Genomic DNA, 57,268 nt, shown 5'->3' with positions numbered 1-57,268 from the left:
GGGAAAGGATTCAATGAGATTCATAATGGCACTGGCGCTGCTCTGGATGACCCAGCTGCAGGCCACTCCCTCCTTGCTGAAAGAGGCTGAACTGCAGGCGGCGCGCGATCCCGTCGGCTATCTGCAACGCCTCGACGCCAACCCGCAGCAGGACATGGAGCAGTTTTACGCCAGAGCCCTGGCCCAGGCCGCGCTGGGGCGCTATCCGCAAGCCCTGCTCGACAACGCCCGTGCCCGCGGGCTGGCCAGTGCCCAGCAGGAGACCCTGCGTCTGCTCGACTTCCGCTTGCAGCAGATCGCCCTCACCCTGGATACCGAAGCGCCGGATCAGGCGCTCACCCTGCTGGAGCAGCTCAAACCCGCCGTCGCCGGTCATCCGCAGCAGACCTCGGAGTGGCACGCCCTCAACGGGCTCGCGCTCTATCGCACCCAGCAGCTCAGTGCGGCGATCGCCGAGCTCAAGACCGCCTTTCGCCTCAAGCAGACGATACCTGACTCCACCCTCGCCAGTCTGCAGTGCGCCCGCCTGCTGATGACCCTCGGCAACCTCTATGCCGACCTCAATCTGGCGCGGGAGGCCGAAAGCTATTACCTGGAGGCGCTGCAGCGCATGGTGCAGCTGGACGAGCCCAACAGCCAGACCATCATCCGGGCCAACATGGCGCGGCTCTATATCGATACCGATCGCCCCGCCCAGGCCAGACGGCTGCTGGACAACCTGCTCAGCAACCCGGCGCTGGCGCCGGACTACCGTGCCATCATCCTCGGCTATCAGGCCATGGCGCTCAATGCCGAGCGCGACTGGGCCGGCGCCCTGCGCGCACTGGACGAGGCACAGGCGCTCTATCAGCAACTGGGCTACCCGGAAGCCGGGGTGCGTCTGCTGGAGACCCGGGCCAGGGCACTGCAGGGCAGCGGCGAGAAGCAGCTGGCGCTGCAACTGCTGACCAGCCAGGGGCCTGCCGGTGCCGGCAGCAAGGCCTTGCAGGCCAGCCTGCTGGCGGATCAGGGGCGCTATCCCGAGGCCTACCAGGCGCTCAATGAATACGTGAACGACTACAAGCAGCACTTCAACCAGACCCTGAGCCAGCATGCCTCCGCCTTCCAGGCCGAGATGGATCTGGCCCGCAGCGAGGCCAGCAACCGGGTGCTGCAACAGGAGAACGAGAACAAGCGCCAGCAGCTGCTGCATCAGCAGAGTGCCCGCCACTACCAGCTGGCGCTGGTCGGTCTGCTGGCCAGTGCCCTGCTGCTGCTGGGCGTCACCACCCACCGGCTGCACCGCAGCTCGCGCCACCTCTACAAGCTGGCCACCTTCGATCAGCTGACCGAGCTGCCCAATCGCCGCGCCCTGCTGGAACGGCTGGCCACCCAGTGGCAGCAAGAGGGCCCGCTCACCCTGCTGATCATCGACATCGATCACTTCAAGCAGATCAACGACCGTCACGGCCATCAGGCGGGAGACAGGGCCATTCAGCGGCTGGCGCGGGAGCTGAGATCCTGGGCGCCCGACCTGCAACTGGTCGGGCGCTGGGGCGGCGAGGAGTTTCTGGTAGCGGTGCCGCTGCCGGCGGCGGATTGCTGGTATCTGGCAGAGCAGCTGCGCCAGCGCATCGGCCAGATCGACAAACCCCGCATGACCATCAGCATCGGGGTAGCCGGCCGCTCGGCCGCCGATGACGGGTTGGGCCAGCTCATCCATCGGGCCGACATGGCCATGTATCAGGCCAAGCGCCAGGGCCGCAACCAGACCATTCTGGCCGCGGAGCCGCTCAACCCGGAACAGCCGGAGGCGCTGGCCAGCAGCGTGGCCTGACTTCAGCCCCCTGGCTCAGGGCAGCAGCTCGGTCAGCGAGGCCAGATCCACCGGCGCGCCGTAGTCGACGCCCGGCAGCTCGAAGCCGTTGAGCTGCATGAAGTCCTGGCGCAACCCGGCAAAGTCCCCCAGCGCGTGGAAGTTGTCCGGCGTCACCTTGGACCAGAGCGCCGAGACGGCGGCCTGAATGGCCGGGTCCAGTTCGTGGTCATCCATCCGGATCAGCCGGTTGCCGTCGGCCACCACCCCTTGCGGGCCGTACATCTTGGTGGCGAACAGCCGCTGCATCTGCTCGATGCAGCCTTCGTGCACGCCGCGCTCCTTCATCACCCCCATCAGCAGGCCCAGATAGACCGGCAGCACCGGAATATAGGCGCTCGCCTTGGTCACCAGCGCCTTGCAGACCGACACCCAGGCATGGCCGCCAAGCTCCGCCAGCTGCAGGTTGATGGTCTCGGCGGTGGCGTGCAGATGCTCCTTGGCATAACCGATGGTGCCGTCCCGATAGAGGGGGTAGGTCGATTCGGGGCCGATATAGGAGTAGGCCACGGTCTGGGCGCCGGGCGCGAGGCAATCCGCCTGCTGCAACGCCTGCAGCCAGAGCTGCCAATCCTCGCCGCCCATCACGCTGACGGTGTCGCGGATCTCCTCCGGGGTGGCCGGATCCAGAGACTGCTGCACCAGGGTGTCGTGTTCCAGATCCAGCCCCCAGCCGCTGAATGGCTGGCTGGTGGTCTTGAGCACGGAGCGCACTTGCGTGCCGTCAGGCAACACCCGGATGCCGCTCGCCAGCGAGTAGATCACCAGATCCACCTGCCCCAGCTGCTGGCGGATAGTGTCGATGGCCTGCTGGCGCATCCCGATGGAGAAGGCATCCCCGATCAGATTGATGGCAATGCGGCCGGTCTGCTCCGCCTCCTTGCGAAACCAGATGTTGTTGTACCAACCGGCGCTGCCCGGCCCCTTGTCAGAAGGGCCCCGCTCGAACGACACGCCGACGGTGTCGGCCCCGGCTCCGAAGGTCAGGGCAATGCGCGACGCCAGCCCGAAGCCGGACGAAGCGCCCAGCACCAGCACCCGTTTCGGCCCGTTGAAGGAGCCCGCCGCCCTGACGCTGGCAATCTGTTGCAACACGGCGGCGCGGCAGCCGATGGGGTGACAGTTGCGGGCGACGCAGCCCTGGATCTGTGGGTGAATGATCATCAAGGAGTCTCCAAGGAATCAATACGATACGCGAAATGACAGTCGCAGACCGACCCGCATCCAACCGGGATCCGGTGTTAACTGGCCGGCGACGGTCTGCCAATGGAACTGGCTACAGCATAACCAAGCGAGACGGGATTACCTTGATGTCGGGCGGAATATCGGCGAGAAGGCGGCAGAAAAACAAAAGGGAGCGCGAGGCTCCCCAAAGCGGTATTCAGATGCTTTTTGTTGTTTTGTGTTCATTGCGAAGCACGGGCACATCCTATGCCTGTCACCGGCCGCGGGCAAGCCGGCGGGTGTGACCTGCTTCAAACTCCTGTTCGATTTATAGCCAGTTTATTAGCTGTCGTCGGCGACAAGCTCCATAAGAAACTCGTTTAAATCCCAAAACTGTGCCGGGGACATCATTTTAGTTTCAGCAGACATTGGTATAGTGGACTCAGGATCAGTGAGGAGAACTCCCATGAATGGAACCTATTACAAACACATACTGGCCGCGATCGACCTGTCGGAAGACAACCGCAAGGTGATCGAGAAGGCGGTCGACCGGGCCCGCTCCAACGGCGCCAAGCTGTCGGTGATCCATGTCGATGTGGACCTCAAGGATCTCTACACCGAGATGATCGATATCGACATCGACAACGTGCAGGATCAGGTGATCGCCGAAGCGAAAGAAAAGCTGGAAGCCTTCCTGGCCTCGGTGGACTACCCCATCGAGAAGAAGCTGGTGATCTGTGGTGATTTGAGCGAGCGGGTCAACCAGGCGGTCAGGGATTACCAGATCGATCTGCTGGTGTGCGGCCATCGCCAGAGCTTCTGGAGTCTGCTCACCTCGAGCGCACGCCAGCTGATGAATACCGTGCCCTGCGATCTGCTGGTCGTCCCCTTGCAGAAGTGATCAAACAGGCGTAGTTTGATTTTCCATGAATATGACCTCATTCAATCACAACTACTGGTGGTGCTGCTCTTAAACAGGCGGCACTGCTTTTCTATGTAAAATTCCCCAAAGAAAACACCGTGACCGCCGAGAGGCGGTCATTGTTTTCATCCCTTTGTCGCCTCCCGGCTCACCCAACTGGAGAGAGTGACATGCACAACCCCGTTATCCTGACTGGCGACCGTCCCACCGGCAAACTGCACATCGGCCACTATGTCGGCTCGCTGCGCCAGCGCGTCGAAGCCCAGCACCATTACCGCCAGTTCGTGATGATCGCCGATCTGCAGGCGCTGACCGACAACGGCCACAACCCGGCCAAGGTGACCGACCACGTGCTGGAGGTGATGGCCGACTACTTGGCCGCCGGCCTCGACCCGACCAAGACCACCTTCTGCCTGCAGAGCGCCCTGCCCGCCCTCGCCGAGCTGACGACCTATTACCTCAACCTGGTCAGCGTCGCCCGGCTGGAGCGCAACCCCACCGTCAAGGCGGAGATCCAGCAGAAAGGGTTCGAGCGCAGCCTGCCCGCTGGCTTCCTGATCTATCCGGTCAGCCAGGCCGCCGACATCACCGCCTTTCGTGCCACCCATGTGCCGGTGGGTGAGGATCAGCTGCCGATGCTGGAGCAGACCAACGAGATAGTGCGCCGCTTCAACACCCTGGTTGGCAAAGAGGTGCTGACCGAGTGCCAGCCCATCCTGAGCGACACCGGCCGCCTGCCAGGCATCGACGGCAAGGCCAAGATGTCCAAGTCCCTCGGCAACACCATAGAGCTCGGCATGTCGGCGGAGGAGATCAAGCAGGCGGTGTTCGCCATGTACACCGACCCCAACCACCTCAAGGTGAGCGATCCGGGTCAGGTGGAGGGTAATACGGTGTTCGCCTATCTGGATGCCTTCCACCCCGACAAGGCGCTGGTGGCCGAGATGAAGGCCCACTACCAGCGCGGCGGGCTGGGCGACATGCGCTGCAAGCAGGTGCTGAACGACTGCCTGCAGACCCTGCTCGCCCCGATGCGGGAACGGCGCGAGGCGGCCATCGCCGACAAGCACCAGCTGCTGCGCCTGTTGCAGCAGGGCACCGAGCAGGCGCGCGCCCTGACCGACGAGGTGCTGGCCGAGGTGAAGGGGGCGATGGGGCTCGACTACTTCGCCGGATTGAACTGATCCGCCCCGCGCTGCGCCGGGCTGCCGAGCGCATCCGCGCCGTAGCGCTCGAACGCCAGCCGGTGCAACAACCCCTTGAACCAGCCGATCGCCTCGTCATGGGCGGTGAGCGGGTGGCCCGCCATCAAATAGACGATGGGGATGTCGGGGTCCAGCTGGTGCAGCCGCAGCGGGTAGTAGCGGCAGAAGTGGCGCCCGATCATCTCGGGCACCACCACCAGATAGCGACCGGTGGCCATCAGCGGAGGCACCGCCATAAAGCTCGGTAATCGGACACCCAGTTCACGCTCCACCCCGAAGCGGGCCAGCCAGAGATCCACCATGGCCTGACTGTGGCCCCAGCTGGAGGTGTGGATGTGGGGCCGGCTGACCAGATCGTCCGGCCCCAGCACGTCAGGCAGTTCGCTGCCAAGGGGAGACAGACAGACCAGCGGGTTGTTGAACCAGGGTTCGCGCCACAGCCGGGGCGAGAGGTGATTGGCATCGGCGAAGCCGATCACCAGATCCAGCTCCCCCTTCTCCAGCTCCCGCTCGTAGTCGCTGTCCGCCAGCTCGCACACCTCCAGCCGGCAGTGCGGGGCATGCCGGTGCAGCCGCTCCACCAGCGCCGGCACCAGACCGTGTTCCACCGAGCCCGGAGTGGCGATGCGAAAGATCCGCCGCGCACTGGCGGGGTCGAACCCCTTGGCCTGCCGCAACCCCTGCTCCAGCATGGCCAGCGCCTGGCGCACCGGGCCGGCCAGCGCCTTGGCGCGCTCGGTCGGCATCATCTCGCGCCGGCTCATCACGAACAGAGGGTCGTCCAGCGCCGTTCGCAGCCGCCCCAGCGCATGACTGACGGTGGACTGGGAGAGATGTAGCCGCTCGGCAGCACGGGTGACGTTGCGCTCCTGCATCAGCATGTCGAACACGGTGAGCAGGTTGAGGTCGAGGCGGGAAAGGGGCAGTTCCATCGATATTGGCCATGGTTGGATGACGACAATTCATTTTTGGCATAGTAGCAGATTGCATAGAATGCGCAGGCGAATTACATCGGAGATTAAAATGCGTAGCTATCTGTTGTTGCTGGCGATTGGCCTGTTGTGGGGCTCCCAGTTCATTTTCATGCATCAGGCCGTGACCGAATTGCCCCCCATCATGGTGGCAGCGGGTCGCGCCTTGTGTGGCAGCCTGACCCTGGGTCTGCTCTGCCTGTTCATGCGTCTCAAGAGCGAACACACCCCGTGGCGTACCTATATGCTGATCGCCCTGCTCGATGCCACCCTGCCCTTCATCATGGTGGCCTGGGGTCAACAGTATGTGGATAGCGCCATCGCCGCCGTGGTAATGGGTTGTATCCCGTTTGTCACCATCCTGATGGCACCCTTGTTGGTTTCCGGTGAAAAAATCACCAAGGGCGGTCTCGTCTCCGTGGTCATCGGCTTCGTCGGCGTGCTGGTGCTGTTCTGGCCGAAACTGACCAGCGGCATGAATGCCGGCCTGCTCGGCGCCATGGCCATCCTGTTCGGGGCCAGCTGCTTCGCCATCGGCCTGCTGATGATCAAGCGCTTCGCCAAGGACCACCCGGTGGTCGTGGCACGCAACATCCTGATCTCTTCGGCCATCCAGCTGCTGCTGGCCGCGCCGTTCGTCACCGATCTGAGCGCGCTCACCATGCCGAGCCAGCATGCCATCGGCGCCGTCGCGGTGCTCGGGGTGTTCTGTACCGGTCTGGTCTACTTCCTCTACATGGCGCTGATCCAGAAGGCGGGCCCGACCTTCGCCTCCTTCAGCAACTACCTGGTGCCGCTGTTCGGCGTCATGCTGGGTGCCCTGTTCCTCGGCGAAAAGATCCAGTCCACCACCGGCGTGGCACTGGCCCTGATCCTGGGTTCTGTCGCCCTCAACCAGTGGGCCCAGCAGCGCCGCGTCCAGCGGGAGGCTGCCCTATGTCAGGCATCCTGACCACGCTCTGCGGCGGCCTGGTGGTGATCGCCGGCTGGCAGTATCGCCAGCGGCTGATGGGTCTGCTCGGGCTGCTGATGGTGCTGCTGCCCTGGCTCTTCGACAGCAAGCTGCAAGCCATGCTGAGCTATGCGCTGAGTGCCTGACATCCGTTTCTGAATGTGTGACGAGAGTGTATCTCTCCTGTTTTTGGGACCGTTTTTCAAAAAAACCTCCGATTTGTCCCTTCTACCGGCGCTCTGCGCCGGTTTTTTTATGCCAGCCTTTCCCTGCCAGCGCAGACGCCAAGCCCCTTGCACATCACTCCTGATAGCGATAGCTGAGTCGCTCATTCTTGCGCGGACCGGTGATCTGCCAGCCGAGCAGAAAGCCGTCCCCGCTCGGCGTCAGCTCGGCGCTGTAGTGATCCTGACCGCACAGGTGGGGCTCGGCGGTGAGCCAGCAACCATCCGCCTGCGGCAGCAGCTCGAACAGCACCACCGGCTGCTCGTAGCGCAGATGGGAAAGCCGGATCCCCTGCTCGCCGCGCTGCCACCAGAAGCGGTTGTGCATGGCCAGCACCCGGCCATGGGGCGTGGTGTAGCGGCCCTGCTCGGCAAACAGCCAGCCCCCCTGATGATCGGTCACCACCACCTCCCCCTCGCCACTGCCGCACCAGTCGGTGGCGGAGCCTTCCGCGTTGCTCGCGGTAAAGGCAAATGCTCCGATCTGTGGCAACTGGCGCCATAAACGCTGGATCAAGGCTTCTATCTCGGCCATCATAGCCCCCTTCAAAATTGACAACTGACGACAAATCAACCACATGAACTACTTGATAGGGGTTACCCTGCTCTGGTCATTCTCCTTCAGCCTGATCGGGGTCTACCTCGCCGGTCAGGTGGATGCCTACTTCTCGGTACTGACCCGCATCGTGCTCGCCAGCCTGGTGTTTCTGCCCTTTCTCAGACGGCGCTGGTTGCGCCCCGACCTGGTGGCCAAGCTGATGGCCCTCGGCGCCACCCAGCTCGGCATCATGTATCTGTTCTATTACCACTCCTTCCTGCTGCTGACGGTGCCGGAAGTGCTGGTGTTCACCATCTTCACCCCCATCTACGTCACCCTGATCCATGACCTGCTGGAGCGGCGCTTCAAGCCCACCTATCTGTGGGGAGCCTTGCTGGCAGTGCTGGGGGCGGCCGTCATCCGCTTCGACGGGCTGACCGAAAGCTACGTGCTGGGCTTCCTGGTGGTGCAGGGTGCCAACATTTGCTTCGCCATCGGCCAGGTTGGCTACAAGGTATTGCTGGCACGGGAGAAGGAGCAGCCCCCACAGCTCGCCGTGTTCGGCTGCTTCTATCTGGGCGCCCTGGTTGTGGCCCTGCCCGCCTGGCTGCTGCTGGGCACGCCACAATACCCCACCAGTACCCTGCAGTGGGGCATTCTGTTGTGGCTGGGGATTGGCGCCTCGGGCCTTGGTTACTTCCTGTGGAACAAGGGGGCGACCCAGGTCAGCAGCGGTGTGCTGGCCATCATGAACAACGCCCTGATCCCGGCGGGTCTGCTGGTCAATCTGCTGCTGTGGGGCAAGGATACCGACCTGCTCAGGCTCACCCTGGGCGGCCTGCTGATGCTGGCCTCCCTCTGGGTATGCCAGCGTCATGGTGTAAGTGAGCGCTGACTAAAAATCAGCCAACGACAGTGTTGTGCTCCCGTCTGGCCTGACCGTGGCAGGTAGCCAGCCGGGCCAGCAGGTGGTCGATCTGCTCGCCGGCCTGGCTCTGCACCAGGCCGATGCTGACGGTCACCGGTCGCTGCGGCAGCAGGCTGGCATCGGCGATCTCGAGGCGCAGCCGCTCGGCAATCTCGAGGCCGCTCAGCCGATCGGTCTGGGAGAGCATCAGGATGAAGCCATCTTCGTCCCAGCGGGCGAAGGGGTCTTCCCGCCGCAGCTCGTGACGCACGATGCGGGCCAGCTTGGCCAGCATGGCATCGCAGGCCACCTCGCCGAACAGTTGCTGGATCTTGGCCCTGTGGTCGACGCTGAATTGCAGCAGACTGAAGCTGCCGCTCTCGCTGGCCAGCCGCTCATCGAGCAACAGCTCGAAGTGGCTGCGGCTCTCCAGCCCGGTGAGGGGATCGGTGCCGTTCCGCTCTTCTACCGGCAGTGTCTGTGAGTCGAGTAGACACACCACCCCCAGCACCTGGCCGTGGACATCGCGCCGGGCCCGCTCTTCCAGCCGGACATAGTGGCCGTCGTGATGCAGGATGCGGTATTCGAGCCGGATCTGGGCCACCCGCCCGCTCTGGCAGGCGGTCAGCGCCTCCTGCAGGTTCCCCACATCGTCGGGGTGCACCCGCTCCAGCCAACCGAGATCATCGAGACCGGCTTCGTTCAATCCCAGCAGCCGCAAACAGGAGAGATCCCTCTGCACACCCTGCTGCGGGCTCCAGCTCCAGAGTCCTGCCTCCAGCAAGGCGATGGCATCCGCCATCAGCGCCAGATCAAACCGGGTAATTGCCTCCCTGAGGGGAGCCTTGAGCATGTCCATCGAGCGCCTCGACACCGAATCTGAAGACCTTCTCAATAAGTAACATTGGCTCTCGCGCCGAGCAACAGGGTCAGCTCGCTTTTCCTTGATAGCCGTTCATCAGGGCCTGCCAGTTCTCCGGCACGAAATGGAAACTGGTATGCAACTGGGACTCCTTGTTGAAGGAGCGCAGCAACCGTTCCAGGTTGGCCTGCTGCCAGTTGCCGGGAGAGCGGATGGCCCCCTTGTCGAAGTCGATCACCCACACCTTGCCCTCCTTGTCGAGCAGCAGGTTGTGGCTGTTGAGATCGGCGTGATAGACCCCGGCGTCGTGCAACCGGCGCACCGTCTGGCCCACCTTGTGCCACACCTCGCCGGCGATCGGCCCCTGCTTGAGCAGGGCCACCAGATCCTTGGCGCCGCGAATGCGCTCGATCAGGATGTCGGCCCGATAGAAGGGGCCCTGCTTGGCCATCCGGGCGGCAAACGGGCGCGGCACCGGCAATCCCTGGGCGCTCAACTTGGCCAGCAGCGTGTATTCGGCCATGGCACGGCTCGATTCGACCCCCTCGAACCAGAAGCGATCCCGCACCACCTTGCCCACCATGCCACCGCGATAGTAGTGACGCAGCACCAGATGGCGGGATTCATCCTTGACGAACCAGGTCACTCCGCGGCCGATGGAAGACCCTACCACCTGGCGATGTGTCTGCCACCAGGCCGGATCAAACAGCTCGGGAGAAGGGTCGCGAAACGCCCCTTCGGCGTACCAGCAGATCTGGTTGTGTTCGGTCTGAATTTGCATTTTTGGCGATTCCGGTCGGTCAGTCAGTCATGGCTACACAAGGCAAGGGCAGGCAACGGCAACACAGGTCCTGTCAGGGGCACCGGCTGCCGGTCGTGCGCAATTTTACAATCCACGGGGGAGTTTGCATAATGCCATCCATCCATTTTGCCACCATTGCGCCACATCATGCCGCTGTTCCAAACGCCGCCCTCCTCCATCTGCATCCTGCGGCTCTCCGCCATCGGCGACTGCTGCCACGCGCTGGCGCTGGTGCGCGTCATCCAGCGGACCTGGCCGACGACCCGCATCACCTGGATCACCGGCAAGATTGAAGCGACGCTTTTTGCCGATCTGCCCGGGGTCGAAGTCATCGCCTTCGACAAGAGCAAGGGCTGGCGCGGCTACCGCGATCTCTGGCAGACCCTCAGGGGACGCCAATTCGATGCCCTGCTGCACCTGCAGGCGGCCATGCGGGCCAGCATCGCCACCCTCGGCATCCGGGCCAAGGTCAAGCTCGGGTTTGATCGGGAACGGGCCAGCGACGGCCAGTGGCTGTTCACCAACCACAAGGTGCCATCCCCCGCCTCGCCCCACGTGCTGGACGGCTTTCTCGCCTTCGCCAAAGAACTTGGCATCCAGGATCTGACCCCGGACTGGCAACTGCCCATCAGCGCCGAGCACCAGGCTTGGGCGAAAGAGAAGATTGACGGCAAGCCGACCCTGCTCATCTGCGCCGCCGCCAGCAAGGCATTCAAGAACTGGACTGCCGCCGGCTATGCCGCGCTGGCGGATCACGCCGCAGGCAAGGGTTTTCAGGTCTATCTGTGCGGCGGGCCGGCCAAACTGGAGCGGGATCTGGCCGCCGATATTCAACGGCTGAGCCACAGCAAGCCGGTGGATCTGGTGGGACAGACCAACCTCAAGCAGTTGCTGGCGCTGATCAAGGAAGCCAGCTTGGTGCTGGCCCCCGATACCGGCCCCACCCACATGGCGGCCCTGGTGGGTACGCCGGTGCTCGGCCTCTATGCCCACCACAACCCGGACCGGACCGGCCCCTATCTGTGCCGTGACTACGCGGTCAGCGTCTACCAGGAGCTGGTCGAGCAGGAGACCGGCAAACCGCTGGCCGAGCTCGGCTGGCGCACCCGCCTCAAGGATCCGGACGCCATGAGCAAGATAACCCGCGAGCGGGTCATCGCCGCCTTCGACCGGCTCTGCGCCGATCGCCAGCTGCCCGCCGGGAAGCAACTCGGAATTTCCGAGCAGTGAAGCAGGGATAATCTGCTGGCCCACCCGCACGGTGGCAGGCAGAATGGCGGCTGATGTGGGTGACGCTCCCGCAGCAAGCTACGAATACTTTGATCGGCTGGAATATGATTCCGGCCGTTTTTTTATCCGCCACCTTCTGTTAAAATTCGCCGCCTTTACATCCCTCTCAATTCAAGAATTTTCCGCGTTTCGGATTTGGCTGTCTCCCTTTCGGGCACAAGACGGCGGCCTCTGCTACAACCAAAACACGGTCTCGCTTAAAGGTACAGACATGGCGCAACAAGGCACTCTCTATATCATCTCCTCCCCGAGCGGAGCGGGTAAATCCAGCCTGCTCAATGCCTTGCTGACCCAGCACAACAGCGCAGGCAAGATGCAGCTGTCGGTTTCCCACACCACCCGCGCCACCCGTCCCGGTGAAGAGCACGGGGTGCACTACCACTTCGTCAAGGTGGAAGAGTTCAAGGCGCTGATCGAGCGCGGCGACTTTCTGGAGTGGGCCGAGGTGTTCGGCAACTACTACGGCACCTCCCGCGCGGCCATCGAAGCCTGCCTGGCACAAGGGATCGACGTGTTCCTCGACATCGACTGGCAGGGCGCCCGCCAGATCCGCGAACAGATGCCGACCAAGTCCATCTTCATCCTGCCGCCCAGCCGCGAAGAGCTGGAGCGCCGCCTGATCGGTCGCGGCCAGGACAGTGCCGAGGTGATCAAGGGCCGGATGGAGAAAGCCATTGCCGAAATGGTGCACTATGACGAGTATGACTATGTCATCATCAACGAAGACTTTGAGCAGGCACTGTTCCAGCTGAGGGCCGTCATCGAGTGCCAACGGCTGGAATTGCGCCAGCAGCAGCAGGCCCAACAAAACTTGCTGCAACAGCTACTGGCAGAATAGGCCAAAAACAAGTAAACTTTTGCGTCATTTTTAAACACCGCTTTTTTAAACCGAGAAAGCCCAAACACTGGAGTCCTGCATGGCACGCGTTACTGTAGAAGATGCTGTAAAACAGGTAGGTAACCGTTTTGACCTGGTGCTGGTCGCCGCCCGCCGCGCCCGCCAAATCGCGGTTCAAGGCAAAGATCCCCTGGTTGACGAAGAGAACGACAAGCCGACCGTGATCGCCCTGCGCGAGATCGAACTGGGTCTGGTGAACAACCAGGTGATGGACACCCAGGACCGTTACGAGCAGCAAGAGCAGGAAGCCGCCGAGCTGGCTGCCGTTGCTGCCATCGCCGAAGGCCGCGGTTAAGTCAGTTATTTCTTATAGTCGGCGCCCGCCCGGGTGCCGACTGTTCTCCCCCATTTACAACCGCTCGAAAACCTCGCAAACTCAGGACTATACCCTCTATATCCACGGATTGCCGTTTCACCGCTGCGGGGACTGTCTTGTATTTATTTGAAAATCTTAAAGAAATAGCCAGTTCCTACCTGCCACCCGAGCAGGTGGAGAAGCTCAGGCAAGCCTATGTGGTGGCCCGTGATGCTCACCAGGGACAGATGCGTTCCAGCGGCGAGCCCTATATCACCCACCCGGTTGCCGTTGCCCGCATTCTCGGCGACATGCGCCTCGATCATGAAACCCTGATGGCCGCCGTGCTGCACGACGTCATCGAAGATACCCCTGTCACCAAGGCCGACCTGGCCGAACTGTTTGGCGATGCCGTCGCCGAGCTGGTAGCGGGCGTCTCCAAGCTCGACAAGCTGAAGTTTCGCGATCGCAAGGAGGCCCAGGCCGAGAACTTCCGCAAGATGGTGATGGCCATGACCCAGGATATCCGGGTCATCCTGATCAAGCTGGCCGACCGCACCCACAACATGCGCACCCTGGGCTCCCTGCGACCGGACAAGCGCCGCCGCATCGCCCGGGAAACTCTCGAGATCTTCGCCCCCATCGCCAACCGCCTCGGTATTCACACCATGAAGAACGAGCTGGAAGAGCTGGGCTTCGAGGCGCTCTACCCCATGCGCTCGCGCGTGTTGCGCGAATCGGTGCGCCGCGCCCGCGGCAATCGCCGCGAAATCATCGACTCCATCCAGAGCGAGATTGAAGGCCGGCTGCGCGAGGCAGGCATCGAATCCCAGGTCAGCGGCCGCGAGAAGAACCTGTTCTCCATCTACAACAAGATGGAGAAAAAAGAGCTGCAATTTCATGAGGTAATGGATATCTACGCCTTTCGTGTGAGGGTGAAGGACATAGATACCTGTTACCGGGTGCTGGGCCAGATGCACAGTCTCTACAAGCCCCGCCCCGGCCGCTTCAAGGATTACATCGCCATCCCCAAGACCAACGGCTACCAGTCGCTGCACACCTCTCTGGTGGGGCCGCACGGGGTACCGGTGGAGGTGCAGATCCGCACCGAGTTCATGGATCAGATGGCCGACAAGGGCGTTGCCGCCCACTGGGCCTACAAGCAGGATGGCGACAGTTCGGGTACCACCGCCCAGATCCGCGCCCAGCGCTGGATGCAGAGCCTGCTCGAGCTGCAGCAGAGCGCCGGCAGCTCCTTTGAATTCATCGAGGGGGTCAAGACCGACCTCTTCCCCGACGAGATCTACGTGTTCACGCCGGAAGGGCGCATCATGGAGCTGCCCGCCGGGGCCACCCCGGTGGACTTCGCCTACACGGTGCACACCGACATCGGCCACGCCTGCGTCGGTTCGCGGGTCGATCGCCACCCCTATCCGCTGAGCAGCCCGCTGCACTCGGGCCAGACGGTGGAGATCATCACGGCGCCGGGGGCTCGCCCCAACGCGGCCTGGCTCAACTTCGTGGTGACCACCAAGGCCCGCTCCAAAATCCGCCAGTTCCTCAAGAACCTGCGCACCGAAGAGTCGGTGGTGCTGGGTCGCCGCCTGCTCAACCATGCGCTGGGCGCCAAGAACATCGAAGACATCCCGGAGCCACGCATCAAGCAGGTGCTGGCCGACACCAAGCACGAGAACCTGCAGGGCCTGCTGGCCGACGTGGGCCTTGGCAACGCCATGAGCGTGATGGTGGCGCGCCGCATGCTGGGGGATGAGCTGCCGCCAGAAGAGCAGCCCAAGTCCAGCAGCAAGAAGATGCCGATCAAGGGTGCCGACGGCATGCTGGTCACCTTCGCCAACTGCTGCCGCCCGATCCCGGGGGACGCCATCATTGCCCACATCAGCCCGGGCAAGGGCCTGGTGATCCACCAGGAAGCCTGCCGCAACATCAAGGGCTACAGCAAGGAGCCGGACAAGTACCTGCCGGTGCAGTGGGAAGTGGACAAGGAGCAGGAACAGGAGTTCCGCACCGGCATCAGTATCGAGATCGTCAACCACCAGGGCGCCCTGGCGGAGCTGGCCAACGTGATTGCCGCCACCGGCGCCAACATTCACGCCATCAGCACCGAGGAGAAGGATGGCCGGGTCTATCTGGTCACCCTGCTCATCACCACCAAGAGCCGGATCCACCTTGCCAACATCATGCGCAAGATCCGGGTGATGCCGAACGTGCTCAAGGTGAGCCGACAGAAAAACTGACCACAGGCGGCGCAAGCCGCCTGCTGCTTTTCAAGAGACAAGCTTGGCCCACCGCCGCAGGTACACCCGTTCGCCTTGGCGAGTGGACAAACCCGGCTTCGGCAGAGCCGGCATGACCGCGAAACGCGTCAAACGAATTTACGACAGGCTGGCCCGGCGCCAGCCCGATTTGATCCTGTGCATGCAAGCGATGCGTGCACACACCTCACGACATAGAAACCGATATGACTCCTGAACGCTTCAAGCGCATCACCGACATGCTGGCCCAGCGCCAGCTCGATCTGACCGTCTGCATGGAAGAGGTCCACAAGCCGCACAACCTGGCCGCCATCGTGCGCACCGCCGATGCCATCGGCATCCATCGGGTGCACGCGGTCTGGCCCAAAACCTGGATCCACAAGCGCAAGGGGACCGCTCGCGGCAGCCAGAACTGGGTGGACGTGAAGCTGCACCCGGACATCGGCAGTGCAGTGGCCGAGCTGAAAGCCTCCGGCATGCAGATCCTGGCGACCCACCTCTCCGACAGCTCGGTGGATTTTCGCGCCATCGACTACACCAAGCCCACCGCCATCCTGGTGGGTCAGGAGAAGCACGGCATCGGCGAAGAGGCGCTGGCCCTGGCCGATCACCATATCGTCATCCCCATGGTGGGCATGGTGCAGTCCCTCAACGTCTCGGTGGCCGCCGCCGCCATCCTCTATGAGGCCCAGCGCCAGCGCGAACTGGCCGGCTGCTACCAGCGCGGCTGCCCGCTCGACCTGGAGGAGCAGAACAGCATACTGTTCGAGGGGGGCTACCCCATCTATGCCCAGCTCTGCAAAGAGAAAGAGATGCCCTACCCCCAGCTCGGCCCGGCCGGCGAAATCCTGGCGGACGAGCAGTGGTGGCAGCAGATGCAGCTGACGCGCAAAGGATGGGCCGCGCAACAGGAAGAAGATGAATGGCAGGATCAGTGATGGAAAATCCGTTCGGTAGCTGGCTGGAATCCCAGGTCATACGGGATCATCTGACCAACCCCAATATCGAGGCCGGGGAGTACAGCTATTACTCCGGCTACTACCACGGCAAGCCGTTCGAGGATCATTGCGTACGCTACCTGCTCGGCGATGGTTCGATGCGGGAGTCCTGGGACAGTGGCCAGTGGGGTAAGGAAGTTGACCGCCTGATCATCGGCAAGTTCTGCTCCATCGCCTCCGGCGCCACCTTCATGCTGGCGGGCAACCAAGGTCACCGGCTGGACTGGGTTTCCACCTTCCCCTTCGATGCTGCCCGCTTCGGTGACGGCGTGCAGGACGGTTTTCTGCGCAAGGGAGACACCCGGATCGGCAACGACGTCTGGATCGGCTCGGAAGCGATGATCATGCCCGGCATCACCATCGGTGATGGTGCCGTCATCGCCACTCGTGCCGTGGTGACCAAGAATGTGGCCCCTTACACCATAGTCGGCGGCAACCCGGCCCAGCCTATCCGACGTCGCTTCGGCGAGGAGCAGATTGCCATGCTGCAGGAGATGCAGTGGTGGGACTGGCCGCTGCAGCACCTGCAGGCGGCTATGCCGCTACTCTGTTCGGGCGATATTCAGGCCCTTTACCGACACTGGCAGCAGGAGTGCACATCATGAACCTGTTATCGCCCGCCCTGCTGGCCCTGACCCTGTTTTCTGCCGGAGCCCTCGCCGTGAACAATCCCTATCAGCTGACGCCGGAAGCCGACGTCGCCACCCTTCATCAGCAGACCCTGCCCGACTTCTGGCGCCAGCACGCCGTCGAGAGCGCCTTCAAGGGCAAGGACGGAATCACCATCCGCTATGCCGCCCTGCGCCAGGCCAAGGTCGATCGCGCCATCCTCATCGTCAACGGCCGGGTCGAAAGCTACCTCAAGTATCAGGAGCTGGCCTGGGATCTGTGGCGCCAAGGCTACAGCCTCTACCTCATCGACCACCGCGGCCAGGGCTTGTCCGATCGGCTTCTGGCCGACCAGGAGAAGGGATATGTCGACCAGTTCGACGATTATGTGCTCGATCTCAAGCAGTTTCATGACGAGGTGATCGCCCAGGACCAGCCCGCCAAGCTGTTCCTGCTCGCCCACTCCATGGGCGGCGCCATCTCGGCCCGCTATCTGGAGCGCTGGCCCGATGATATCGAGGCGGCCGTGCTCTCCTCCCCCATGATGGGCATCAATCTAGGCGGCCTGCCCAAGTGGCTGGCCAAGGGGCTGGCGGCCACCATCGGCACGGTCGGCGGCTGGCTGGGCGAGCCTCCCTACGGCCCGGGCCAGGGCCCGTACGAGAGCCACGACTTTGCCGACAACGGCCTGAGCCACAGCGAAGCCCGCTATCAGGCCTTCCGCGAGCTCTATGAGCAGCGCCCGCAGATCAAGTTGGGGGGCGCCACCGCCCACTGGATCTATCAGGGGCTGACGGGGGCGGACGCCGCCGTGGCCGAGGCCGGCGCCATCAAGACGCCGCTGCTGCTGCTGCAGGCCGGTGATGACGGCGTGGTGGACAACGCCGCGCAGGATGCCTTCTGTGCGCTCGCTCGCTGCGAGGGAGGCAAGCCGCTGCGCATAGAAGGGGCCTGGCACGAGCTGTTCATGGAGGCCGATCCCCAGCGCCAGGCCGCGCTCAACGCGACTCTGGCCTTCTTCGCACGCTACTAGCGGCTGGTTATTTTTTGTATCCCTAAATAAATGGGGTAGCGGGAGCGGTTGCTGTACACTGCTCCCGCTTTCATTCGTAACCCCGAGGTGATGATGTATAAGGTCGTTGTATCCGATCTCGATGGCACCCTGCTCAACGGGCAGCACCAGATCTCCCCCCGCACCCGCGATACCCTGCACCGTCTGGTGGATCAGGGGATCAAGTTCGTGGTGGCCACCGGCCGTCACCATGTGGATGTGCGCAGCATCCGCGACACGCTCGGGCTCGACATCTATCTCATCACCTCCAATGGCGCCGTGGTGCACGACAAGCAGGATCAGCTGATCTTCAACCAGGCCCTGCCGGACGGCGTGGCGGCCGAGCTGATCGCGCTGGAGCGCGACCCCTCCATCCACATCAACCTCTACTACGGCGACGAGTGGCTGGTGGAAGAGGAGATGCCTTGGCTGCTGCAGTTCCATCATGAATCCGGCTTCAGCTATCGCCTGACCGATCTCGCCAGCCACCCGCTGGACAAGGTCAACAAGGTGTTTTACATCGGCGAGCACGAGAAGCTGCTGCAGATCGAGGCAGAGCTGAACCAACGTTATGGTGATCGGCTCAACGTCACCTTCTCCCTGCCGGACTGCCTCGAGGTGATGCACGCCGGGGTGCACAAGGGCAATGCCGTGCGCGCCGTGCTGGAGCAGCACGGGCTGGAGATGTCCCAAGCGGTGGCCTTCGGCGACGGCATGAACGACTTCGAGATGCTGAGCATGGTCGGCCGCGGCGTGGTGATGGGCAATGCCCACGACCGGCTCAAGCTGGCGCTGGCCAACCACGAACAGACCCTGAGCTCCGACGAGGATGGCGTCGCCGTCTATCTGGAGCAGTTGTTCGCCCTGCAGGGCGTCAACGTCGCCTGAGACAAGGCGCCATGAGCAACTCTGCGGCTCATGGCGCACAACCCCATTCAGCGGCTGAAGCGATGGCCGCAGACCCCGCAGCGATAGTGCCGGGACAGGCGTCGATCCAGGGTACGCCCCAGCCACCAGCCCAACCCTCCCCCCATCAATCCTCCCAGCACGGCACCACCCAACGCTCCCGCCAGGGCACCGACGACAGTACCGACACCACCCAGCACCGAGCCCGTTGCGGCCCCCATTCTGGCGAGCGTGGCGGCGCAGGCATAGCCGCCCGCGGCCCCCAAGCCCAGGGCGCAGGCTCGCTTCACCCGTTCATCCTCGATCCGTGCCACCCCTTCACTCATGCAGTGCGGGCATCTCATGGTGTGCTCCTGTACGGATAACCGTTCGAACGACTCGACCGGCAGCCGGGCTCAGGTGGCCGGCTTGAACCGATCCTTGTCGAGCTGGTGCTTCTTCATGCGCAGATAGAGCTTCTTGCGCGGAATGCCGAGGTACTGGGCGGCATCGGTCACCCGGCCGGAAAAGAGGAACAGGGTATCCTCGATCACCCGCCGCTCGAACTCCTCCACCAGGTCGTCCAGCGGCTCCTTGCCGCTGGCCAGGGGGATAACCTGCTCCGCGCCGGCCAGCTTGACGATGCCCACCGCATAGAGCTCGGCCACGTTGCGCAGCTCGCGCAGGTTGCCGGGCCACTGATGCCGCTTGAGCGTCTCCAGATAGGCGCGGTCCACCGCCGGCACCGGCCGGCCGATGCGCTTGCAGCCCTGTCGCAGAAAGGCCCGGAACAGGGGGATGATGTCACAGCTGCGCTCCACCAGCCGGGGCAGCTTGAGCCGCACCTGGGAGAGGAAATAGTAGAGCTCCGGCATCAGTTGCTGGCGTTCCACCAGCGCCTCCGGCGACTCGTCAAACAACCCTATGGCACGCAGCGACTTGCTCCCCTTGCGCTCCTGATCCAGCAGGTGGTTGCCGAGCCAGCGCTGGCAGTCGGCACTCAGGCGGGCCGGGGATTGCAGCACCAGGGTACCCTGCCCCGCCTGTGCCAGGCTGGCTTGCACCTCGGCCAGGCTAGGGGCCGAGACACAGTCGTGCAGCTGGAAGGCTTGCTCCCGGCGGGCGCTGATCCGGTGCAGCAGCCGGGCCAGGGTGTGACGGCCCGAGCCGGCCGGCCCTTCCAGCAGCAGGTCCTTGTCGGTTTGTGCCAGCTGGTTGAGCTGGCTGCGAAGCGTCACTATCTGCGGACTGGAGCCGATCAGCTCGTCATCCACCGTCGCCTGGATCTCGCTGCGGCGCGCCAGCACGGCGCTGCGCTGTCGGCAGGCCCGCTCCAGCAGGCCCAACAGATCTTGCGGATTGAGCGGTTTCTCCAGAAAGTCGAACGCCCCCTGCTTGACCGCCCGCACCGCCAGCGGAATGTCCCCGTGACCGGTGATCATGATGACCGGGATCTCAGCGTCCAGCGCCTGCACGCTGGCCAGCAGGTCCATGCCGTTCATGGCCGGCATGTAGATGTCAGAGACCAGCACCCCTGGCCACTGATCCGCCAGCAGCGCCAGCGCCTCGTGGGGCGAAGTCGTCGCCCTGGGGTGGTAGCCGGAGAGCCGCAGCAGGTGGCAATAGGATTCCAGCACGTCCTCGTCATCGTCCACCAGCAGCACGTTGGCAGGACGGTTAGCGGGCAACAGCATCGATGGCGTTCTCCTCGTTCTGATGGGCGACCGACCCGGCAGGGTCGGCCAACGCAAATTCCATGATCACCATGGCGCCGCCGGTCAGCGCCGATCCCAGCATGATTTCGCCGCCGCAACGGGCCAGCAGGGAGCGGCAGATGGTCAGCCCCAACCCCAGTCCAACCTCCTTGGAGGTGGTGAAGGGGGTGAACAGCCTCGGCAGGATGGCCTCGCTGAAGCCGGCGCCGCTGTCGACCACCGCCAGCCGCAGCCGGGCCTCGCTTCGTTCCAGCAACTGCAGCCGGATCTCGCGCCGCGTCAGCCCGGCCACCGCATCCAGTCCGTTCACCAGCAAGTTCACCAGCACCTGCTCCAGCAGCACGGGGTCGGTCTCGAGCCAGAGCCCGTCCGGCAGTTCGTTGCAGAGGATGCAGCCATCGCGCTTCGCCCGCGTCTCCAGCAGCAGCATGGCCTGCTCAGCCAGCGCCCCCAGCGCGAGCCGGACCCGCACCTCCTCGGCCGGCGACTTGCGGGCGAAGTGGCGCAGAGCGTTGATGATCCGGCTCATGCGCCGCCCCAGCTTATCGAGCCTGCCCAGATCTTGGTCCAGCGCCTGCAGCTGACCGGTGGCCAGCGCCGTCCGGCTGGTGTAGAGGTAGGTCATCATCGCCGACAGCGGCTGGTTCAGCTCGTGAGCCAGGCTGGTCATCGCCTGCCCCACCACCGCCATCTTGGCAGCCTGGATCAGCTCATCCTGGGTCTGCAGCAGGGTGCGCTCCGCCTGCAGGCGCTGCACCACCTCCTCCGCCAGCAGCCGGTTGTTCTCGGTCAGCTCGCGGGTCCGCTCCGCCACCCGCAGGCTGAGCTCCCTGGCCGTCAGCTCCTGGCGGGTGACATCCGTGATGGTGATGATGAACCTGTACCCGCGCCCCTGCTCGAAGCGACGCAGGTTGAGGTGCAAAAAGCGGGGCGCCTCACCCAGCCCACAGGCCAGGGTGCACTCGCTGTGGCCGAACCGGTGCAGCGGCTGGCCCGCCCTGAACTGATCGGCCAGCACCACCCCCGCCTCTGCCGGAAAGGCCTGCCACAACGGCTGGCCCGGTTCGACGCCGGTCTGCTGGAACAGGGTGAGCGCGCTCGGGTTGACCGACTCTATGGTGCCATCCGGATGGCAGGTGATGAGGCAGGCCTGGGTATTGTTGATGAGGTTGAGGGCATTGGCCCGCTCCATCTGCTGCAACTGCAGGCTGAAGTGGCGCAGGCTGTCGCCCAGCCGGCCGATCTCGTCCCGGCCGCAGGTGCTGACCGGCACGTCCAGCCGGCCTGCCGCCACCCTGTCCAGCTCCTGTCCCAACAGGTCGAGCCGCTTGATCAGCCGGCGGCCGATCAACACCACCAGCACGAAGATGCTGAGCAGCAGGGTGAGTGCCAGCACCACCAGGATCACCAGCTTGCCGGTCGCCACCAGCTGGCTGCTGTCCTCCCCCAGCGCACTGAGGGAGCGGTTGGCGTCACTCACCATCAGGCTGACCCGCTGGTGATAACGCGATACGGCGTCGTCCAGCCGCGGTCGCAGGGCCGTCAGCTGCTGGTGGGTCAGCACATCCGCCAGCAGCAGCCGGTGCAGCGGGCCATCCGGCTTCACCAGGGTGATGATGTCCTGCAGGATCTGGCGATAGCTCACGGTCGAGGGGTACTCCGCCAGCCGCGAGGTCAGCGCGTCTATCTCGTCAATCTTGTAGCCGATGAACAGGAAGGCGCTCTCCAGATCCTGCTGATAGCGCTGGGCGATCACCTCGCCCACCAGCGACTGCAGCTCATTCTCCTTGAAGGTGAGATCCTGCAGGGCGGAGAACTCCTTGATGACGTTGCCAAATTCGCTCATGTCGTCCGGGCTGGCCACCATGCTGGTCAGATGCCACTCCACCTCCTGCAGCAGAGGGGCGGCATCGTCCACCAGATCCTGGTGCAGCCAGTTGCTGCGCTTCTGCAACTGCTGCAGGGTTTCGGCGTGATCGATCTGCGGCTTGAGATAGCGCCCGTGATCCGCCACCAGCGCGCCCAGCTCCTCGAACGCCTGGCGCTGCGAAGGTGTCTGATCCCCCGGGGTGCCCAGCAGGTAGGCGCGCTGGATGTCCCGCAGGGTGGTCGACACCGCGTTGGAGAGGCGCTGGTACTGCACCGGGTCCCGGGTATCGCGCAGCTGGGCCAGCAACAACAACAGGCGGGAGCTGGCCCGCTCAAGCTGGTAGGCGCCGTCGATGGCGGGCAGGCTCTCTTCCACGATGAGGTGGATCTGCCGGCCCAGCCGATCCCACATCACATAGGCGGCCATGCCCATGGCACCGGTCAGGGCCGTGATGGTCACGAAGGCGAGGATGAGCCGCCGCCCCAGAGTGCGCGGCATGGCCAGCATGCGCCCCAGCCGGCTCATGGTCTGGCTGCCTGTTCGACCAGACGCTGCGCCTCGTGCAGACGCGCCTCGGTCGCCTGGCGCCACTGATGCATCACCCGCTCCGCCTGCGGATTGCCCTGCTCCCGGTCATAGAGGCCGTCAAACAGCGCCAGCAACGCCGGATCCTGCGCCTCCTGCTCGCTCAGCGGCGGCGTGCTCGCCTTGGCGACGGCCTGCTCCAGCAGCGCGACCCGCCAGGGCTCGCCATGGGTATTCAGACCGTTGATCCCCTGCCAGGTCATCTTCAGCCTGGGTCGCTGCTGGGTGATGGTCTGCTCGAACAGGGCCTTGAGCAGACCGGCCCGCCGATAGAGCAGCGCCTTGTCGGTGACATAGCGGGTCTGCCGGGCCAGCCGGGGTTGGCTCAAGGTGGCCTTGGCCATGCCGGGGGTAGCGATGATGGCTTGGCCGCTATCGGAGAGCAGGTACTGGATGAACAGAGCCGCGCTGGCCGGCTGGGTACTGTGGCGTGCCACCCCCAGGTAGGTCGGCAGGATCACCGAGTCGGGCATGATGTTGAAGCCGACGTGATCGAAGCGGGCCTGGCTGTTGAGGGCGTAACTGTCGATCACCAGGCCGGCCCCCGCCAGACCCCGGCTGATGCCGTCGCTCACCCCGAAGCTGCGCGCCGTGATGGCCGACAGGTTGCCGCCCAGCCGCATCAGCAGGGCCCAACCCTGCTGCCAGCCATATTGCTGCAGCACGCTCTCTACCATCATGTGGGTGGTGCCGGACTGGGAGGGCGAGCTCATCATCACGTGCCCCATGAAGAGCGGGGACGCCAGCTGCTGCCAGGTGGTCGGCAGCGGCAGCTGATATTTGGCCAGATAATGGCGGTTATACATGATGCCGCTGCTGGAATAACCGACCACGGCCACTTTATTGCCCAGCCCGAGCGTATGAGGAGTGAGCCATTTAGGTGGCATAGTTTCATTTGGCAAAGCTGCCAGCAAACCGGCTTTGTCCAGCGTGTTAAAAAAAGTCGGCGATGACGACATGATAATATCGACTTTCGGTGCACCGGCTTCCGTTAATAAGCGCAGGGAGGGAATGGTGCGTCGATAAATAACCTCGATCCGAACCCCGGGATATTGTTCGGCAAAGCCCTCGATCACTGCCTTGACCGGCGCCTCAGAAAAGGAGGTAAGCACCGTCAGCGAGGCGGCCTGAAGGGTGCTGAATGGCAACAAAACGCAGCCCGTGAGCAGGGCCAGCCGGCGGAAAAAGAGGTGCATGACTATCGGTCGACTCGCGCTTTAATTCAGGATTATGTGCAGTACATCTAATATTTGGCACATGCCGTTATTTTTATTTCCACGAGGATGAGCCAGTTCTGACTCATTATGCCTCGGCATACCGCTATTGTTATTCATCGAATATCAATAGGACAGTTCAAATATGTCATTTTTGACTCATGGTTTTCCCATGATTGAGTCAGAGTTGACCCATATCCGGCTTTTTGCCGGCTGAATTTCTCCCTTCATATGATGGCAGCCGCTATCAGAGCTCCCTCTGAAACCAAGCTGCCAAATATAAACGGAGAACCCCATGTTCAACTTTTTCAAGACGCGAGCCGACCTGCCGGTCATGGAAGCCTCGCCCGATAAAATCCGCTCCATTTACCGCAAGTACCAGTGGCAGGTCTTCCTGGGTCTGGTACTCGGTTACGCCATGTTCTATGTCGTGCGCATGAGCCTCAACGTGGTCAAGAAGCCCATGCTGGACTCCGGCGTGGTGACCCTGGAAGAGCTGGGGGTCATCGGCTCCGCCTTCCTGTTCACCTACGCCGTCGGCAAGTTCTCCAACGGTTTCCTCTCCGACTACGCCAACATAGGCCGCTTCATGTCGGTCTCGCTGGGGCTCTCGTCCATCTGCACCATCCTGATGGGCATGAACACCGCCACCTTCTTTCTGGTGCTGATGTGGGGCCTGAACGGCTGGTTCCAGTCCGTCGGGTCCGCCCCCTCCTGCGTCTCCATCTTCCAGTGGTTCTCCCCCAAGCAGCGGGGCTCGGTCTACTCCATCTGGGGCGGCTCGCGCAACATAGGGGAAGGCATCTCCTGGATCCTGACCGCCACCATCGTCAGCTACTTCGGCTGGAAGGCCGGTTTCATCGGCGCCGGCATCGCCTCCCTGATCGCCGCCCTGTGCATGTATCTGGTGCTGAAAGATCGCCCGCAGACCTACGCCCTGCCGGAGCCGGCCGTCGCCTTTGGTGAAACACCCGAGATTGCCAAGAAGGTGGACCCGGCCGAAATCCGCCGCGCCCAGCTGTTCGTGCTCAAGCAACCCGCCGTCTGGCTCATCGCCGCCGCCTGCGCCTGCATGTACATGTCCCGCTACGCCATGAGCTCCTGGGCTGTGCTCTACCTGCAGGAGCAGAAGGGCTACAGCCTGATCGACGCCGGCTTCGCCATGTCGGCCTATCCCATCGCCGGTTTCCTCGGCGCCATTCTGGCCGGGATCATCTCCGACAAGCTGTTCAACGCCAACCGCCACATCCCGACCCTGCTCTACGGCTTGGCCAACGTGGCCGGCATGTGCCTGATGTTCTGGGGCCCGCAGAGCCGCATGATGGATGCCGTCGCCCTCGCCCTGATCGGTTATGCCATCGGCGGGCTGGTGGTCTTCCTGGCCGGGCTGACCGCCTGCGACCTGATGCCCAAGACCGCAGTGGGCGCCGTGAAGGGCTTCATCGGCCTCTGCTCCTACATCGCCGCCTCCATCCAGGAGCTGGTCTCCGCCGCCCTGATCAAGACCAGCGAGATCGACGGCGTCACCCACTACGACTTCAGCAGCGCCCAGTACTTCTGGCTCGGAGCCTCCGTGGTCTCCATGCTGCTCGCCATGACGGTGTGGAACGCCAAGAAAGTCGTCAACCACTGATCCCCGTTCAGCACAAGGGTGGCCCGTCGGCCACCCTTGTGCATTTTCCTCGCAACAGGAGCATCCCATGCGCAAGACCAAAATCATCGCCACCCTGGGCCCGGCCAGCTCATCCGCCGCCATGGTGGAGCAGTTGATCCAGGCGGGAGCCAATGTATTCAGGCTGAACTTCTCCCACGGCAGTCCGGAGCAACACCTGGCCCTGGCGGCCAGAATTCGGGCCTGCGCCGCCCGCCTCGACCGCGAGATAGGCATCCTCGCCGACCTGCAGGGCCCCAAGATCCGCATCGCTAGCTTTGCCGACGGCTGCATCCGGCTGCAACCGGGCGACCCCTTCACCATCGATGCCGGCCTGGACAGCCACCAGGGCGATCAATCCCGGGTCGGTACCGACTATCCGGCGCTGGCCGGCGAACTGCAGACGGGCAACGTCGTGCTGCTGGATGACGGCCGCATCCAGCTCTGTGTGGAACAGGTGATCGACGAGCGCATCGAAACCCGGGTGCTGGTCGGCGGCACCCTGTCCAGCCGCAAGGGCATCAACGTGCTGGGCGGCGGTCTGAGCGCTCCGGCCCTGACCGACAAGGACAAGGCCGACATCCTGACGGCCCGCCTGCTCGAGGCCGACTATATCGCCGTCTCGTTTCCGCGCAGCGCCGCCGATCTCGAAGAGGCCAGAACCCTCATTCGTGCCAGCGGTAGCCGGGCGGCCATAGTGGCCAAGGTGGAACGGGCGGAGGTGGTGGCGTCAGTGGCCGCCATGGATGAGCTGATTCACGCCGCCGACCTCATCATGGTGGCGCGTGGGGATCTGGGGGTCGAGATTGGCGATGCCAGACTGCCCGGCGTGCAGAAGAGGTTGATCCGGCGCTGCCGGGCGCTCGGCCGCCCGGTCATCACCGCTACCCAGATGATGGAGTCCATGATTGCCAGCCCCATGCCCACCCGGGCCGAGGTCATGGATGTGGCCAACGCCGTCATGGATGGCAGCGATGCGGTGATGCTGTCGGCCGAGTCGGCAACCGGCCGCTATCCGGTGGAAGCGGTCGCCGCCATGGCCCGCATCGCGCTGGCCGCCGAACAGGAGATGGAACCGGCAGGGCATGGCCTCGCGGCCAGCCACGGGGAGCTAGCCAGGTTGGCCTGATGCCTCACCAGATGAGGCTTTTCAGGTTCAGCTTGTCGAACATGCTGCTCTTGTTCTGCCATGCGAAGCTCTGGTTGGCCCCGCCGAAACAGTCGGCCAACCGCAGCGGGGTGCCCGGCTTGTGACGACGGCCGGCCACATCCAGACAGCGGTCAGCCTTGCTGTTGAACAGCCGATCTTCCTGCCACTGCCATTGCCGGCTCTCATCCTGGCACTCGGCCATGGTCAGCTCGCTCACCCCTTTGGCCACCAGGCAACGCTGGTCAAGCTGCAAGGCACCGGCATCCCAGCTGAACTGCTGGCGAACAGTCTGGTCACAAGGCTGGGTGATCAGCTGATTGTGGTCATTGAGGGCCACGCAGAATCCGGCATCGGTTACCAGCGCAGAGGTGGCGGTACTCTGCATGGGGGCAGCCCCCATCAGGATCTCGTCGGGTTTGGGTTTGTATGAGCAGCCGCTGAGGGCCACGACAACCAGCGCCAGTGTGCTGACGCGAAAAGAATTTGGGTGCATATGACATGTTGGCCTGAATTGTGTTCAATAACGCCCACTTGCCGTGGGTCTGCGTCCCAGCATACCCGAAGCGACAGCGAGAAAGTGCCAACAGAAATGTAAACAGACGTGACAGAAACCTGCGGCAGCAGGCTGGCAGACGACAGAAAGCAAAAAACCCCGCCTGAGCGGGGTTTTTCAGAATGTGGTCGGTGATAAAGGATTCGAACCTTTGACCCTCTGGTCCCAAACCAGATGCGCTACCGGGCTGCGCTAATCACCGAGGCTTTAAAAAAAGCTTTCTTTTCAAAACACAAAGACGACCATGAACGGTCATCCTCGTCATACAGCAAGTATGGTGCGAAGAGAGGGACTCGAACCCTCACACCCGGGGGGCACTAACACCTGAAGCTAGCGCGTCTACCAATTCCGCCACCTTCGCATACCTGACAAGCTGTAAAATGGGGTGGCTGATGGGGCTCGAACCCACGACAACCGGAATCACAATCCGGGACTCTACCAACTGAGCTACAGCCACCACAGCTGTTTTCGTTCTTCAACTCGCCCGCTTAACCGGCGCACTTTTGATGGTGCGCCCGACAGGATTCGAACCTGTGACCTCTGCCTCCGGAGGGCAGCGCTCTATCCAGCTGAGCTACGGGCGCTACGCTGTCGAACGGGGCGCAATATTAATGATGGGGGCCCACTTTGTCTACTGTTTTTTTATCTCGCAGAATCAACCGCTTGTTTTTCAATCATTTCTGGCTTTTTTTAAGCGTTTTTGTTTCATTCAGGCTGGATCCAGCCCCGCTCCGCTAATTTTGGCTCCCCCCACATAGCAATCCGATGATGGGCAAAACTTGACTTGCCTCAAAGCCCCCCTAGAATGAATGAACGTTCATTCAGCCGTTGTGATCATCCCGTCATGAACAAGAAAGAACGCATTTTCGATGCGGCTCATGAAGTACTCGGCGAACAGGGTTTCCACGGCCTCTCCATTGCCGTGGTGGCCAAGAAAGCCAGAGTGGCGGCAGGCACCATCTATCGCTATTTCAGCGACAAGGATGACCTGATCCGCCAACTCTATCGGCACACCATCCTCCAGTGTCATCCCCTGGTCATGGAAGGCGTGCAGACAGAGGAGGTATCGTTCGAACAATTTCGGCGTTTGTGGCTCAACATCCACGCCATCTTTGTCGACGAACCGAACGCGCTCAAATGCAAATTGCAGTATGAAACTTCCCCGCTGGGAGCAGAGCTGGAGCAGGACCCGGTCATCAAGGCTGCCTGGGCCCCGCTGGATCGCTTCTTCGAACGGGGCCTGGAACAGGGTCTGTTTATCGACCTGCCCGTCCGGGTACTGCAGGTGCTGAGCCTGGATTGCGTGGCAAATATGGCGCTGCAAAGCCAGGTGCACCAATTCGAACTGACGCAAGACCAGCTGGAAGCCGTGATCCGGGCCTGCTGGCGAGCTATTTTGACCCCTTAAACATTGCACTCATATCTCAGGAGCGAGAGTTCATGAAAAAGTGGATGAGCATCATGTTGCTCATCGCGCTGGCCCTGTTCGGCAGCGTGATTGGCTTCAACCTGTTCAAGCAAAAGATGATAGCCAACTACATGGCCAACATGCCGGAGCCCGAGTTTCCGGTCACCACCCACAAGGTGGAGACCCGCGACTGGGTACCGACCATCGAGGCCATCGGTTTCATCGAACCCAACCAGGGGGTAACCCTGTCAACCGAGCAATCCGGCACCATCGACAGCATCTCCTTCGAGTCGGGTGATACCGTCAAGCCGGATCAGCTGCTGCTGAGCCTGGATGCCAGCGTCGAGAAGGCCAACCTGCGCGCCTCCATGGCCAAGCTGCCGGCGGCCAAGGCCAAGTTCGATCGCTATCAGAACCTGTTCACCAAGGGCTCCATCTCCCGCGACCAGCTGGATGACACCGAGGCGACCTACCGCTCCCTCGAGGCCGATATCGAGAGTCTGAAATCGACCATCGCCCGCCGCGAAGTGCGCGCACCGTTTGCCGGCGTAGTCGGCCTGCGCAACGTCTTCCTCGGTCAGTACCTGCAACCGGGTACCGACATCGTCCGGCTGGAAGACACCAGCGTGATGCGCCTGCGCTTCACCGTGCCGCAGACCGATATCTCCCGCATTCGCCTGAATCAGGACATCCTGATCAACGTGGATTCCTACCCGCATCGCCAGTTCAAGGGCCACATCAGCGCCATCGAACCGGCCGTCAACTACCAGAGCGGCCTGATCCAGGTGCAGGCGGACATCCCCAACAACGACGGCCAGCTGCGCTCCGGCATGTTTGCCCGCGCCAGCATTCTGCTGCCGGCCCAGAAGGACCAGATCGTGCTGCCGCAGACCGCCATCACCTTTACCCTGTATGGCGAGAACGTCTACCTGGTCAAGGAGAAGGATGGCGTGAAGCGCGTCGAGCAGGTGGTGGTCAAGGTCAGCGAGCGCAAGGGCAACGATGCGCACGTGGTCTCCGGCATCAAGGCGGGTGACGAAGTGGTCATGTCCGGCCAGGTACGCCTGAGCAACGGCGCCAAAGTGAAAATCGTGCAGGACCAGGGCCTGAAGGTTCCGGACCAGGTTCCCATGCTGTAAAACGCGGAGAGACAGATGCGCTTTACCGATATATTCATCAAGCGGCCCATCCTGGCCATCTCGATCAGCTTTCTGATCGCGTTGCTGGGTGTCCAGGCCGTGTTCAAGATGCAGGTGCGGGAATACCCCGAGATGACCAACACGGTCGTCACGGTCAGCACCAGCTACTATGGCGCGAGTGCCGACCTGATCCAGGGCTTCATCACCCAGCCACTGGAACAGGCCATCGCCCAGGCGGACAACATCGACTTCATGACGTCGTCCACCCAGCTCGGCAGCTCGACCATCACTGCCTACATGAAGCTCAACACCAACCCGAATGCGGCCCTGTCCGACATTCTGGCCAAGGTCAACTCGGTACGTTCCCAGTTGCCGAAGGAGTCGGAAGATCCCTCGGTAACCATGTCGACCGGCTCGACCACGGCGGTGCTCTACATCGGCTTCACCAGCCCCGAGCTCAACGCCAGCCAGATCACCGACTACCTGGAGCGGGTCATCAAGCCCCAGCTCTTTACCGTCGGCGGCGTCTCCAAGGTCGACATGTACGGTGGTACCAAGTACGCCCTGCGGGTGTGGCTGGATCCGGCCAAGATGGCGGCGTTCAACCTGACCGCCGCGGACGTGATGAGCGTGCTCAACAGCAACAACTATCAGTCCGCCACCGGCCAGGCCACCGGCTACTTCACCCTCTACAACGGCAATGCCGAGACCCAGGTCAACACCACCGAGGAGCTCGAGCGCCTGGTGGTGGCCACCCGTGACGGCAAGGTGATCCGTCTGGCAGACATCGCCAAGGTCAGCCTGGAGAAGAGCCACGATACCTATCGCGCCACCGCCAACGGCCGCGAGGCCGTGGTACTGGCCATCAACGCGGCGCCGACCGCCAACCCGATCAACATCGCCCACGACGTGCTGGAGATGCTGCCGAGTCTGAAGAGCAACATGCCGAGCACCATGGAGGCCAACGTCCTCTATGACTCGACCGTTGCCATCAACGAATCGATCAGCGAGGTGATCAAGACCATCGCCGAGGCAGCCGCCATCGTGCTGGTGGTGATCACCCTGTTCCTTGGTTCGTTCCGGGCGGTCATCATCCCGATTATCACCATTCCTCTCAGCCTGATCGGGGTGGTGATGGTGATGCAGATGTTCGGCTTCTCCATCAACCTGATGACCCTGCTGGCCATGGTGCTGGCCATCGGTCTGGTGGTGGATGACGCCATCGTGGTGCTGGAGAACGTGGATCGCCACGTCAAGGAGGGGGAAGAACCGTTCCGGGCCGCCATCATAGGTACCCGTGAAATCGCCGTGCCGGTCATCGCCATGACGGTCACCCTGGCCGCCGTGTATGCGCCGATCGCCCTGATGGGGGGCATCACCGGCTCCCTGTTCAAGGAGTTTGCCCTCACCCTGGCCGGCGCCGTGTTCGTGTCGGGCATCATAGCGCTGACACTGTCGCCCATGATGTGCGCCAAGATGCTCAAGGCCAACGAAGAGCCGGGCAAGTTCGAGAGCAAGGTGCATCATCTGCTCGACCGCATGACGGTCCGCTACGATGCCATGCTGCACGCCGTGATGCAGAAGCGCATCGTGGTGGTGCTGTTCGCCGTCATCGTCTTCGCCAGCCTGCCGATGCTGTTCAAGTTCATTCCGAGCGAACTGGCACCGAACGAAGACAAGGGCGTCATGGCCGTGCTGGGTACCGCCCCCTCCAACGTCAACCTGGACTACATCCAGGGCACCATGGAGCAGGTGAACAAGGTGCTGGACGAACAGCCGGAAGTGGCCTTCTCCCAGGTCTTCTCCGGGGTGTTCAACGCCAACCAGGCGTTCGGTATCGCCTCCATGGTGCCGTGGAGCCAGCGTGAAGCGAGCCAGAAAGAGGTGCTGGAACGGGTTGGCAAGCTGGTCGAGAACGTGCCCGGCATGTCCATCACCACCTTCCAGTTCCCGGAATTGCCGGGTGCCTCGAGCGGCCTGCCGATCCAGTTCGTCATCACCACGCCCAACAACTTCGAGAGCCTCTATCAGGTGGCGAGCGAGATCCTGACCGCAGCCCAGGGGAGCGGACGCTTCGTCTACTCCGAACTGGACCTGCAGTACGACTCCGCCACCATGAAGATCAAGATCGACAAGGACAAGGCGGGTGCCTACGGCATCACCATGCAGGACATCGGCATCACCCTGGGCACCATGATGTCGGATGGTTACGTCAACCGGATCGACCTGGATGGCCGCTCCTACGAGGTGATCCCGCAGGTCGAGCGCAAATACCGCCTCAACCCCGAGTCGATCAAGGGCTACTACGTGCGGGCGGCCGACGGCCAGTCTATCCCGCTCGGCAGCCTGATCAGCATCGAGGTGGTCGGCGAGCCGCGCGCCCTGCCCCACTTCAACCAGCTCAACTCGGCCACCATAGGTGCCGTGCTGATGCCGGGCACCACCATGGGCAACGCCATCGCCTGGCTGGATGCCACCGCCAGCGAGAAGCTACCGCAGGGTTACCGTTACGACTACATGGGTGAAGCCCGCCAGTTCGTGACCGAAGGCAGCGCCCTGTACGCCACCTTCGCCCTGGCGCTGGCCATCATCTTCCTGGTGCTGGCGATCCAGTTCGAGTCGGCCCGCGACCCGCTGGTGATCATGGTCTCCGTACCGCTGGCCATCAGTGGCGCACTGATCGCGCTGGCCTGGGGTGCCGCCACCATGAACATCTACTCTCAGGTGGGTCTGATCACTCTGGTCGGCCTGATTACCAAGCACGGTATCCTGATCTGCGAGGTGGCCAAGGAGGAGCAACTGCTGCACGGTCGCAACCGGATGGAAGCCGTGATGGCCGCCGCCAAGGTGCGTCTGCGCCCCATCCTGATGACCACGGCCGCCATGATCGCCGGTCTCATCCCGCTGCTCTATGCAACGGGGGCCGGGGCAGCCCAGCGATTCAGCATCGGCATCGTGATCGTGGCCGGTCTGGCCATCGGTACCCTGTTCACCCTGTTCGTGCTGCCGGTGATCTACACCTACCTGGCCTCCGAACACAAACCGCTGCCGGTGTTTGACGAATCCATTCCGCCCAAGGCGAAAGGGAGTCATTAAAAACCGTTCCTAATCAACAAGGCCCCGTTTCGGGGCCTTGTTTTTATCACGCTAACGAAACACGACATAAGTGCATGAAGCAGTTAAACTAAATGGCAATATATCCAGACCGCAAGGACGCCATGTCAGGACTCTTCTCCAAGACCGCTAAGGCCGTCGGCCGTAACGGACTCTCATACCGCCTGCTCTCCTACATTCTGGTGTGCAGTACCGTATTGGCGATGATCATTACGGTGTTGCAGCTTGCCTGGGATTACCGCAAGGACGTGGCCGTGATCGAGGACAGCATCGGCCAGATCGAGGCTTCCTTCCTGCAGCCCATCGCCGCCAGCCTGTGGAACCTGGACGAAGAGCAGGTCAAGGTACAGATCGAAGGCATCATGAACCTGCCCAACATGCAGTTCGTGATGGTGAAGGAGATGCTCGGCAACTCGGAAGTGCCGCTGCTGACCCAGGGGGTGGAGCGGGAAAGCTACGACATCTCCCGCGAGTTCAACCTCACCTATCAGGGCGAGGTGGTGGGCAAGCTGTTCGTCGCCGCCTCCCTCGAACAGATCTACCAGCGCCTGATCGAGAAATCGGTGCTGATCATGGTCAGCCAGACTATCAAGACCCTGGTGGTCTCGTTCTGCATCCTGATCATCATCTACTACCTGGTGGTGCGGCACCTCAACCGCATCGCCAACTATGCCCAGAAGTTCAATCTGGACCGGCTGGCCATCGAGCTGACCCTGGAGGGGCGCCCCCTGCCCCGCAAGAAACCCGACGAACTCGACACCCTGGTTGCCACCCTAAACCAGATGCGTACCCGGCTGAACGACGAATTTGCGGCGCGCCATCAGGCCGCCGAGCAGCTGCAACAGGAACGTGACTTCTCCGCCACCCTGATCAACTCGGCCAACATGGTCATCTGCTGCATGGAGCCGGATCTCAACATCGCCAGCATCAACCCGGCAGCCATTCTGCTGACCGGCTACCACCAGCAGGAGATACTGCAGCACAACTGGCTGGATCTGTTCGTCAGCAAGGCCCAGCGCGACGAGCTGGCGGCCACCCTGGCCGATCACGGCTCCATCGAGGACAAAGAGGTCATCATGCATGACCAGCAGGGCCACGAGCTGGTGCTGCAATGGACCTTCGCCCCCTTCTACGAAGGGCCCAACCTCAAGTATCTGATCGGCTTTGGCTACGACATCACCCGCCTCAAGAAGGTGGAGCGGGAGATCATCCAGCTCAACGAACAGCTGGAGGGCAAGGTGGTGGAGCGTACCCGCAGCCTGAGCGATGCCAACGACCAGCTGGGCAAGGCCTACGACGATCTGAAACAGGCCCAGCAGACCCTGGTGGAGTCGGAGAAGATGGCCTCCCTCGGTTCGCTGGTAGCCGGCGTGGCCCACGAGATCAACACCCCCATCGGCATCAGCGTGACTGCCTCCTCCTACCTGCAGGAGCGGGTGGCCGACTTCAAGCAGCACATCGACTCCAAGCAGCTGTCGCGCTCCTATCTCACCGAATTTACCGTCAACCTCGACGAGTCCATGCAGCTGCTGCAGGGCAACCTGCGCCGCGCTTCGGAGCTCATCGCCAGCTTCAAGCAGGTGGCGGTGGATCAGTCGTCCGAGGCACGCTACAACTTCAGCCTCGCCGACAACCTGCACCAGGTGGTGGTCTCCCTCGGCCACAAGCTGAAGAAGGCCCAGTGCGAGGTGGATATCCAGTGCGATCCCAAGCTGTCGATCTTCTCCTTCCCCGGCAGCTTCACCCAGATCTATTCGAACCTGATCCTCAACTCTATCAACCACGGCTTCGACAACTGGGACAAGCCCAAGAAGATCACCATCAAGGTGGAACAGCAGGGTGAAGAGCTGCTGATCGACTACAGCGACAATGGCCGCGGCATCCCGCCCGAGATCTTGCCGCGCATCTTCGACCCCTTCGTCACCTCCAAGCGGGGCCAGGGCGGCAGCGGGCTCGGCACCCACATCATCTACAACCTGGTGGTGCAGCTGCTGCGCGGTCGCATCAACTGCGTCAGCGAGCCGGACAACGGCGCCCAGTTCCATATTCGCCTGCCGATCCAACATAACTGAGCGCTGGCTCTTGTGAGCCAGCCGCTTTATCCCCATCATGCTGTGATTGCATTCTTAATGAGCGGAGAACCTCGCAATGGCACAGCATTTTGACTATATCGCCATCGGCGGCGGCAGCGGCGGCATCGCCTCGGCCAACCGGGCTGCCATGTACGGTAAGAAAGTTGCCCTGATTGAAGCCAAAGAGTTGGGTGGAACCTGCGTCAACGTCGGCTGCGTGCCGAAGAAGGCCATGTGGTATGCCGGCCAGATCGCCGATGCCCTGAAATATGGCGCCGACTACGGCTTCGACACCACCCTCAACCACTTCAACTGGGCCAAGCTGGTCGAGTCCCGCCAGGCCTACATCGGCCGCATTCATCAGTCCTACCAGAACGTGCTGGGCAAGAACCAGATCACCGTCATCAAGGGCTTCGCCCGCTTCGTCAGCAGCAACACCATCGAAGTGAATGGCGAGCAGTACAGCGCCGATCACATCCTGATCGCCACTGGCGGCCGCCCTGAAGTGCCGGCCATCCCGGGTGCCGAGCTGGGCATCGACTCCGACGGCTTCTTCGAGCTGCAGAGCCAGCCCAAGCGGGTTGCCGTGGTCGGGGCCGGCTATATCGCGGTGGAGATCGCCGGGGTGATGCAGGCGCTCGGCTCAGAAACCCACCTGGTGGTGCGCAAACATGCGCCGCTGCGCAACTTCGACCCCATGATCCACGAGACTCTGGTCGAAATCATGGCGCAGGAAGGGCCCAAGCTGCACACCCACGCCATTCCGAAAGCCGTGGTCAAGAACGCCGATGAGAGCCTGACCCTGCAGCTGGAAGATGGTCGCCACCTCACCGTCGACTGCCTGATCTGGGCCATCGGCCGCGTCCCGGCCACCGACAACCTCAATCTGGCCGCCGCCGGCATCGAGTTGGACGAGCAGGGCTTTATCCCGACCGACAAGTTCCAGAACACCGCCGTCGCCAACGTCTATGCCGTCGGTGACAACACCGGCCGCATCCAGCTCACCCCGGTGGCTGTTGCGGCGGGTCGCCGCCTCTCGGAGCGGTTGTTCAACAACAAGCCGGGCGAACACCTCAACTACGATCTGGTGCCAACCGTGGTGTTCAGCCACCCACCCATCGGCACCATCGGCCTGACCGAGCCGGAAGCCATCGCCGAATACGGTGAAGGTCAGGTCAAGGTCTACCGCAGCCAGTTCACCGCTATGTATTCGGCGCTGACCCAGCATCGCCAGCCCACCCGGATGAAGCTGGTCTGCGTCGGGCCGGAAGAGAAGGTGGTCGGCCTGCACGGCATCGGCTTCGCCATGGACGAGATCCTGCAAGGCTTCGGCGTCGCCATGAAGATGGGCGCCACCAAGGCGGACTTCGACAACTGTGTCGCCATCCACCCGACCAGCGCGGAAGAGTTCGTGACCATGCGATAACCGCATATCAAAGTCACAGCAACTTGCTACCAAACCCGGCCTAGGCCGGGTTTTTTGATCGCGGCCCACCCATCCACTCTGCCAATCCCCTCCTTTTTACGCCGATTTTACGCCAGCCAAATCGGGCTTTATGGCGCCTTTACGCCCGTTTTACATACCCTTTCAGCGTCAATGAGACCTATGGGATCGACACGGATATGCATCGATCCCTGACGCTAATTACCTCAACGGAGTCGTTATGAATTGGCTATATCTGCTGCTGGTCCTCGCCCTCGCGGGTTATCTGCTGCGCGCCCTCGCGCGCACCCATGAGTGAGGAACCGGATATGTGGCAAGAGATCATCTATCCCGTCGCGTTCGTGCTGCTGGTGCTGCTGCCAGCGCCTCTGCTTGGCAACTACCTCTATCGAGTGTTTGAAGGCAAGAGTCGCTGGCTGGCCCCGCTTGAGCGCGCCACCCTGGCCTGCTGCGGCACCGACGGGCGCGAGCAGGACTGGAAGTCCTACGCCCTCAGCCTGCTGGCCTTCAACGGCGCCGGCTTCGGCCTGCTGTTCCTGATCCTGCTGGCGCAGGGGCTGCTGCCCCTCAACCCGCAGCAGCTGCCCGGGCTGAACTGGCAACTCGCCTTCAACACCGCGGTCAGCTTCATGACCAACACCAACTGGCAGGCCTACTCCGGCGAAGCCAGCCTCTCCTACTTCAGCCAGATGGTGGGGCTCACCACCCAGAACTTCGTCTCCGCCGCCACCGGCGCCGCCGTAGCCATCGCCCTGTTTCGCGGCATCGCCCGCCAGCAGACCACCCACCTCGGCAACTTCTGGCAGGATCTGGTGCGTTTCTGTCTCTATGTGCTGCTGCCGATGGCGCTGATCCTGGCGCTGCTGCTGGTCTGGCAGGGGGTGCCCCAGAGTCTGTCGGCCTACCTACCGTTCCACGCCCTGGAAGGCCAGGAGCAGCTGCTGCCGCTCGGCCCGGCCGCCTCCCAGATCGCCATCAAGCAGCTCGGCTCCAACGGCGGTGGCTTCTTCGGCATCAACTCGGCCCATCCGTTCGAGAACCCCACCGCCCTCTCCAACTGGCTGGAGATGGTCGCCCTGCTGACGCTGGCCGCCGCCATGGTCTGCACCCTGGGTCGCTACGTGAAGGATCTGGCCCACAGCCGCGCCATCCTCATCGCCATGACCATCATGCTGGTGCTGGGGCTCTGCCTCGCCATCGGCCAGGAGCTGCAGCCGGATCCGGCCCTCGCCCACCTCACCAGCGAAGCCGGCAACTGGGAAGGCAAGGAGAGCCGCTTCGGCCCCGTGCTCTCCAGCATCTGGGAAGTGGCCACCACCGCCGCTTCCAACGGCTCGGTCAACGCCATGCACGACAGCTTCGCCCCGCTCGCCGGCATGGTCGCCATGATCAACATGCTGCTGGGTGAAGTGGTGTTTGGCGGTGTCGGGGCCGGCATCTACGGCATGATGCTGTTCGTGCTGCTGACCGTGTTCCTGTGCGGCCTGATGGTGGGGCGTACCCCCACCTATCTGGGCAAACGGCTCGGCATCACCGAGATGAAGTGGGTGGTCGCCAGCATGCTGGTGATGCCGGTCGGGGTATTGGTGATCGGCGGCATTACCCTGCTGATGCCGGACTCCGCCACCGTCATCGGTCACGACGGCCCCCACGGCCTGTCCCGGCTGATCTATGCCTACGCCTCGGCCGCCGGCAACAACGGCTCCGCCTTCGCCGGCTTTGCCGCCGCCGACAGCTGGCAGTGCATCGCCATCGGGCTGGCCATGCTGCTCGGCCGCTTCGGCTACATCATCCCGGTGCTGGCCATCGCCGGCCAGCTGGCCCGCGCCCCGCGCCAGGAGCGAAGCGAGGGGGACTTCCCCGTCAGCGGCCCGCTCTTCATCACCCTGCTGATCGTCACTGTGCTGCTGATGGGGGGTCTCTCCTTCCTGCCGGTGCTGGCGCTGGGCCCGGTGGCGGAACACCTGAGCCTGCTGGGAGGTGCCTTCTGATGCTGCACCTCCGACTGATCTGCGTGACCAACTATTCGATGCAGGGAGCTTTCCAATGAGCAAGTCCGCTTCAATGAGCACCGACACCATTCAGGTGAAGGGCAAGAAACAGAAATCACAGATCCTGCAGGCCATGGTGGAAGCCCTCTATCGCTTCAACCCCAGGGCGCTGTTTGGCAGTCCCATCCTGTTCACCCTCTGGCTGGCGGCCGTGATGGCGACCCTGGAGTCGCTGCTGGGGCAGCCGCTCTCCGGCGTTGCCCCATCGCTGGCCTGGCAGCTGACCGCCTGGCTCTGGCTCACCCTCTGGTTTGCCAACTTCGCCGAGACCCTGGCCGAGGGGCGCGGCAAGGCGCGGGCCGACAGCCTGAAGGCCGGCATGAGCCAGCTCAAGGCGCGTCGGGTCACCAGCCCGCAAGATGACAAGGGCGAATGGGTACCGGCCACCAGCCTGCTCAAGGGCGATCTGGTGCTGGTGCGCAGCGGCGAGATGATCCCGGCCGACGGCGAAGTGGTCGCCGGCATCGCCTCGGTCAACGAGGCTGCCATCACCGGCGAATCCGCCCCCGTCATCCGCGAGTCCGGCACCGACCGCAGCGGCGTGACCGGCAACACCACCGTCGTCTCCGACCAGATCTGGGTGCACATCAGCAACAACCCGGGCGAAAGCACGCTGGATCGCATGATTGCGCTGGTGGAAGGGGCCAAGCGGCAGAAGACCCCCAACGAGATGGCGCTTGACGCCCTGCTGGTGGGGCTGACCCTGATCTTCCTGCTGGTGGTGGCCACCCTGCCCTGGTTCCTCGACTACAACGGCACCCAGGTGCCCCGGCTCTATCTGCTGGCGCTGTTCATCACCCTGATCCCGACCACCATCGGCGGTCTGCTCTCCGCCATCGGCATCGCCGGCATGGACCGGCTGGTGAAGCTCAACGTGATCGCCAAGTCTGGCCGGGCGGTGGAAGCCGCCGGCGACGTGCGCACCCTGCTGCTGGACAAGACCGGCACCATCACCTTCGGCAACCGGATGGCGGACGAGCTGATCCCGGCCCCCGGCGTGGACCCCTCCCTGCTGGCCCAGGCCGCCATGCTGGCCTCGATCGGCGACAATACGCCGGAGGGCAAATCCATCCTGACCCTGGCGGGCAAGAGCCATACCAGACCGAGCCAGCTGGAGAGCGACATCATCATCCCCTTCAGCGCCGAGACCCGGCTGAGCGGGCTGGATCGCAACGGCCATCACTATCGCAAGGGGGCGGTGGATGCAGTGCTGCGCTACCTCTCGCTCGATCGCAAGGCGGTGCCCGAGCTCATCCTAAAATCGGTGGACAACATCGCCCGCCAGGGCGGCACCCCGCTGCTGGTCTGTACCCACGAGAAGCTGCTGGGGGTGGTGTTCCTCAAGGACATCATCAAGCCGGGTATCAAGGCCCGCTTCCAGATCCTGCGCCACATGGGGATCCGCACCGTGATGATCACCGGTGACAACCCGCTGACCGCCGCCGCCATCGCCGCCGAGGCCGGGGTTGATGACTTCATCGCCGAGGCGACGCCGGAGAAGAAGCTGGCCTACATCCGTCAGGAGCAGGCCGACGGCCGGCTGGTCGCCATGTGCGGGGACGGCGCCAACGACGCACCGGCGCTGGCCCAGGCCGACGTGGGCCTGGCCATGAACGAGGGGACCCAGGCCGCCAAGGAGGCGGGCAACCTGGTGGATCTCGACTCCAACCCCACCAAGCTGCTGGACGTGGTGCTGGTGGGCAAGCAGCTGCTGGTGACCCGTGGCGCCCTGACCACCTTCTCCATCGCCAACGACGTGGCCAAGTACTTCGCCATCCTGCCGGCCCTGTTCATCGCCGCCTATCCGCAGCTGGGGGTACTGAACCTGATGCAGCTGGGCAGCCCCGAGAGCGCCATCCTGTCGGCCATCATCTTCAACGCCCTGATCATCGTAGCGCTGGTGCCGCTGGCCCTGCGCGGGGTCAGCCTGCAGGGCTCGGCCGCCAGCCTGCTGCGCCGCAACCTGCTGATCTACGGCGTCGGCGGCCTGATAGTGCCTTTCATAGGCATCAAGTTGATCGACCTGGTTATCACCGGCCTGGGACTGGTGTAACGGTATTACCGGATGCGGGGCAGACCCGCATCCAACCAACGTATTTGGAGCAAGAAAATCATGATAGCAATCAGAACCCTGCTGACCCTGACCCTGCTGCTGGGGGTGGCGTATCCGCTGGCCGTCACCGGGCTGGCCCAGCTGCTCTTCCCCTGGCAGGCCAACGGCAGCCTGCTCACCAACGCCAAGCAGCAGGTGGTCGGCAGCGCCCTGCTGGCACAGAAGTTCGAGCGGGCCGACTACTTCCACTCCCGCCCCTCCGCCAGCGACTTCGCCACCATAGGCGGAGGTGCCAGCAACCTGGGGATGAGCTCGCCGCTGCGGGCCGAGTTTGCCGCAGCGGCGGCCAGGGCGCAGCCGGAAGCCAGGGTCCCCGCCCTGCTGACCCGCTCCGCCTCCGGCCTCGATCCCCATCTGCCACTCGCTGCAGCGCTGGCTCAGGTAGAGCGGGTCGCCGGGCAACGCGGGCTGGATCCCGTTCAATTGACGGAGCAGGTCAAGTCGGCGGCACAAGCTGGTATCCTTGGCCCGCAGGTGGTCAACATTCTCCAGTTGAACCTGCAACTCGATCATCAAAAGGGCGCCTGAGGGCGCTCCTTGCCGTTCGGGACAGGCTCCCTTTCGACAACGGGAACAAGCATGAGCAATGAGGTCACGGCCGCGGTTCGGCCGATGCAACGGGAGCACGGGGATGCGTGATGAGGTGAGGGCGGACGCCCTGCTGGCGAGCCTGGAACAGGAACACAGGGGCAAGCTGAAGGTGTTTCTCGGTGCCGCCCCCGGTGTCGGCAAGACCTACGCCATGCTGCAAGCGGTGCGGGAGCAGGCCAAGGAGGGGGTCGACATCCTGATCGGGGTGGTGGAGACCCACGGCCGCCAGGAGACCCTGGCCCTGCTCGACAAGCTCGCCATCCAGCCGCGCAAGCTGCACCTGCACCGCCAGCAGCGGCTGGAGGAGATGGATCTGGACGGCCTGCTGGCCCGCAAGCCCGCCATCGCCGTGGTGGACGAGCTGGCTCACAGCAACGCCCCCGGCAGCCGCCACGAGAAGCGCTGGCAGGATGTGGAGGAGCTGCTCGGCGCCGGCATCGATGTCTACACCACCCTCAACGTGCAACACCTGGAGAGCCTCAACGATCTGGTGTGGCAGCTGACCGGGGTCAGGGTCAAGGAGACCCTGCCGGATCAGGTGCTGCTGGAGGCCGACAGCCTGGTGCTGATAGACCTCCCCCCCAAGGAGCTGCTCGGCCGCCTCAAGGAGGGCAAGGTTTATGTGCCCCATCAGGCCAAGGCCGCCCTGCAGTCCTTCTTCTCCCTCAACAACCTGACCGCCCTGCGCGAGCTGGCGATGCAGACCGCCGCCAGCCACGTGGAGGGGGATCTGCAACTGCAGTGGCAGGCGGCCGGCAAGACCACACTGCCGCTGCGGGGCAAGCTGATGGTCTGCCTCGGCGATCAGCACGGCGCCGCCCTGGTGCGCTACGGTCACCGCTTCGCCCAGCGCCGCCAGCTGCCCTGGCTGGTGGTGCACATCGACAGCAAGGGGCAGCGCTCGGTCGAGCTGGAGCAGGCACTGGCGCTCGCTTCCCAGCTGGGGGCCAAGGTGTTGACCCTCTCCAGTCCGGCGGTGGCCGACACCCTGCTGGAGACCGCCGAGCAGCAGCAGGTGTCGCAACTGCTGCTCGGCAAACCCCACAAGGCCCCCTGGCGCCGCTCGCTGGTGCAACACCTGCTCAAGCAGGCGCAGGGGCTCGAGATCACGCTGGTGGATACCGAGAAGCGCAAGCCCAGCCTGGGCTTGAAGCCGCTCCACCCCAAGGACATTCGCCAGAGCCTGCTGGCGGTGGCCATCATGGGGACCACCTCGGCCGCCGTCTGGGGCCTCTCCCACTGGCTGCCACCCGCCTCCCTGCCCATGCTGTTCGTGCTGGGGGTGCTGGCCACCGCGCTCACCACCAGCCTGATGCCCGCCATCCTGGCCGCCGTGCTGGGCTTTGTCGGCCACAATCTGCTGTTCACCGCCCCCTACTTCTCTTTGAGCGTGGCCAGCCACAGCGATCTGCTCACCCTGTTCGTGCTGCTGATTGTCGGCATCACGGCCGGGCGGCTCGCCTCCCGTCAGCGCCAACAGCTGATCGGCCTGCGCGAGACCCAGCAGCTGGGCAATGCACTGCTGTCGCTGAGCCAGGGGCTGGCCACCGCCAGCAGCCCGGAAGAGGTGCTCAGACAGGGCTCCCAGGCCATCTCACTGGCGCTGGGCCAGCCGGTGTTCGCCCTCGATCAGCACTACCAGCACAGGGCCGGTTCGACCCAGCACAAGCCGGGGCAGACCGACAAGGCGGCCATCGACTGGTGTCTGGCCCAGAAGCAGAGCGCCGGCGCCCACACCGCCACCCTCAACGCGGCCGAGGCCCAGTACCATCACCTCAGCGATGAACTGGTGCTGGGGATAGTGCTGGCCAATCCGCTCGCCTCCTCGGCCGAGCATCAACTGCAGGCCCTGCTCACCGATATCCGCGCCGCGCTGGCCCGGATCGATCTCAACGAACGGCTGGCCGACAGCCAGCTGCAGGCGGAGACCGACCGGATGCGTGCCGCCCTGCTCTCCTCTGTCTCCCACGATCTGAAGACGCCGCTGGCCACCATCATGGGGGCCGGCAGCACCCTGCTGGAATATGGTGACCGGATCAGCAGCGAAGACCGTAGCGAGCTGCTGCACTCGGTGCAGGACGAGGCGCGCCGCCTGCACAGCTATGTGCAGAACCTGCTGGACATGACCCGCATCGGCTCGCCGGATTTCCAGCTCAAACGGGACTGGGTCGACCTGGCGGATCTGGTGGAGAACGCCCGCCGCCGGCTCGACTCCTCCTGGCGCCAGCACAAGCTGCTGGTGCACTTCGATCAACAGATCCCCCGCCTCTATGTGCATGGCGCCCTGATCGAGCAGGTGCTGGTCAACATCCTCGACAACGCCTCCCGCTACTCGCCGGCCGGCACCCCCATCGAGTTCAAGGTGATGCTGGCGGACCCCGATCTCATCCTCGACATCATCGATATCGGGGTCGGCATCGCCGAGTCGGATCGGGACAAGATCTTCAATCTGTTCTACACCCAGCCGGTCGGCGACTGCGGCAGCCGCGGCACCGGGCTTGGCCTCGCCATTTCCCGCGCTATGATAGAGGCCCACGGCGGCCGCATCTGGGCATTTTCCGGCCCCAACGGCAACGGTACCTGCATGCGCATCTCCCTGCCGCTGGCGCTCAATGCAGCCGCGGCCTGAACATTTTTACTCTATCCAGCTGGAGGCTGAATGGCTCACATACTGGTCATTGACGACGAGGCGGCCATCCGCCGTTTTTTGCGGATCAGCCTGATCGCCGAGGGGCATCAGGTGAGCGAGGCGGTCGGCGTCAACGAGGGGCTGGCGCAGTATCGCCACCTCAATCCCGATCTGGTGATCCTGGACCTCGGCCTGCCGGACGGGGACGGCATCCAGGTGTTGCAGGCCATTCGCGAGCACCATCAGCACCCGGTACTGGTGCTATCGGCACGGGATTCTGAACAGGAGAAGGTGCGCTTGCTGGATGCCGGGGCCAACGACTACATGAGCAAGCCGTTCGGCATCGGCGAGATGATGGCCCGCATCCGGGTGCTGCTGCGCCAGCGAGCCGGGGTCAGCAGCGGCGAGCAGCGCCACTTCCCCCAGTGCGGGCTGACCCTGGACAGCAGCAGCCACAGGGTCACCCTGGGGGAGGAAGAGGTGCCCCTCTCCCGCAAGGAGTTCGCCCTGCTGCAGGCGCTGGTGTGCCACCCCGGCAAGCTGGTGCTGCAGACCCAGCTGCTCAACGACATCTGGGGGCCGAGTCACAAGGAGGACACCCACTACCTGCGCATCGTCATCGCCAGCCTGCGCAAGAAGCTGGGAGATAACCCCCAGCAACCCACGCTGATCGAAACTGAATCCGGCATCGGCTACCGTTTTATCGGCAGCTGATGTTTCACGTGGAACGACGCCAACCGCAGCACAGTGCCAACAGACCGCAACCACCGAGCAGCAGACCGAGATCCTGCAAGCTGGCTGCCACCGCCAACCCCAGGCTGAGCAACAGGTAGTAACCGAGCCCGAACAGGGCACCAGCACTGCCTGCCACCTCCCGATAGGCCAGCAGCGCCTGGCTCAGCACATTGGGGATCGCCAGCCCGAACGCCACCACCACCCCCATCATGGGCAGCAGGAACCAGAGCGAAGCCTGACTGGCCCACACCAGCCAGCCGGACCCCAGCGCCAACGCGGCGGCGAGCCGGATCAGCGAGGCAGGCGACCAGCCACGCCCCAGCAGGCGTTTGTTGAGCAGGCTCCCCCCCAGGGTCGCCAGCGCCAACAAGATGCCGGAGTAACCAAACTCGCCCGCACTCAACCCCAGCCCGGCAAACAGGAAGGGAGCCAGGCTGTAGTAGCCGAACAGCATGGTGTTGAACAGCGCCACCAGAGCGGCGCTGCGCCACAAGGCTGCATCACGCACCATCCGTTGTGCCAGCGGCCAGAGTGCCACCCGCTGGGTGATGGCCGGCCGGGTTTCCGGCAGTTGCCAGCAAGTGACCAGCAGTAATCCAACTGCCAACACCAGCAGGGCGCTGAATACCCCGAGATAGCCGAACCCGCTCGCCAGCTGGCCGCCGCTCACCAGCCCCAGCACCGGGCTGAGGGAGAGCGCGATGCCCATCACCGAAAAGACCCGCGCCAGCTCGCTGCCCTGATAACTGTCGCGCAGCATGGTCTGGGTCACCACGGAGCCCACGGCGGCGCCGAAGGCCGCGATGACCCTGGCCAGCAGCAGGGTTTCAAATTGAGTGGCCAGCAATGCCAGCAGAGTGCCGGCGCCATAGGTCATCAGCCCCGCCAGCATGGCGGGACGCCGCCCGACCAGATCGCACAGTCGGCCCCAGCAGACCACGCCCGCCGCAAACGCCAGAAAATAGACCGACAGGGTCTGGGATGCCTGCCCTTCGCTCACCCGAAACTGGCTGGCGATATGGGTCAGCACCGGGCTGTAGATGGTCTCCACTATCTGCGGAAACATCATCAATCCGACCACCAACCAGAGCGGTGGCAACTTGTTGTTCATGACAAACCTCCTTCACAAGAGGCCGTCATTCTAGAGTGATGCCGATTGTCCGATTACAATAAACAGAACTATAAACATCAATAATCGGACACATGGCTTTTATTCTTCCCGATCACCCTTTTGACCCGGATCAGCACGATGGCAGCGCCATCGGGATTGCCTCCGCCCTCGGCTGGCACGACTCCGGTCGCCATCAGCACAAGCGTCATCAGCTGCTGTTCGCCCAGGCCGGCTGCATGACCATAGAGCTGGACGATCAGGTCTGCCTGCTGCCGCCGACACGGGCGGCCTGGCTGCCGGCAGGCCTGCCCCATCGGGTGCTGATGCGCGGAGTGGTGGCGTATCGCTCCCTCTACTTCCAGCCGGAGCCCGGCTTGCCGACCGAGATGGCGGTGCTGGCGGTCAACCCGCTGCTGCGGGAGATCATCGAGCGGATGGCGATCTGGCCGTGGGACAAACCGGCAGCGGAGCAACATTGCACGCTGGCGCTGTTGCAGGAAGAGCTGGCGCAAGCGCCGCGGGAATCCTGGCAGTTGCCGCTGCCGTCAGACCCACGTCTGGCCGGCTGGCTGCAGGAAGTGAAGCGGGGCGACACCCTGCCCGATCGGCTCAACCGGCTGGCCGAACGGGTGGGTGCCAGTGACAAGACCATAGGTCGTATCTTCATGCGGGAGACCGGCATGAGCTACCAGGCCTGGCGCCAGCAGTGGCGACTGTTGCGGGCGCTGGAGCTGCTGGCCGAGGCCGAACCCATCAGCCGGGTGGCGGCAACGCTGGAGTTCGCCAGCGACAGCGCCTTCATCAGCTTCTTCAGACAGCACACGGGGCAGACCCCGCTGCGCTATCTCAACTCTCGGGGTGAGTCGCATCGGCCGAGCTCGCCTCCACCACCAGGGTCTCCAGCGCCAGCGGCTTGAGGTTGTGGATCGCCTCCTCCATCACCGCATGGGAGGCCTGCTGCTGCTGGGCCGCTATCTCTTGCGCCAGCTTGGCGCTGTCCAGTTCGGGTCTGGGGTACTCGTCGGCCATGACGTTCAGGCTCAGGCTGCTGGCGATCAAGGTTGCGATCAGGATTTTCATCTGGTGTGCTCCGGTGTGGTTGAGATGACCAGATAGCTATTCCAATTGTTGTGCCACATCTATAACGACATGATTTTGTTTAAATTAATAATTTTTAGATGGAAACTGGCGCCAGTTGGAAAACATCCAGTAGTCAGGATTGAACCAACAAGTGGTCATTTTCACCACGCTTAATTTTTGTCTGCTGTTCCACGTGGAACGTCCCATTTTTTTGATCGACACCCGCTTTTAAACTGAGCTATGGTGCTAGCTCCCCCGTAACTGACTCTGGATCTGTCACCGAATGGAATTTTCCTTGTTCGGCGAGAAGTTCACTCGCCATGCCGGTATTACCCAACTCATGGATGACCTTAATCAGGGGCTGACCAATCCGGACGCCATCATGCTGGGTGGCGGCAACCCGGCCCCCATCCCCGCCATGCTGGAACGCTTCCAGGCCGAGGCCAAGAGCCTGCTCGACAACGGTGAGCTGGTGAAGGCGATGGCCAACTACGATGGCCCCCAGGGCAAGGACAGGTTTACCAAGGCGCTGGCGGCCCTGCTCAGCAAGGAGCTGGGCTGGGACATCTCTGCCCGCAATATCGCCCTGACCAACGGCAGCCAGAACGCCTTCTTCTATCTGTTCAACCTGCTGGCGGGCGAATTTGCCGATGGCCGCAAGAAGAAGGTGCTGTTCCCGCTCGCCCCCGAGTACATCGGCTATGCCGACTCGGCACTGGCGGACGACTACTTCGTGGCCTACAAGCCCACCATAGAGAAGCTGGCCGACGGCCAGTTCAAGTACCACGTGGACTTCGAGAGCCTGCAGGTGGGTGACGACATCGGGGTGATCTGCGTCTCCCGCCCCACCAACCCCACCGGCAACGTGCTGACCGATGAAGAGATCGAACACCTCGATCAGATTGCCCGCGACAAGGGCATTCCACTGCTGATCGACAACGCCTACGGCGTCCCCTTCCCGGGCATCATCTTCAGCGAGGCCAAGCCGTTCTGGAACGCCAATACCATCCTCTGCATGAGTCTCTCCAAGCTCGGCCTGCCGGGCACTCGCTGCGGCATCGTCATCGCCGACGAGAAGATCATTCAGGCCATCACCAACCTGAGCGGTATCATCAATCTGGCGCCGGGCAGTCTGGGGCCCGCCATCACCATTCCGATGATCGAGAGCGGTGAGATCATCGCCCTCAGCGAGCAGGTGGTGAAACCCTTCTATAGGCAGAAGGCGGAGCTGGCGGTGCAACTGCTGCGCGAGGCGATCCCGGATCCCCGCTTCCACATCCACAAGCCGGAAGGCGCCCTCTTCCTCTGGCTCTGGTTCGAAGGCCTGCCGATCCACTGTCAGGAGCTGTACGAGCGACTGAAGGCGAAGAACCTGCTGATCGTGCCGGGCCACTACTTCTTCCCCGGCATTGACGACCCAGAGTGGCGCCACAGCCAGGAGTGTATCCGCCTCAACTACTCCCAGAGCGAGGAGCTGGTGCGGCGCGGCATCGCCATCCTGGCCGACGAGATCAACGCCCTCTACGCCGGCTAAGCCCAGTTCGGCGATACAAAAACAGAGAGGCCTGCACATGCAGGCCTCTCTTGTTTATCGCGCGCCGGTTTGCTTAACCGGGCAGTGCCAGCTGCTCGGGCTTGCCGATGGGGATGGCACGGGGCTTGAGCGCCTCTGGCAGCTCGCGTGCCAGATCGATGGTCAGCAGCCCATGCTCCAGCTTGGCGCCCTGCACTTCCACGTGCTGGCTCAGCTTGAAGGCGAGCTCGAAGTCGCGCTCGGCGATCCCCTGATGGAGGAACTGGCGCTCATCGGTGGCGGCCTTGCGCCCCTTCACCTTGAGGGTGCCGTTTTCGGTCTCCAGCTCCAGCTCTTCGCGCTCGAAGCCAGCCACGGCAACCGTGATGCGATAGCCGTCCTGATCGCGCTTTTCGATGTTGTACGGGGGGTAAGCGGCGGTCTTCTGCTCGAACAGACCTTCCAGCTCACGGGCCATCCGCTCGAAGCCGACGGCGTTGGAATAGAGATGAGAAAAATCGAGGTTACGCATAATCCTATCCTTCTATAAGCAACAGGTTTCACTTCTCCACGGGCCCGTCATCGGCACCCGGGAAACGTCAACAATTCAATGAGGTCAGGCTATCAGCCGTTGATCTCGATCTTGCGGGGCTTCATCGCCTCGGGCACTTCGCGCACCAGGTCGATGTGAAGCAGACCGTTTTTCAGATCGGCCCCCTTCACCCGCACATAGTCAGCCAGCTGGAAGCGACGCTCGAAACCGCGTTCGGCTATGCCTTGGTAGAGGTAGTTGCGCTCGGTATCGGCCTGCTTGTTGCCCTTCACCGTCAGCAGATTTTCCTGGAAGCTCAGCTCCAGCTCTTCCTGGGTAAAGCCCGCCACCGCCATGCTGATGCGGTAGTCGCTGTCACCCAGCTGCTCGATGTTGTAGGGGGGATAACCGGCATTGCCATTGCTGGCCGCAGATTCGATGAGATTGGCCAGACGATCGAAACCGATGGCAGAACGATAGAGCGGAGAAAAGTCGATAGAACGCATAGTATTATCCTCTTTTGAGCGATAACTGATTGTTTGCCCTCCAGATGGACGGGCGCCTGGTCGAAACCTCTGTCGAGCGTTCCGGCCTTGTTATCTATATAGGGGCCCACTTTCGGCTTTCAAGAGCCCTGACCGAAAAATCTTCTCGTCGCCCGTTGCAGGCCTTTTCCACATTCAACTTTCTCCCCCAGTCACAACATGGCACCCTGAGCGGAGATCTTGAGGAGCCACATCATGTCCCGTTCAGAACGCCTGCTGGCCCTGCTGCAACTGCTGCGCGGCCACCGCTACGCCATCACCGGCAGCGAGCTGGCCAGCCAGCTTGGCATCAGCCTGCGCACCCTCTATCGGGATATCGCCACCCTGCAGGCACAGGGCGCCCACATCGAGGGGGAAGCGGGCATCGGCTATGTGCTGCGCCCTGGCTTCATGCTGCCGCCGCTGATGTTCAGCGAAGAGGAGCTGGATGCGCTGGTGCTGGGCTCACGCTGGGTGGCGGCCCATGCCGACCATGCCCTCAGTACCGCCGCCAGCAGCGCGCTGGCCAAGATAGAGGCCGTGCTACCCGCCGACTATCGCCAACAGCTGCATGCCAATGCCCTGCTGATCGGCACCTCTCGCGGTGACAGCCCCGTCGATGAGGCTCCGCTGCGCAGCGCCATCCGCCAGCAGCGCAAGGTGACCCTGAACTATCGGGATCTCAAGGAGGAGAGTTCGGAGCGCACCGTCTGGCCCTGTGCCCTCGGCTACTTCGACCAGGTGCGGGTACTGGTGGCCTGGTGCGAGCTGCGCCAGGACTTTCGTCACTTTCGGGTGGACAGGATCAGCGCGATGCGGCTGGAGGCGGAACCTTATCCGGGCAACCGGGGGCGGCTGCTCAAGGAGTGGCGCGCCAGCCAGCAGATCCCGCAGCCCAGATTCATTGCTGACAGAAACTGACAGCAGGCAGCGCCATGCTGACGGGGTCGGCGCCGATGCGCCATCTCATCAGCAAGGAGCATCACCATGTTAGTCCCCCAGTTCACCATCCTCTATGTTGCCAACCCGGCTCGCAGCACGCTCTTCTATCGCGAGCTGTTCGGACGCCCACCGGTGGAGGAGTCCCCCACCTTTGCCATGTTCGTGTTCGAATCGGGCGCCAGACTGGCACTTTGGTCCAGCGCCACGGTCGAGCCTGCCGTGACCCAAACGGCCGGGGCCATGGAGCTGGCCTTCGCCCTCCCCAATGATACCGCGGTCGATAGACAGTCTGCCGAGTGGCAGGCACGCGGGCTCACCCTGATCCAGGCGCCGACCCGGATGGAGTTTGGCTACACCTGCATGGCGCTCGATCCGGATGGCCATCGTCTGCGCCTCTACTGCCCGGCCCCCGAACTGGGCTGAGCCGGCACTATCAAGACGGAGCCATGTTTCACGTGGAACGTGCCACCTCCTTCGCCAGAAAAAAAAAGCCGCTCACAGGGAGCGGCTTTTTTATATCGAGCTGACAGCGTCGAATTAGACGTCGAGGTTGGCAACGCGCAGGGCGTTGGTCTCGATGAAGTCACGGCGTGGCTCAACGGCATCACCCATCAGGGTGGAGAAGAGCTGGTCGGCACCGACGGCATCGTCGATGGTGACGCGCAGCATGCGACGGGCTTCAGGATCCATGGTGGTTTCCCACAGCTGGTCCGGGTTCATCTCGCCCAGCCCTTTATAGCGCTGGATGTAGATGCCGCGCTTGCCTTCGCCCATCAGCCACTCGACCGCTTCGACGAAGCTGGCGACCGGCTTCACCTTCTCGCCACGCTTGATGTAACCACCTTCCTCGATCAGGTTGGCGATCTCCTTGCCCAGCGAGACCAGTTGACGGTACTCGGAGGATTGCAGGAAGTCGTAGCTGAGCGGGTATTCGCGGTCGACCCCGTGCTGGCGTACCACGGCGTGCGGCACGAACAGACGGCGCTCTTCGTCGTGGCGAACCTGCATCTGGTACTGGATGCCATGGTTGCTCTCGTTGAGCACGGCTTCCATGCTCTGGCACCAGGCCAGCAGATCGCTCTCGCTGCTCAGCAGCGCTTCGTTCAGCTCCGGCTGATAGATCAGCTGGGTCAGCACGGCTTCTGGCGCGCGGCGAGACATGCGGGTGATCAGGTGAGACACCGAGCGATGCTGGTTGACCAGACGCTCCAGCGCCTCGCCACCGATGGCCGGGGCAGACTCGTTGACGTGCAGGGTCGCACCGTCCAGCGCCATGGCGGTCTGGTACTGCAGCAGCGCATCTTCGTCTTTCAGATACTGCTCCTGCTTGCCCTTCTTCACCTTGTAGAGCGGCGGCTGGGCGATGTAGACGTAGCCACGTTCGATGATTTCCGGCATCTGACGATAGAAGAAGGTCAGCAGCAGGGTACGAATGTGCGCACCATCGACGTCCGCATCGGTCATGATGATGATGTTGTGATAACGCAGCTTGTCCGGGTTGTACTCGTCACGACCGATGCCGCAGCCCAGTGCGGTGATCAGGGTGCCCACCTCCTGGGAAGAGATCATCTTGTCGAAACGGGCCTTCTCCACGTTCAGGATCTTGCCCTTGAGCGGCAGGATGGCCTGGTTCTTCCGGTTGCGACCCTGCTTGGCGGAACCGCCAGCAGAGTCCCCTTCCACTATGTAGAGTTCGGAGAGCGCCGGGTCTTTTTCCTGACAGTCGGCCAGCTTGCCGGGCAGACCGGCGATATCCAGCGCGCCTTTGCGGCGGGTCAGTTCGCGGGCCTTGCGGGCCGCTTCGCGGGCACGGGCCGCATCGATGATCTTGTTGACCACGATCTTGGCGTCGCCCGGGTTTTCCAGCAGGAAGTCGGCCAGCTTCTCACCCATCGCCTGTTCGACGGCGGTCTTCACTTCGGAAGAGACCAGCTTGTCCTTGGTCTGGGAGGAGAACTTGGGATCCGGTACCTTGACGGAGATAACGGCAATCAGACCTTCACGCACGTCGTCGCCACTGGCGGCAGACTTGGCCTTCTTGCTGTAGTCCTCTTTGTCCATGTAGGAGTTCAGAGTACGGGTCAGCGCGGTACGGAAGCCCACCAGGTGGGTACCACCATCGCGCTGCGGAATGTTGTTGGTGAAGCAGTAGACCCCTTCCTGATAGGCGTCGTTCCACTGCATCGCTACTTCCACACCGATGCCATCCTGCTCGGTGGTGAAGTGGAACACCTTCGGGTGGATCGGGGTCTTGTTCTGGTTCAGGTATTCGACGAACGCCTTGATGCCGCCTTCGTAGCAGAAGTGCGCCTCGCGGCCGTCACGCTCATCCAGCAGGCGGATGGAGACGCCGGAGTTGAGGAAGGAGAGCTCGCGCAGACGCTTGGCCAGGATCTCGTAGTGGAACAGGGTATCGCTGAAGATGGTCGGGCTCGGCCAGAAGCGGACTTCGGTCCCGGTGCCGGTGCTGTCGCCAATCTGCTTGAGCGGTGCCTGCGGCTCACCCAGGTGATAGGTCTGCTCGTAGACATGGCCGTTGCGACGGATGGTCAGCAGCAGCTTGTCAGAGAGGGCGTTTACCACGGAGACGCCGACACCGTGCAGGCCGCCGGAGACCTTGTAGGAGTTGTCGTCGAACTTGCCGCCCGCGTGCAGCACGGTCATGATGACTTCGGCAGCGGAGCGACCCTCTTCCGGGTGGATGTCGACAGGAATACCACGACCGTTGTCACGGACGGAGACGGAACCGTCGGAATGGATCTTGACCTGAATATCGGAGCAGTAGCCGGCCAGAGCCTCGTCAATGGAGTTGTCGACGACCTCGAACACCATGTGGTGCAGACCCGAGCCATCATCCGTATCGCCGATATACATCCCCGGGCGCTTGCGGACCGCATCCAGGCCCTTCAGTACCTTGATATTCGAGGAGTCGTAAGTATTTTCACTCATAGCTTACTCTCTGCCTTCTCTAACGTTTCGGAGATCTTGCCTTGTTCCACGTGGAACAACTTGCAGTCATTCGCATCCATCATGTCTGCGAGCTGACCGGTGTCGATGGCGGTAATGAATACCTGGGACGCACACTGCTTCAGCCTTGCGGCCAGCAACCGGCGCTTGTCGACATCCAGTTCAGAGGCAAAATCATCAATTAAAAAAATACAGCCACGGCTGCTATGTTGATTCAAATAGAGCCCTTGGGCCAGTCGCATGGCACAGACCAGCAACTTCAACTGACCCCTGGACAAAATATCCTGAGCGGGGACGCCGTTCGCCTTGAGTCGCACATCGGCCTTCTGTGGGCCTACTCCTGTGTAACCCAGCGCCCGATCCCGCTCAAACCCCGCCTCCAGCAATGCATTGAGCGGGGTATCTTTTTCCCAGCCTCGATAGAATCCAAGGCTGATATCGAATTCCGGCAAAAAATCCGCCGTCATCTCCTTGATCAGGGGCGTAATGGCCTGACAATAACTGGCGCGAAACTCGGCCAATTCACCGCCCAGCCGTACCAATTCCTGATCCCAGTACGCCAGCTGGCGATACTGGCTGCTCTGACGCAGCAGCGCATTGCGCTGTTTCAGCAGGCGACGCACTCGCCCCCACAGGGAGAAGAAGGTCGGCTCCTGATGAAAAACACCCCAGTCGAGCCAGGCCCGACGAGCCTGAGGCCCGCCGGTCAGCAGATTGAAGCCATCCGGATGGATCAATTGCACCGGCAGCAATTCGGCCAGCTCGGCCAGACGCTGGGCCTGGGCACCGGCGATCTTGAGCTGGGTCTCGCCACTCTTGTCCTTGGCGAGGCCGATGGGCACCTGGCGCCCTTCCAGTTCGCACTGGGCGAACAGGGTAAACGCCCTCTCCCCCTGGCGGATGACCCGCCCGGTCAGGTGAGTACGAAAGGAGCGACCGAGACCGAGGTAGTGAATGGCTTCCAGCACGCTGGTCTTGCCGCTGCCGTTGCACCCGACCAGGATATTGAGGCCGGGCGACAGCGCGAGACTGGCCTGCTGGATATTGCGAAAGTCGCTGAGCTGGAGTTTGACCAGGGACACGACTAGATCCGCATCGGCATTACCACGTACTGAGCATCCTGACTGTCAAAATCCTCAATAATGGCGCTGCTGATGGAATCGCTCAGGCTGATCCGGATTTGGTCACATTTTAACGTATTCAGCACGTCCAGCACATAAGAGACGTTGAAACCAATCTCCATCTCGCCGGCTTCGTATTGTACGTCAAGCAGCTCTTCGGCTTCTTCCTGTTCCGGGTTGTTGGCGGTGATGCGCAGCAGGTTTTCCTGCAGATTGAGACGCACCCCACGGAATTTCTCGTTGGAGAGGATGGCGGCACGGGCAAAGGCCTGGCGCAGATCCTCACGACCGGCGATCAGGGCCTTGTCGCTGTTGCGCGGAATGACGCGGCGCCAGTCCGGGAAGCGACCGTCCACCAGCTTGGAGGTAAAGATGAAGCCATCCAGCGCGGCACGCAGGTTGCTGCGGCCGATCTGCAGCCGTACCGGCTTGTCTTCCGCTTCCAGCAGGCGCACCAGTTCCAGCACGCCCTTGCGCGGCAGGATGACCTGATGATCGGGCAGCGATTCCGTTACCACCTCGCGGCGGCAGGTCGCCAGCCGGTGACCGTCGGTCGCCACGGTACGCAGGCCGTGGCCCTCGCTCTCAAACAGCATGCCGTTCAGGTAGTAACGCACGTCCTGGCTGGCCATGGAGAACTGGGTGGCATCGATGAGCTTTTTCAGCTCCAGCTGGCCGATGTCGAACTCGAGCACGGATTCCCAATCCTCGATGTTCGGGTATTCGGTGGCCGGCAGGGTCGACAGGTTGAAGCGGGAGCGGCCGGAACGGATGATCAGGCGCTCACCTTCGGTATTGAGGCGAATGTCCGCCCCCTCCGGCAGACCGCGGCAGATGTCCAGCAGCTTGCGCGCCGGCACTGTGGTGCGGCCATCCTGACTGTCGCTGTTGAGATAGACCTGACCGATCATCTCCACTTCGAGGTCGGTCCCGGTCAGTGACAGCAGACCGTTGCTGACATCCAGCAGCACGTTGCCGAGGATTGGCAGGGTCGGCCGGCCACCGAGGGCACCGGACACCAGTTGCAGAGGACGTAACAGGGCCTCACGGCTAATTTCGAGCTGCATCTGTGCTCTCCGTTGTTATTAGGAGGAAAAGGTTCGGATCAGGTTGGAATATTCGAACTGCATCTGTCCACTCCGTTCCGTTGTCAGGAAGAAAGGGTACGGATCAGGTTGGAATAGTCTTCCTTGATGTCGTGACTCTCTTCCTTCAGCTGCTCGATCTTGCGGCAGGCATGAAGCACGGTAGTGTGGTCACGACCACCAAAGGCATCACCTATCTCCGGCAAGCTATGGTTGGTCAGCTCCTTGGCCAGCGCCATCGCCAGCTGGCGTGGGCGGGCAACGGAGCGGGAACGCCGCTTGGAGAGCAGATCCGCCAGCTTGATCTTGTAGTACTCCGCCACCGTCTTCTGGATGTTGTCGATGGTGACCAGCTTCTCCTGCAGCGCCAGCAGGTCGCGCAGCGCTTCGCGCACGAAGTCGATATTGATCGCCCGACCGGTGAAGTTGGCGTTGGCAATCACCCGATTGAGGGCACCTTCCAGCTCGCGCACGTTGGAGCGCAGCCGCTTGGCGATGAAGAAGGCCACTTCGTCCGGCAGGTGGATCTGGTTCTCGTCCGCCTTGCGCATCAGGATCGCCACCCGGGTTTCCAGCTCCGGCGGCTCGATCGCCACCGTCAGGCCCCAGCCGAAGCGGGACTTGAGACGATCTTCCACCCCGTTGATCTCCTTCGGATAACGATCCGAGGTCAGGATGATCTGCTGGTTGCCTTCGAGCAGGGCGTTGAAGGTGTGGAAAAACTCCTCCTGGGAGCGCTCCTTGTTGGCAAAGAACTGGATGTCATCGATGAGCAGGGCATCGACGCTACGGTAATAACGCTTGAACTCTTCAATGGCGTTATTCTGCAGCGCCTTCACCATGTCCTGCACAAACCGTTCGGAGTGCATGTAGATGACCTTGGCGTCCTGCTTGCGCTCCTTGATGGCGTTGCCGACGGCATGCAGCAGGTGGGTCTTGCCCAGACCGGTGCCGCCATAGAGGAACAGCGGGTTGTAGGCCCCGCCCGGATTGTCGGCAACCTGACGGGCAGCCGCACGGGCCAACTGGTTGGACTTACCCTCGACGAAATTCTCGAAGGTATAGTTCACGTTGGTGTTGCTCTTGTGGTTCGGCTCGGGTTTGGCCTCGGCCTTGCTTTCCCAGCTCTTCTGCGAGTTATTCACAGGATCCGCACCCCGCGCCGGCGCTCTGGCGACCGCGACGGGATGGGGACGATTACCGATGTCAAAACGCAGAGTGGGGCCGTCGACCCCGCAGAGTTCATTGATGATGCCGTTCACCCGGATGAGATACTTGTCTCGAACCCAGTCCAGAACAAAGCGATTCGGTGCATACAGGGTCAGAGTATTGTCACTCAACTCCGCTTGAAGCGGCCGGATCCACATGCTGAATTCTGCCGAGGGCAACTCATCTTGCAGCCGGTTAAGGCACTGCTGCCATAGCGAAGCAGTCACTCTAAACTCCCGTCGATTGATTAACTAAAGACCGGCTATTCTACGTTTTTAGCGGCTGGATCTCTAGCCGCGACCTCGCGGATCCAGCAAATAAGATCCTTGACTTTCAAGGATCCAGCAGCGCCGAATCCGATTTCATCCCCAAAGTTACCCACAGCCAGATCCATCGACAGGAGCACCAAAGATCCAGACCTGAAGCGGTTATTTTATATAACCAAATAT

At 62.7% G+C, this 57,268-nt stretch carries 48 protein-coding genes and 4 tRNA genes; 30 read left to right on the top strand and 22 right to left on the bottom strand.

Features of this window, described 5'->3' with window-relative positions; genetic code table 11:
- Positions 1-25: 25 nt before the first annotated feature.
- On the top strand, positions 26-1,816 hold the full coding sequence (locus AHA_RS00255) for a GGDEF domain-containing protein (protein ID WP_011704091.1): 1,791 nt from the start codon (positions 26-28) through the stop codon (positions 1,814-1,816).
- Positions 1,817-1,831: 15 nt separating this feature from the next.
- Here AHA_RS00255 and fabV read toward each other — a convergent pair whose 3' ends face one another.
- Entirely contained in the window at positions 1,832-3,019 is a 1,188-nt protein-coding gene (gene fabV, locus AHA_RS00250) for an enoyl-ACP reductase FabV (protein WP_011704090.1), read from the bottom strand.
- Positions 3,020-3,485: 466 nt separating this feature from the next.
- Between fabV and AHA_RS00245 the strand changes: the two genes are divergently transcribed.
- A complete protein-coding gene (locus AHA_RS00245) occupies positions 3,486-3,920 on the top strand; it encodes a universal stress protein (RefSeq protein ID WP_010635648.1) in 435 nt (144 codons plus the stop codon).
- A 191-nt stretch (positions 3,921-4,111) separates the two neighbouring features.
- The gene (gene trpS, locus AHA_RS00240; protein ID WP_011704089.1) at positions 4,112-5,125 is read left to right on the top strand and encodes a tryptophan--tRNA ligase; all 1,014 of its coding nucleotides are present in this window, start codon (positions 4,112-4,114) and stop codon (positions 5,123-5,125) included.
- Here the strand turns inward: trpS and AHA_RS00235 are convergent.
- Positions 5,104-6,078 carry a LysR family transcriptional regulator gene (locus AHA_RS00235; protein WP_011704088.1) on the bottom strand — a complete coding sequence of 325 codons (975 nt, stop codon included), beginning with the start codon at positions 6,076-6,078 and terminating at the stop codon, positions 5,104-5,106. The two genes, trpS and AHA_RS00235, sit on opposite strands and share 22 nt — an antisense overlap.
- A gap of 91 nt (positions 6,079-6,169) precedes the next feature.
- Here AHA_RS00235 and AHA_RS00230 point away from each other — a divergent pair, with 91 nt between their 5' ends.
- A complete protein-coding gene (locus AHA_RS00230; RefSeq protein ID WP_164927499.1) occupies positions 6,170-7,069 on the top strand; it encodes a DMT family transporter in 900 nt (299 codons plus the stop codon).
- Positions 7,054-7,215 (top strand): hypothetical protein, encoded by a 162-nt coding sequence (locus AHA_RS21650; protein ID WP_011704086.1) that lies wholly within the window; start codon positions 7,054-7,056, stop codon positions 7,213-7,215. Before AHA_RS00230 ends, AHA_RS21650 begins: the two co-directional genes overlap by 16 nt.
- 154 nt (positions 7,216-7,369) lie before the next feature.
- Here AHA_RS21650 and AHA_RS00225 read toward each other — a convergent pair whose 3' ends face one another.
- Positions 7,370-7,828, bottom strand: a complete 459-nt coding sequence (locus AHA_RS00225) for a DUF6314 family protein (RefSeq protein WP_011704085.1) — start codon at positions 7,826-7,828, stop codon at positions 7,370-7,372.
- Positions 7,829-7,871: 43 nt separating this feature from the next.
- On the opposite strand from AHA_RS00225, the gene AHA_RS00220 reads away from it, so the two are divergent.
- Positions 7,872-8,726: a carboxylate/amino acid/amine transporter gene (locus AHA_RS00220; protein WP_011704084.1), complete on the top strand. Its 855-nt coding sequence runs from the start codon at positions 7,872-7,874 to the stop codon at positions 8,724-8,726.
- A gap of 7 nt (positions 8,727-8,733) precedes the next feature.
- Here AHA_RS00220 and AHA_RS00215 read toward each other — a convergent pair whose 3' ends face one another.
- Together AHA_RS00215 and AHA_RS00210 are read right to left on the bottom strand one after the other, a co-directional pair.
- Entirely contained in the window at positions 8,734-9,597 is an 864-nt protein-coding gene (locus AHA_RS00215) for a sensor domain-containing diguanylate cyclase (protein WP_164927498.1), read from the bottom strand.
- Between the two features lie 70 nt (positions 9,598-9,667).
- A complete protein-coding gene (locus AHA_RS00210) occupies positions 9,668-10,381 on the bottom strand; it encodes a 3-deoxy-D-manno-octulosonic acid kinase (protein ID WP_011704082.1) in 714 nt (237 codons plus the stop codon).
- 168 nt (positions 10,382-10,549) lie between these two features.
- Between AHA_RS00210 and AHA_RS00205 the strand changes: the two genes are divergently transcribed.
- The 8 genes from AHA_RS00205 to AHA_RS00170 all read left to right on the top strand — a co-directional run bounded on the left by AHA_RS00205 (position 10,550) and on the right by AHA_RS00170 (position 18,704).
- Positions 10,550-11,632 carry a glycosyltransferase family 9 protein gene (locus AHA_RS00205; protein WP_011704081.1) on the top strand — a complete coding sequence of 361 codons (1,083 nt, stop codon included), beginning with the start codon at positions 10,550-10,552 and terminating at the stop codon, positions 11,630-11,632.
- 271 nt (positions 11,633-11,903) lie between these two features.
- Complete coding sequence (gene gmk, locus AHA_RS00200) at positions 11,904-12,530, top strand: guanylate kinase (RefSeq protein ID WP_016348898.1); 627 nt, start codon at positions 11,904-11,906, stop codon at positions 12,528-12,530.
- Positions 12,531-12,609: 79 nt separating this feature from the next.
- Positions 12,610-12,885 carry a DNA-directed RNA polymerase subunit omega gene (gene rpoZ, locus AHA_RS00195; RefSeq protein WP_005307060.1) on the top strand — a complete coding sequence of 92 codons (276 nt, stop codon included), beginning with the start codon at positions 12,610-12,612 and terminating at the stop codon, positions 12,883-12,885.
- 137 nt (positions 12,886-13,022) lie between these two features.
- Complete coding sequence (gene spoT / locus AHA_RS00190; protein WP_011704079.1) at positions 13,023-15,140, top strand: bifunctional GTP diphosphokinase/guanosine-3',5'-bis pyrophosphate 3'-pyrophosphohydrolase; 2,118 nt, start codon at positions 13,023-13,025, stop codon at positions 15,138-15,140.
- Positions 15,141-15,364: 224 nt separating this feature from the next.
- Complete coding sequence (trmH, locus tag AHA_RS00185; RefSeq protein WP_026080420.1) at positions 15,365-16,096, top strand: tRNA (guanosine(18)-2'-O)-methyltransferase TrmH; 732 nt, start codon at positions 15,365-15,367, stop codon at positions 16,094-16,096.
- On the top strand, positions 16,096-16,761 hold the full coding sequence (locus tag AHA_RS00180) for a CatB-related O-acetyltransferase (protein WP_011704077.1): 666 nt from the start codon (positions 16,096-16,098) through the stop codon (positions 16,759-16,761). The genes trmH and AHA_RS00180 overlap by 1 nt, the downstream gene beginning before the upstream one ends.
- The gene (locus AHA_RS00175) at positions 16,758-17,798 is read left to right on the top strand and encodes an alpha/beta fold hydrolase (RefSeq protein ID WP_011704076.1); all 1,041 of its coding nucleotides are present in this window, start codon (positions 16,758-16,760) and stop codon (positions 17,796-17,798) included. Before AHA_RS00180 ends, AHA_RS00175 begins: the two co-directional genes overlap by 4 nt.
- Before the next feature lie 93 nt (positions 17,799-17,891).
- Positions 17,892-18,704, top strand: coding sequence for a Cof-type HAD-IIB family hydrolase (locus AHA_RS00170; protein WP_011704075.1), 813 nt, complete (start codon positions 17,892-17,894; stop codon positions 18,702-18,704).
- 47 nt (positions 18,705-18,751) lie between these two features.
- On the opposite strand, the gene AHA_RS00165 is transcribed toward AHA_RS00170, so the two are convergent.
- From AHA_RS00165 to AHA_RS00150, 4 genes are read right to left on the bottom strand one after another with little or no spacing between them, the layout of a single operon-like run.
- Positions 18,752-19,066 (bottom strand): hypothetical protein, encoded by a 315-nt coding sequence (locus AHA_RS00165; RefSeq protein WP_011704074.1) that lies wholly within the window; start codon positions 19,064-19,066, stop codon positions 18,752-18,754.
- 51 nt (positions 19,067-19,117) lie between these two features.
- A complete protein-coding gene (locus AHA_RS00160) occupies positions 19,118-20,395 on the bottom strand; it encodes a sigma-54-dependent transcriptional regulator (RefSeq protein ID WP_011704073.1) in 1,278 nt (425 codons plus the stop codon).
- On the bottom strand, positions 20,379-22,811 hold the full coding sequence (locus AHA_RS00155; protein ID WP_011704072.1) for an ATP-binding protein: 2,433 nt from the start codon (positions 22,809-22,811) through the stop codon (positions 20,379-20,381). Before AHA_RS00155 ends, AHA_RS00160 begins: the two co-directional genes overlap by 17 nt.
- Positions 22,808-24,067: an ABC transporter substrate-binding protein gene (locus tag AHA_RS00150; protein ID WP_164927497.1), complete on the bottom strand. Its 1,260-nt coding sequence runs from the start codon at positions 24,065-24,067 to the stop codon at positions 22,808-22,810. Before AHA_RS00150 ends, AHA_RS00155 begins: the two co-directional genes overlap by 4 nt.
- Positions 24,068-24,380: 313 nt before the next feature.
- On the opposite strand from AHA_RS00150, the gene AHA_RS00145 reads away from it, so the two are divergent.
- Both AHA_RS00145 and pyk read left to right on the top strand, forming a co-directional pair.
- Positions 24,381-25,718 carry an MFS transporter gene (locus AHA_RS00145; RefSeq protein ID WP_011704070.1) on the top strand — a complete coding sequence of 446 codons (1,338 nt, stop codon included), beginning with the start codon at positions 24,381-24,383 and terminating at the stop codon, positions 25,716-25,718.
- 67 nt (positions 25,719-25,785) lie between these two features.
- A complete protein-coding gene (gene pyk / locus AHA_RS00140) occupies positions 25,786-26,865 on the top strand; it encodes a pyruvate kinase (RefSeq protein WP_011704069.1) in 1,080 nt (359 codons plus the stop codon).
- Positions 26,866-26,869: 4 nt separating this feature from the next.
- Here pyk and AHA_RS00135 read toward each other — a convergent pair whose 3' ends face one another.
- From AHA_RS00135 to AHA_RS00115, 5 genes are all read right to left on the bottom strand, one after another.
- Entirely contained in the window at positions 26,870-27,379 is a 510-nt protein-coding gene (locus AHA_RS00135) for an RICIN domain-containing protein (protein WP_115586397.1), read from the bottom strand.
- Between the two features lie 185 nt (positions 27,380-27,564).
- Positions 27,565-27,641 (bottom strand) — tRNA-Pro (locus tag AHA_RS00130).
- A gap of 73 nt (positions 27,642-27,714) precedes the next feature.
- Positions 27,715-27,800 (bottom strand) — tRNA-Leu (locus tag AHA_RS00125).
- A 20-nt stretch (positions 27,801-27,820) separates the two neighbouring features.
- A tRNA-His gene (locus AHA_RS00120) sits at positions 27,821-27,896 on the bottom strand.
- A 50-nt stretch (positions 27,897-27,946) separates the two neighbouring features.
- Positions 27,947-28,023: transfer RNA gene (locus AHA_RS00115), tRNA-Arg, on the bottom strand.
- 260 nt (positions 28,024-28,283) lie between these two features.
- Between AHA_RS00115 and AHA_RS00110 the strand changes: the two genes are divergently transcribed.
- From AHA_RS00110 to AHA_RS00065, 10 genes are all read left to right on the top strand, one after another.
- A complete protein-coding gene (locus AHA_RS00110) occupies positions 28,284-28,847 on the top strand; it encodes a TetR/AcrR family transcriptional regulator (RefSeq protein ID WP_016348886.1) in 564 nt (187 codons plus the stop codon).
- A 32-nt stretch (positions 28,848-28,879) separates the two neighbouring features.
- Positions 28,880-29,986, top strand: a complete 1,107-nt coding sequence (locus AHA_RS00105; protein WP_011704066.1) for an efflux RND transporter periplasmic adaptor subunit — start codon at positions 28,880-28,882, stop codon at positions 29,984-29,986.
- Between the two features lie 15 nt (positions 29,987-30,001).
- On the top strand, positions 30,002-33,082 hold the full coding sequence (locus tag AHA_RS00100) for a multidrug efflux RND transporter permease subunit (RefSeq protein ID WP_011704065.1): 3,081 nt from the start codon (positions 30,002-30,004) through the stop codon (positions 33,080-33,082).
- A 122-nt stretch (positions 33,083-33,204) separates the two neighbouring features.
- Positions 33,205-35,172 (top strand): ATP-binding protein, encoded by a 1,968-nt coding sequence (locus tag AHA_RS00095; protein ID WP_171279904.1) that lies wholly within the window; start codon positions 33,205-33,207, stop codon positions 35,170-35,172.
- A gap of 76 nt (positions 35,173-35,248) precedes the next feature.
- Positions 35,249-36,598 carry a glutathione-disulfide reductase gene (gorA, locus tag AHA_RS00090; protein WP_011704063.1) on the top strand — a complete coding sequence of 450 codons (1,350 nt, stop codon included), beginning with the start codon at positions 35,249-35,251 and terminating at the stop codon, positions 36,596-36,598.
- 326 nt (positions 36,599-36,924) lie between these two features.
- Entirely contained in the window at positions 36,925-38,607 is a 1,683-nt protein-coding gene (gene kdpA / locus AHA_RS00085) for a potassium-transporting ATPase subunit KdpA (protein WP_011704062.1), read from the top strand.
- Positions 38,608-38,662: 55 nt separating this feature from the next.
- Entirely contained in the window at positions 38,663-40,720 is a 2,058-nt protein-coding gene (gene kdpB, locus AHA_RS00080; RefSeq protein WP_011704061.1) for a potassium-transporting ATPase subunit KdpB, read from the top strand.
- A gap of 60 nt (positions 40,721-40,780) precedes the next feature.
- Positions 40,781-41,308 (top strand): potassium-transporting ATPase subunit C, encoded by a 528-nt coding sequence (locus AHA_RS00075; protein WP_011704060.1) that lies wholly within the window; start codon positions 40,781-40,783, stop codon positions 41,306-41,308.
- Between the two features lie 103 nt (positions 41,309-41,411).
- Positions 41,412-44,000 (top strand): sensor histidine kinase, encoded by a 2,589-nt coding sequence (locus AHA_RS00070; protein ID WP_011704059.1) that lies wholly within the window; start codon positions 41,412-41,414, stop codon positions 43,998-44,000.
- A gap of 30 nt (positions 44,001-44,030) precedes the next feature.
- Positions 44,031-44,714, top strand: coding sequence for a response regulator (locus AHA_RS00065; RefSeq protein ID WP_011704058.1), 684 nt, complete (start codon positions 44,031-44,033; stop codon positions 44,712-44,714).
- 4 nt (positions 44,715-44,718) lie between these two features.
- On the opposite strand, the gene AHA_RS00060 is transcribed toward AHA_RS00065, so the two are convergent.
- Positions 44,719-45,846, bottom strand: coding sequence for a multidrug effflux MFS transporter (locus AHA_RS00060; RefSeq protein ID WP_011704057.1), 1,128 nt, complete (start codon positions 45,844-45,846; stop codon positions 44,719-44,721).
- Positions 45,847-45,938: 92 nt separating this feature from the next.
- On the opposite strand from AHA_RS00060, the gene AHA_RS00055 reads away from it, so the two are divergent.
- The gene (locus tag AHA_RS00055; protein ID WP_011704056.1) at positions 45,939-46,763 is read left to right on the top strand and encodes an AraC family transcriptional regulator; all 825 of its coding nucleotides are present in this window, start codon (positions 45,939-45,941) and stop codon (positions 46,761-46,763) included.
- Here the strand turns inward: AHA_RS00055 and AHA_RS00050 are convergent.
- Positions 46,693-46,926 (bottom strand): hypothetical protein, encoded by a 234-nt coding sequence (locus AHA_RS00050; protein WP_011704055.1) that lies wholly within the window; start codon positions 46,924-46,926, stop codon positions 46,693-46,695. The two genes, AHA_RS00055 and AHA_RS00050, sit on opposite strands and share 71 nt — an antisense overlap.
- Positions 46,927-47,209: 283 nt before the next feature.
- Between AHA_RS00050 and AHA_RS00045 the strand changes: the two genes are divergently transcribed.
- A complete protein-coding gene (locus AHA_RS00045; protein WP_011704054.1) occupies positions 47,210-48,460 on the top strand; it encodes a valine--pyruvate transaminase in 1,251 nt (416 codons plus the stop codon).
- Between the two features lie 73 nt (positions 48,461-48,533).
- Here AHA_RS00045 and AHA_RS00040 read toward each other — a convergent pair whose 3' ends face one another.
- Together AHA_RS00040 and AHA_RS00035 are read right to left on the bottom strand one after the other, a co-directional pair.
- Complete coding sequence (locus tag AHA_RS00040) at positions 48,534-48,971, bottom strand: Hsp20 family protein (protein ID WP_011704053.1); 438 nt, start codon at positions 48,969-48,971, stop codon at positions 48,534-48,536.
- Between the two features lie 92 nt (positions 48,972-49,063).
- A complete protein-coding gene (locus AHA_RS00035) occupies positions 49,064-49,477 on the bottom strand; it encodes an Hsp20 family protein (protein ID WP_010635612.1) in 414 nt (137 codons plus the stop codon).
- A gap of 234 nt (positions 49,478-49,711) precedes the next feature.
- Here AHA_RS00035 and AHA_RS00030 point away from each other — a divergent pair, with 234 nt between their 5' ends.
- Positions 49,712-50,416, top strand: coding sequence for a helix-turn-helix transcriptional regulator (locus AHA_RS00030; RefSeq protein ID WP_011704052.1), 705 nt, complete (start codon positions 49,712-49,714; stop codon positions 50,414-50,416).
- Positions 50,417-50,482: 66 nt separating this feature from the next.
- Complete coding sequence (locus AHA_RS00025) at positions 50,483-50,860, top strand: VOC family protein (protein ID WP_011704051.1); 378 nt, start codon at positions 50,483-50,485, stop codon at positions 50,858-50,860.
- 114 nt (positions 50,861-50,974) lie between these two features.
- Here AHA_RS00025 and gyrB read toward each other — a convergent pair whose 3' ends face one another.
- The 4 genes from gyrB to dnaA form a co-directional block, all read right to left on the bottom strand.
- Positions 50,975-53,386 carry a DNA topoisomerase (ATP-hydrolyzing) subunit B gene (gene gyrB / locus AHA_RS00020; protein WP_011704050.1) on the bottom strand — a complete coding sequence of 804 codons (2,412 nt, stop codon included), beginning with the start codon at positions 53,384-53,386 and terminating at the stop codon, positions 50,975-50,977.
- Positions 53,383-54,486, bottom strand: coding sequence for a DNA replication/repair protein RecF (recF, locus tag AHA_RS00015; protein ID WP_011704049.1), 1,104 nt, complete (start codon positions 54,484-54,486; stop codon positions 53,383-53,385). The genes gyrB and recF overlap by 4 nt, the downstream gene beginning before the upstream one ends.
- 2 nt (positions 54,487-54,488) lie before the next feature.
- Positions 54,489-55,592 (bottom strand): DNA polymerase III subunit beta, encoded by a 1,104-nt coding sequence (gene dnaN / locus AHA_RS00010; protein WP_011704048.1) that lies wholly within the window; start codon positions 55,590-55,592, stop codon positions 54,489-54,491.
- Between the two features lie 83 nt (positions 55,593-55,675).
- A complete protein-coding gene (gene dnaA, locus AHA_RS00005) occupies positions 55,676-57,046 on the bottom strand; it encodes a chromosomal replication initiator protein DnaA (RefSeq protein ID WP_005307141.1) in 1,371 nt (456 codons plus the stop codon).
- Between the last annotated feature and the right edge of the window lie 222 nt (positions 57,047-57,268).

This window comes from Aeromonas hydrophila subsp. hydrophila ATCC 7966, assembly GCF_000014805.1.
GTDB classification, from domain to species: Bacteria; Pseudomonadota; Gammaproteobacteria; order Enterobacterales; family Aeromonadaceae; genus Aeromonas; species Aeromonas hydrophila.
This window is presented reverse-complemented; position numbering and strand designations above follow the sequence as displayed.

Excerpts from the sequence above, each read along its gene's own strand:
- AHA_RS00255 (WP_011704091.1), top strand. The coding sequence starts at position 26 with ATGGCACTGGCGCTGCTCTGGATGACCCAGCTGCAGGCCACTCCCTCC.
- fabV (WP_011704090.1), bottom strand. The coding sequence starts at position 3,019 with ATGATCATTCACCCACAGATCCAGGGCTGCGTCGCCCGCAACTGTCAC.
- AHA_RS00245 (WP_010635648.1), top strand. The coding sequence starts at position 3,486 with ATGAATGGAACCTATTACAAACACATACTGGCCGCGATCGACCTGTCG.
- trpS (WP_011704089.1), top strand. The coding sequence starts at position 4,112 with ATGCACAACCCCGTTATCCTGACTGGCGACCGTCCCACCGGCAAACTG.
- AHA_RS00235 (WP_011704088.1), bottom strand. The coding sequence starts at position 6,078 with ATGGAACTGCCCCTTTCCCGCCTCGACCTCAACCTGCTCACCGTGTTC.
- AHA_RS00230 (WP_164927499.1), top strand. The coding sequence starts at position 6,170 with ATGCGTAGCTATCTGTTGTTGCTGGCGATTGGCCTGTTGTGGGGCTCC.
- AHA_RS21650 (WP_011704086.1), top strand. The coding sequence starts at position 7,054 with ATGTCAGGCATCCTGACCACGCTCTGCGGCGGCCTGGTGGTGATCGCC.
- AHA_RS00225 (WP_011704085.1), bottom strand. The coding sequence starts at position 7,828 with ATGGCCGAGATAGAAGCCTTGATCCAGCGTTTATGGCGCCAGTTGCCA.
- AHA_RS00220 (WP_011704084.1), top strand. The coding sequence starts at position 7,872 with ATGAACTACTTGATAGGGGTTACCCTGCTCTGGTCATTCTCCTTCAGC.
- AHA_RS00215 (WP_164927498.1), bottom strand. The coding sequence starts at position 9,597 with ATGGACATGCTCAAGGCTCCCCTCAGGGAGGCAATTACCCGGTTTGAT.
- AHA_RS00210 (WP_011704082.1), bottom strand. The coding sequence starts at position 10,381 with ATGCAAATTCAGACCGAACACAACCAGATCTGCTGGTACGCCGAAGGG.
- AHA_RS00205 (WP_011704081.1), top strand. The coding sequence starts at position 10,550 with ATGCCGCTGTTCCAAACGCCGCCCTCCTCCATCTGCATCCTGCGGCTC.
- gmk (WP_016348898.1), top strand. The coding sequence starts at position 11,904 with ATGGCGCAACAAGGCACTCTCTATATCATCTCCTCCCCGAGCGGAGCG.
- rpoZ (WP_005307060.1), top strand. The coding sequence starts at position 12,610 with ATGGCACGCGTTACTGTAGAAGATGCTGTAAAACAGGTAGGTAACCGT.
- trmH (WP_026080420.1), top strand. The coding sequence starts at position 15,365 with ATGACTCCTGAACGCTTCAAGCGCATCACCGACATGCTGGCCCAGCGC.
- AHA_RS00180 (WP_011704077.1), top strand. The coding sequence starts at position 16,096 with ATGGAAAATCCGTTCGGTAGCTGGCTGGAATCCCAGGTCATACGGGAT.
- AHA_RS00175 (WP_011704076.1), top strand. The coding sequence starts at position 16,758 with ATGAACCTGTTATCGCCCGCCCTGCTGGCCCTGACCCTGTTTTCTGCC.
- AHA_RS00170 (WP_011704075.1), top strand. The coding sequence starts at position 17,892 with ATGTATAAGGTCGTTGTATCCGATCTCGATGGCACCCTGCTCAACGGG.
- AHA_RS00165 (WP_011704074.1), bottom strand. The coding sequence starts at position 19,066 with ATGAGATGCCCGCACTGCATGAGTGAAGGGGTGGCACGGATCGAGGAT.
- AHA_RS00160 (WP_011704073.1), bottom strand. The coding sequence starts at position 20,395 with ATGCTGTTGCCCGCTAACCGTCCTGCCAACGTGCTGCTGGTGGACGAT.
- AHA_RS00155 (WP_011704072.1), bottom strand. The coding sequence starts at position 22,811 with ATGAGCCGGCTGGGGCGCATGCTGGCCATGCCGCGCACTCTGGGGCGG.
- AHA_RS00150 (WP_164927497.1), bottom strand. The coding sequence starts at position 24,067 with ATGCACCTCTTTTTCCGCCGGCTGGCCCTGCTCACGGGCTGCGTTTTG.
- AHA_RS00145 (WP_011704070.1), top strand. The coding sequence starts at position 24,381 with ATGTTCAACTTTTTCAAGACGCGAGCCGACCTGCCGGTCATGGAAGCC.
- pyk (WP_011704069.1), top strand. The coding sequence starts at position 25,786 with ATGCGCAAGACCAAAATCATCGCCACCCTGGGCCCGGCCAGCTCATCC.
- AHA_RS00135 (WP_115586397.1), bottom strand. The coding sequence starts at position 27,379 with ATGCACCCAAATTCTTTTCGCGTCAGCACACTGGCGCTGGTTGTCGTG.
- AHA_RS00110 (WP_016348886.1), top strand. The coding sequence starts at position 28,284 with ATGAACAAGAAAGAACGCATTTTCGATGCGGCTCATGAAGTACTCGGC.
- AHA_RS00105 (WP_011704066.1), top strand. The coding sequence starts at position 28,880 with ATGAAAAAGTGGATGAGCATCATGTTGCTCATCGCGCTGGCCCTGTTC.
- AHA_RS00100 (WP_011704065.1), top strand. The coding sequence starts at position 30,002 with ATGCGCTTTACCGATATATTCATCAAGCGGCCCATCCTGGCCATCTCG.
- AHA_RS00095 (WP_171279904.1), top strand. The coding sequence starts at position 33,205 with ATGTCAGGACTCTTCTCCAAGACCGCTAAGGCCGTCGGCCGTAACGGA.
- gorA (WP_011704063.1), top strand. The coding sequence starts at position 35,249 with ATGGCACAGCATTTTGACTATATCGCCATCGGCGGCGGCAGCGGCGGC.
- kdpA (WP_011704062.1), top strand. The coding sequence starts at position 36,925 with ATGTGGCAAGAGATCATCTATCCCGTCGCGTTCGTGCTGCTGGTGCTG.
- kdpB (WP_011704061.1), top strand. The coding sequence starts at position 38,663 with ATGAGCAAGTCCGCTTCAATGAGCACCGACACCATTCAGGTGAAGGGC.
- AHA_RS00075 (WP_011704060.1), top strand. The coding sequence starts at position 40,781 with ATGATAGCAATCAGAACCCTGCTGACCCTGACCCTGCTGCTGGGGGTG.
- AHA_RS00070 (WP_011704059.1), top strand. The coding sequence starts at position 41,412 with ATGCGTGATGAGGTGAGGGCGGACGCCCTGCTGGCGAGCCTGGAACAG.
- AHA_RS00065 (WP_011704058.1), top strand. The coding sequence starts at position 44,031 with ATGGCTCACATACTGGTCATTGACGACGAGGCGGCCATCCGCCGTTTT.
- AHA_RS00060 (WP_011704057.1), bottom strand. The coding sequence starts at position 45,846 with ATGAACAACAAGTTGCCACCGCTCTGGTTGGTGGTCGGATTGATGATG.
- AHA_RS00055 (WP_011704056.1), top strand. The coding sequence starts at position 45,939 with ATGGCTTTTATTCTTCCCGATCACCCTTTTGACCCGGATCAGCACGAT.
- AHA_RS00050 (WP_011704055.1), bottom strand. The coding sequence starts at position 46,926 with ATGAAAATCCTGATCGCAACCTTGATCGCCAGCAGCCTGAGCCTGAAC.
- AHA_RS00045 (WP_011704054.1), top strand. The coding sequence starts at position 47,210 with ATGGAATTTTCCTTGTTCGGCGAGAAGTTCACTCGCCATGCCGGTATT.
- AHA_RS00040 (WP_011704053.1), bottom strand. The coding sequence starts at position 48,971 with ATGCGTAACCTCGATTTTTCTCATCTCTATTCCAACGCCGTCGGCTTC.
- AHA_RS00035 (WP_010635612.1), bottom strand. The coding sequence starts at position 49,477 with ATGCGTTCTATCGACTTTTCTCCGCTCTATCGTTCTGCCATCGGTTTC.
- AHA_RS00030 (WP_011704052.1), top strand. The coding sequence starts at position 49,712 with ATGTCCCGTTCAGAACGCCTGCTGGCCCTGCTGCAACTGCTGCGCGGC.
- AHA_RS00025 (WP_011704051.1), top strand. The coding sequence starts at position 50,483 with ATGTTAGTCCCCCAGTTCACCATCCTCTATGTTGCCAACCCGGCTCGC.
- gyrB (WP_011704050.1), bottom strand. The coding sequence starts at position 53,386 with ATGAGTGAAAATACTTACGACTCCTCGAATATCAAGGTACTGAAGGGC.
- dnaN (WP_011704048.1), bottom strand. The coding sequence starts at position 55,592 with ATGCAGCTCGAAATTAGCCGTGAGGCCCTGTTACGTCCTCTGCAACTG.